The organism is Sphingobacterium ginsenosidimutans, assembly GCF_039536865.1.
Classification (GTDB): domain Bacteria; phylum Bacteroidota; class Bacteroidia; order Sphingobacteriales; family Sphingobacteriaceae; genus Sphingobacterium; species Sphingobacterium detergens.
The window spans coordinates 211864-269534 of the sequence record NZ_BAAAZK010000005.1 but is presented as its reverse complement, the minus strand read 5'-3'; the positions used below and the strand labels follow the sequence as shown (position 1 = coordinate 269534).

At 38.9% G+C, this 57671-nt stretch carries 49 protein-coding genes (2 of these 49 only partly in view); 31 read left to right on the top strand and 18 right to left on the bottom strand.

Going from position 1 to position 57671, the window contains the following annotated elements; genetic code table 11:
* The 18 genes from ABFX33_RS10090 to ABFX33_RS10010 form a co-directional block, all read left to right on the top strand.
* A protein-coding gene (locus ABFX33_RS10090; protein WP_346085881.1) for a c-type cytochrome crosses the window boundary here: on the top strand, positions 1–143 show its end. The gene continues 838 nt to the left of window position 1, outside the view; 143 of the gene's 981 nt are visible here — the last part of the coding sequence; its start codon lies off the left edge, out of view; its stop codon occupies positions 141–143.
* A 1-nt stretch (position 144) separates the two neighbouring features.
* Entirely contained in the window at positions 145–618 is a 474-nt protein-coding gene (locus ABFX33_RS10085; protein ID WP_346085879.1) for a DsrE family protein, read from the top strand.
* Positions 619–622: 4 nt separating this feature from the next.
* Entirely contained in the window at positions 623–1537 is a 915-nt protein-coding gene (locus ABFX33_RS10080) for a substrate-binding domain-containing protein (RefSeq protein WP_346085877.1), read from the top strand.
* Positions 1538–1603: 66 nt separating this feature from the next.
* Positions 1604–2395, top strand: a complete 792-nt coding sequence (locus ABFX33_RS10075; protein ID WP_346085876.1) for a lysophospholipid acyltransferase family protein — start codon at positions 1604–1606, stop codon at positions 2393–2395.
* The gene (locus tag ABFX33_RS10070; RefSeq protein WP_120261557.1) at positions 2377–3135 is read left to right on the top strand and encodes an ABC transporter ATP-binding protein; all 759 of its coding nucleotides are present in this window, start codon (positions 2377–2379) and stop codon (positions 3133–3135) included. Before ABFX33_RS10075 ends, ABFX33_RS10070 begins: the two co-directional genes overlap by 19 nt.
* A gap of 122 nt (positions 3136–3257) precedes the next feature.
* A complete protein-coding gene (locus ABFX33_RS10065) occupies positions 3258–3479 on the top strand; it encodes a DUF2795 domain-containing protein (protein ID WP_028072584.1) in 222 nt (73 codons plus the stop codon).
* Positions 3480–3558: 79 nt separating this feature from the next.
* Positions 3559–4026, top strand: a complete 468-nt coding sequence (locus ABFX33_RS10060; RefSeq protein WP_346085874.1) for a hypothetical protein — start codon at positions 3559–3561, stop codon at positions 4024–4026.
* A 390-nt stretch (positions 4027–4416) separates the two neighbouring features.
* Positions 4417–5406 carry an anthranilate phosphoribosyltransferase gene (gene trpD / locus ABFX33_RS10055; protein WP_346085872.1) on the top strand — a complete coding sequence of 330 codons (990 nt, stop codon included), beginning with the start codon at positions 4417–4419 and terminating at the stop codon, positions 5404–5406.
* A 1-nt stretch (position 5407) separates the two neighbouring features.
* Positions 5408–6034: a phosphoribosylanthranilate isomerase gene (locus tag ABFX33_RS10050; RefSeq protein WP_257093947.1), complete on the top strand. Its 627-nt coding sequence runs from the start codon at positions 5408–5410 to the stop codon at positions 6032–6034.
* Positions 6031–7215, top strand: a complete 1185-nt coding sequence (gene trpB, locus ABFX33_RS10045; RefSeq protein ID WP_120261553.1) for a tryptophan synthase subunit beta — start codon at positions 6031–6033, stop codon at positions 7213–7215. Before ABFX33_RS10050 ends, trpB begins: the two co-directional genes overlap by 4 nt.
* Before the next feature lie 3 nt (positions 7216–7218).
* Complete coding sequence (trpA, locus tag ABFX33_RS10040; RefSeq protein ID WP_346085871.1) at positions 7219–7980, top strand: tryptophan synthase subunit alpha; 762 nt, start codon at positions 7219–7221, stop codon at positions 7978–7980.
* Positions 7981–8269: 289 nt separating this feature from the next.
* A complete protein-coding gene (locus tag ABFX33_RS10035) occupies positions 8270–8863 on the top strand; it encodes an RNA polymerase sigma factor (protein WP_120261551.1) in 594 nt (197 codons plus the stop codon).
* An 84-nt stretch (positions 8864–8947) separates the two neighbouring features.
* Positions 8948–10135: a FecR family protein gene (locus ABFX33_RS10030; protein ID WP_346085868.1), complete on the top strand. Its 1188-nt coding sequence runs from the start codon at positions 8948–8950 to the stop codon at positions 10133–10135.
* Positions 10136–10330: 195 nt separating this feature from the next.
* Positions 10331–13675: a SusC/RagA family TonB-linked outer membrane protein gene (locus tag ABFX33_RS10025; protein WP_346085866.1), complete on the top strand. Its 3345-nt coding sequence runs from the start codon at positions 10331–10333 to the stop codon at positions 13673–13675.
* A 14-nt stretch (positions 13676–13689) separates the two neighbouring features.
* Complete coding sequence (locus ABFX33_RS10020; protein ID WP_257093961.1) at positions 13690–15129, top strand: SusD/RagB family nutrient-binding outer membrane lipoprotein; 1440 nt, start codon at positions 13690–13692, stop codon at positions 15127–15129.
* 5 nt (positions 15130–15134) lie between these two features.
* The gene (locus tag ABFX33_RS10015; protein WP_346085864.1) at positions 15135–17600 is read left to right on the top strand and encodes a phosphocholine-specific phospholipase C; all 2466 of its coding nucleotides are present in this window, start codon (positions 15135–15137) and stop codon (positions 17598–17600) included.
* Between the two features lie 350 nt (positions 17601–17950).
* Positions 17951–18370 (top strand): HYC_CC_PP family protein, encoded by a 420-nt coding sequence (locus ABFX33_RS26700; RefSeq protein WP_120261547.1) that lies wholly within the window; start codon positions 17951–17953, stop codon positions 18368–18370.
* A gap of 103 nt (positions 18371–18473) precedes the next feature.
* Positions 18474–21062: a TonB-dependent receptor domain-containing protein gene (locus tag ABFX33_RS10010; RefSeq protein ID WP_346085862.1), complete on the top strand. Its 2589-nt coding sequence runs from the start codon at positions 18474–18476 to the stop codon at positions 21060–21062.
* Between the two features lie 37 nt (positions 21063–21099).
* On the opposite strand, the gene ABFX33_RS10005 is transcribed toward ABFX33_RS10010, so the two are convergent.
* Together ABFX33_RS10005 and ABFX33_RS10000 are read right to left on the bottom strand one after the other, a co-directional pair.
* Positions 21100–21681 carry a Maf family protein gene (locus ABFX33_RS10005; protein ID WP_257093978.1) on the bottom strand — a complete coding sequence of 194 codons (582 nt, stop codon included), beginning with the start codon at positions 21679–21681 and terminating at the stop codon, positions 21100–21102.
* Positions 21681–22199 (bottom strand): KdsC family phosphatase, encoded by a 519-nt coding sequence (locus ABFX33_RS10000; RefSeq protein ID WP_346085860.1) that lies wholly within the window; start codon positions 22197–22199, stop codon positions 21681–21683. The genes ABFX33_RS10005 and ABFX33_RS10000 overlap by 1 nt, the downstream gene beginning before the upstream one ends.
* Positions 22200–22799: 600 nt before the next feature.
* Here ABFX33_RS10000 and ABFX33_RS09995 point away from each other — a divergent pair.
* From ABFX33_RS09995 to ABFX33_RS09965, 7 genes are all read left to right on the top strand, one after another.
* Positions 22800–26231 (top strand): GAF domain-containing hybrid sensor histidine kinase/response regulator, encoded by a 3432-nt coding sequence (locus tag ABFX33_RS09995; RefSeq protein ID WP_346085858.1) that lies wholly within the window; start codon positions 22800–22802, stop codon positions 26229–26231.
* Between the two features lie 17 nt (positions 26232–26248).
* Positions 26249–27058 carry a CheR family methyltransferase gene (locus ABFX33_RS09990; protein ID WP_346085856.1) on the top strand — a complete coding sequence of 270 codons (810 nt, stop codon included), beginning with the start codon at positions 26249–26251 and terminating at the stop codon, positions 27056–27058.
* 6 nt (positions 27059–27064) lie between these two features.
* A complete protein-coding gene (locus tag ABFX33_RS09985; RefSeq protein WP_346085854.1) occupies positions 27065–27625 on the top strand; it encodes a chemotaxis protein CheB in 561 nt (186 codons plus the stop codon).
* A gap of 22 nt (positions 27626–27647) precedes the next feature.
* Positions 27648–29249 (top strand): response regulator, encoded by a 1602-nt coding sequence (locus ABFX33_RS09980; RefSeq protein WP_346085852.1) that lies wholly within the window; start codon positions 27648–27650, stop codon positions 29247–29249.
* 70 nt (positions 29250–29319) lie between these two features.
* The gene (locus ABFX33_RS09975; RefSeq protein WP_346085850.1) at positions 29320–29838 is read left to right on the top strand and encodes a plastocyanin/azurin family copper-binding protein; all 519 of its coding nucleotides are present in this window, start codon (positions 29320–29322) and stop codon (positions 29836–29838) included.
* A 366-nt stretch (positions 29839–30204) separates the two neighbouring features.
* Positions 30205–31611, top strand: coding sequence for a dihydrolipoyl dehydrogenase (gene lpdA, locus ABFX33_RS09970; RefSeq protein WP_120261538.1), 1407 nt, complete (start codon positions 30205–30207; stop codon positions 31609–31611).
* A gap of 67 nt (positions 31612–31678) precedes the next feature.
* Entirely contained in the window at positions 31679–32083 is a 405-nt protein-coding gene (locus ABFX33_RS09965; protein WP_223583878.1) for an acyl-CoA thioesterase, read from the top strand.
* A 153-nt stretch (positions 32084–32236) separates the two neighbouring features.
* Here ABFX33_RS09965 and ABFX33_RS09960 read toward each other — a convergent pair whose 3' ends face one another.
* A complete protein-coding gene (locus ABFX33_RS09960) occupies positions 32237–32536 on the bottom strand; it encodes a DUF3817 domain-containing protein (RefSeq protein WP_257093996.1) in 300 nt (99 codons plus the stop codon).
* 244 nt (positions 32537–32780) lie between these two features.
* Here ABFX33_RS09960 and lpdA (ABFX33_RS09955) point away from each other — a divergent pair, with 244 nt between their 5' ends.
* Positions 32781–34169, top strand: coding sequence for a dihydrolipoyl dehydrogenase (gene lpdA / locus ABFX33_RS09955; RefSeq protein ID WP_120261535.1), 1389 nt, complete (start codon positions 32781–32783; stop codon positions 34167–34169).
* A gap of 76 nt (positions 34170–34245) precedes the next feature.
* Here lpdA (ABFX33_RS09955) and ABFX33_RS09950 read toward each other — a convergent pair whose 3' ends face one another.
* The 4 genes from ABFX33_RS09950 to ABFX33_RS09935 all read right to left on the bottom strand — a co-directional run bounded on the left by ABFX33_RS09950 (position 34246) and on the right by ABFX33_RS09935 (position 37235).
* The gene (locus ABFX33_RS09950) at positions 34246–35250 is read right to left on the bottom strand and encodes a LacI family DNA-binding transcriptional regulator (RefSeq protein ID WP_346085847.1); all 1005 of its coding nucleotides are present in this window, start codon (positions 35248–35250) and stop codon (positions 34246–34248) included.
* 131 nt (positions 35251–35381) lie between these two features.
* Complete coding sequence (locus ABFX33_RS09945) at positions 35382–35912, bottom strand: HAD family hydrolase (protein WP_346085846.1); 531 nt, start codon at positions 35910–35912, stop codon at positions 35382–35384.
* Positions 35913–35986: 74 nt separating this feature from the next.
* A complete protein-coding gene (locus tag ABFX33_RS09940; RefSeq protein ID WP_346085844.1) occupies positions 35987–36466 on the bottom strand; it encodes an ATP-grasp domain-containing protein in 480 nt (159 codons plus the stop codon).
* Positions 36467–36584: 118 nt separating this feature from the next.
* Positions 36585–37235: an ABC transporter ATP-binding protein gene (locus ABFX33_RS09935; RefSeq protein ID WP_208642616.1), complete on the bottom strand. Its 651-nt coding sequence runs from the start codon at positions 37233–37235 to the stop codon at positions 36585–36587.
* A gap of 172 nt (positions 37236–37407) precedes the next feature.
* Here ABFX33_RS09935 and sucC point away from each other — a divergent pair, with 172 nt between their 5' ends.
* From sucC to ABFX33_RS09920, 3 genes are all read left to right on the top strand, one after another.
* Positions 37408–38601: an ADP-forming succinate--CoA ligase subunit beta gene (gene sucC / locus ABFX33_RS09930; protein WP_120261531.1), complete on the top strand. Its 1194-nt coding sequence runs from the start codon at positions 37408–37410 to the stop codon at positions 38599–38601.
* A 249-nt stretch (positions 38602–38850) separates the two neighbouring features.
* Positions 38851–40296, top strand: a complete 1446-nt coding sequence (asnS, locus tag ABFX33_RS09925; RefSeq protein ID WP_346085842.1) for an asparagine--tRNA ligase — start codon at positions 38851–38853, stop codon at positions 40294–40296.
* Between the two features lie 167 nt (positions 40297–40463).
* Complete coding sequence (locus tag ABFX33_RS09920; protein WP_120261529.1) at positions 40464–41084, top strand: L-threonylcarbamoyladenylate synthase; 621 nt, start codon at positions 40464–40466, stop codon at positions 41082–41084.
* Positions 41085–41485: 401 nt separating this feature from the next.
* Here ABFX33_RS09920 and ABFX33_RS09915 read toward each other — a convergent pair whose 3' ends face one another.
* The 7 genes from ABFX33_RS09915 to tilS form a co-directional block, all read right to left on the bottom strand.
* On the bottom strand, positions 41486–41920 hold the full coding sequence (locus ABFX33_RS09915; protein ID WP_257094009.1) for an SRPBCC domain-containing protein: 435 nt from the start codon (positions 41918–41920) through the stop codon (positions 41486–41488).
* Positions 41921–42173: 253 nt separating this feature from the next.
* The gene (locus tag ABFX33_RS09910; protein ID WP_257094011.1) at positions 42174–42737 is read right to left on the bottom strand and encodes a Crp/Fnr family transcriptional regulator; all 564 of its coding nucleotides are present in this window, start codon (positions 42735–42737) and stop codon (positions 42174–42176) included.
* A gap of 15 nt (positions 42738–42752) precedes the next feature.
* Positions 42753–43082, bottom strand: coding sequence for a DciA family protein (locus tag ABFX33_RS09905; RefSeq protein ID WP_077437878.1), 330 nt, complete (start codon positions 43080–43082; stop codon positions 42753–42755).
* The gene (gene recF, locus ABFX33_RS09900; protein ID WP_346085839.1) at positions 43075–44178 is read right to left on the bottom strand and encodes a DNA replication/repair protein RecF; all 1104 of its coding nucleotides are present in this window, start codon (positions 44176–44178) and stop codon (positions 43075–43077) included. The genes ABFX33_RS09905 and recF overlap by 8 nt, the downstream gene beginning before the upstream one ends.
* Before the next feature lie 34 nt (positions 44179–44212).
* Positions 44213–44533: a DUF4834 family protein gene (locus tag ABFX33_RS09895; RefSeq protein ID WP_346085837.1), complete on the bottom strand. Its 321-nt coding sequence runs from the start codon at positions 44531–44533 to the stop codon at positions 44213–44215.
* An 88-nt stretch (positions 44534–44621) separates the two neighbouring features.
* The gene (locus tag ABFX33_RS09890) at positions 44622–45116 is read right to left on the bottom strand and encodes a hypothetical protein (RefSeq protein ID WP_120261524.1); all 495 of its coding nucleotides are present in this window, start codon (positions 45114–45116) and stop codon (positions 44622–44624) included.
* A 35-nt stretch (positions 45117–45151) separates the two neighbouring features.
* Positions 45152–46483 carry a tRNA lysidine(34) synthetase TilS gene (tilS, locus tag ABFX33_RS09885; RefSeq protein ID WP_346085836.1) on the bottom strand — a complete coding sequence of 444 codons (1332 nt, stop codon included), beginning with the start codon at positions 46481–46483 and terminating at the stop codon, positions 45152–45154.
* 99 nt (positions 46484–46582) lie between these two features.
* Here tilS and ABFX33_RS09880 point away from each other — a divergent pair, with 99 nt between their 5' ends.
* Positions 46583–49087 carry an OstA-like protein gene (locus ABFX33_RS09880; RefSeq protein ID WP_346085834.1) on the top strand — a complete coding sequence of 835 codons (2505 nt, stop codon included), beginning with the start codon at positions 46583–46585 and terminating at the stop codon, positions 49085–49087.
* Positions 49088–49187: 100 nt separating this feature from the next.
* On the opposite strand, the gene ABFX33_RS09875 is transcribed toward ABFX33_RS09880, so the two are convergent.
* The 4 genes from ABFX33_RS09875 to ABFX33_RS09860 all read right to left on the bottom strand — a co-directional run bounded on the left by ABFX33_RS09875 (position 49188) and on the right by ABFX33_RS09860 (position 52948).
* A complete protein-coding gene (locus ABFX33_RS09875) occupies positions 49188–49763 on the bottom strand; it encodes a non-canonical purine NTP diphosphatase (RefSeq protein ID WP_346085832.1) in 576 nt (191 codons plus the stop codon).
* An 84-nt stretch (positions 49764–49847) separates the two neighbouring features.
* Positions 49848–50483, bottom strand: coding sequence for a hypothetical protein (locus ABFX33_RS09870; protein ID WP_257094029.1), 636 nt, complete (start codon positions 50481–50483; stop codon positions 49848–49850).
* A gap of 128 nt (positions 50484–50611) precedes the next feature.
* Positions 50612–51592 carry a deoxyhypusine synthase family protein gene (locus tag ABFX33_RS09865; protein WP_120261519.1) on the bottom strand — a complete coding sequence of 327 codons (981 nt, stop codon included), beginning with the start codon at positions 51590–51592 and terminating at the stop codon, positions 50612–50614.
* A gap of 258 nt (positions 51593–51850) precedes the next feature.
* On the bottom strand, positions 51851–52948 hold the full coding sequence (locus ABFX33_RS09860; protein ID WP_346085830.1) for a mandelate racemase/muconate lactonizing enzyme family protein: 1098 nt from the start codon (positions 52946–52948) through the stop codon (positions 51851–51853).
* A gap of 305 nt (positions 52949–53253) precedes the next feature.
* Between ABFX33_RS09860 and gltB the strand changes: the two genes are divergently transcribed.
* Positions 53254–57671: the 5' portion of a glutamate synthase large subunit gene (gltB, locus tag ABFX33_RS09855; RefSeq protein ID WP_346085828.1), read on the top strand. Its footprint extends 97 nt past the window's final position; only the first 4418 of its 4515 coding nucleotides appear in the window; its start codon is at positions 53254–53256; its stop codon lies off the right edge, out of view.

The window sequence follows — 57671 nt, the reverse complement described above, 5'->3', positions numbered from 1 at the left end:
TCAATTCTTTTGACCGACCTAAAAAAGCAAACAAGGAGCTTGATTATCCAAATTTGGCAAAAAAACCAAAGGATAGTCCCTATCCCCCATACGCAGATAATATTAGTTTAGAACAACATAAACACGGACCTTATAATTTTTAATATGATGAAAAAACAACTGACAATCGCTTGCATCCTCTTAGCGATGACAACGATTCAAGCTAAAGCACAAAGCAATAAATTATTACTCAACAACCATCAATATACGGGTGCTGTTGCTAAGAAAAAAATGTATAAAGCAATCTATCAATTGGATAGTAATGATCCAAAAACAATTGAGAAGGCCATCCGAAATATCAACAACGTTTTGAAAGATCCTCGATTAAAGGGGCATCTTCAAATTGAACTGGTTGCTTTTTCAGGCGGAACAGAAGCTTATTTAAAAAAGAACAGTCAGTATGAAAAACCGCTGCAGGATCTCATAGAAAAAGGAGTTATTGTCGCCCAGTGTTTAAATACGTTGGAAGAAAAGCATATCGCCAAGGAAGAATTATTTGATTTCATTGGCTATGTCCCTAGTGGAAATGGTGAATTGATCTTGAGGGCAAATGAAGGTTGGGTCATTGTTAAACCATAATATGATGAAAAAGCTAGTCCCCTTCACCCTCGCTATGGCCTTGTTCGTATCGACAAAAACTAATGCGCAAGAACATCGCTTTGATCCTCCATGGAATAATCCCCCAGAATCAGCACTTAATTTTACGGTTCCCGGGATCGATAATATCCCCGATCTATATGGCGATATTGAGAATCCACAGCTAACAGTTTTCTTTGCCGGCAATCAGTTTATGGTCGTTGACGATCTATTAACATCTTTCAAAAAGGAATATCCTCAGTACGAACGTATTTTTGTAGAAACATTGCCTCCCGGAATTCTGGCAAAGCAGATAAAAGGGGGCTCCATCACCGTCGGTAACCTACGCATTACGCACAAACCTGATATTTACACGGCAAGCAAACGTGCGATTAATGACATGGCCGATTATTTCAGTCATACCCAGACCTATTGTTACAACAATATATGTTTGATGATCCCAAAGGGAAACCCTGCAAATATCAAAACATTAAACGATCTGGGGAACTCCAATGTGCGTATTAGCATGCCCAATCCACAATGGGAAGGCATAGGAGAACAAATCAAAGCATCATATAAAAAAGCAGGGGGTGAACAACTTGTCAAGAAGATTATGGAAGATAAAGTAAAGGATGGAAGCACGTATTTAACAAAAATACATCATCGCGAAAGCCCGATGCGTATCCTTTATAGTCAAGCAGATGTCGCTCCGGTCTGGACATCTGAGGTTGTTTATCAAAAACTTATTGGTCATCCGGTGGAAGGTATCAAAATTCCGGACAGTCAAAATACCACGGCAACCTATGTGGCGGCAAAACTAAAAAATGCACCCCATGCACAGGCAGCAGATGATTTCCTCAAATTTATGGACTCCCCCACGGCCAAACAGATTTACAAAAAATATGGCTTTACAATAGACTAAAAAAGAAAATGGATAATTAATTATCCATTTTCTTTTTTTACTTTAGGTCAAAATTAGTTAAATTGTATGGTTCTATTGCTCAAAAAACTCCATCGTTACTGGTATTTTATTAGCGTCTTACTTGTTTTCATCGTATTATTCCCCTATATCTATTTTTTGGCCCAAAATCCTGAAAAGAATTATGCCCGGATAGCACGTATGAGGCGTTGGGTATCAATTGGGGGATCCGCATTGGCGGGTGTATTTTTTAAAGTAACTTACGAATCAAAAATAGACTGGAACAGGCCGATGATATTATGCCCCAATCATACTTCAGTACTTGATATCACAGCACTCACCTATCTATGCCCGGTCCCGTTTTCATTTATTGGCAAGGCTTCTCTTCTTAAAAACCCCGTTACCCGTATATTTTTCAAAACCATAGATATTCCTGTCACGCGAAGGAGCAAAGTATCTTCATTTAAAGCATTTCAACGGGCTAACGAGCTTGTCCAAAATGGTCGAAGTGTCGTTATTTTTCCGGAAGGAAAGATCGATGACGGATTTCCGCCTCAAATACATGCATTTAAGTCTGGTGCTTTTCGTATTGCCGTTCAAAATGATGTGCCTGTAGTGCCTATTATTATTGAAAATGCATGGGACATTTTCTTTGATGACGGTGCAAAAAGAGGATCTCATCCGGGAATTGTTAAGGTACATGTTTTTTCACCTATCGAGACAAAAGATTTTGACGACAACAATGCGTCCGACTTGGAGAAAATTGTATATGACAAAATGCATTCCTATTGGATTATGAAGAATAAATCGTATTTTCATCAACCAGAGAACGTCCAAAAAATATGTCAGGAAAGATATTAATCGAAATCAAAGATATTGCGCGGGAATATCAAATAGGCTCAGAAACAATTCATGCGCTCAGTTCGGTTACCCTCAATATCCATAAAGGAGAATTTGTAGCACTTATGGGGCCTTCAGGATCAGGGAAATCCACATTGATGAATATCCTGGGTTGCTTGGACACCCCTAGTAGAGGTGAATACATCCTCAATGGCATTAATGTAAGTGACATGTCCGAAGATGAACTCGCTGAAGTAAGAAATAAGGAGATAGGGTTTGTTTTTCAAACGTTCAATCTACTTCCTAAAAGCACCGCACTGGAGAATGTTGCACTTCCTTTGATCTATGCTGGATACAATAAGGCCACACGTGAAGAGAAAGCTACTGGTGCATTGGAAAGCGTTGGACTTGGACATCGTATGGATCACAGACCCAATGAGCTATCCGGTGGACAACGTCAGCGGGTGGCTGTTGCGAGAGCGCTGATCAATGATCCTTCCATTATATTAGCAGATGAGCCTACGGGGAATCTTGACACAAAGACATCCATTGAAATCATGGGTCTGCTCGAAGAGATCCACTCCAGGGGAAACACCATTATCTTGGTCACACATGAAGAGGATATTGCACTACATGCCCATCGTATTGTACGCATGCGCGATGGACTAATTGAAAACGATTATCCCAATGCTGATATCAAATCTGTATCACCACGACTAAGTGCGCTGAATGAAAAGGGGAGCGACTTTGAGAATATTTAAAAATATTATTTCATTATAAATCAAACACTTATATTATTGACACAAAAATAACAGTTGATTTACTTGTTTAAGTTAAATTAAATGATAGTTTTGCGAAAATAGAGAACTTAAATTGTTTTTATATGTATTGGACATTAGAATTAGCTTCGCATCTAGAAGATGCACCATGGCCAGCAACAAAAGATGAATTAATCGATTACGCTATTCGTTCGGGTGCACCAGTTGAGGTGATTGAAAACTTACAATCTCTTGAGGATGACGGTGAGCCATATGAAAATATTGAAGAAATTTGGCCCGATTATCCAACAAAAGATGATTTCTTCTTCAATGAAGATGAATACTAGAAAATAAAAACGCCTTTAGTTAAAGGCGTTTTTTATTTCAGTAAATTAATCCATTGCTATGAAGTTCAGTCTTAAGCTTATGAAGATAAAAGTAAAGGTATTGTTGTTAACGTTTGTAAGCTGTATACTCTATATTTCGGTATTCGCACAGGAAAAGCCGGTTACTTCCGAAAATGTTACTGTATTAAAGCAATTTGTACATCGTCTCAATGATACCAATCTCGCTACGGACATCATTTTAAGCCAGGATATATTAACAGCGAAAAATCTAGATGAAGACCAACAGGAATATCTTCTAGCCAGCATAGATGAGATGCGAATCAATGTACAGAGCAAGGATATCAACAAATTGGAATATATCAACTTTATACAGGCCGGTCGGAAAGAAACTTTCGATATTGACCTTGAAGGAATAGATCCGAAACAGGTTTATTTCGTTAGGCATCTCAATCGTTTTGTTTTTGCTACTGTTATTCGGGACAAAAAAATAGCCTCCTTTACCTTGGTTTCTAAAGGGAACAATAAAGCACATTTCGTATTCTATTAGTCTTTTACTGGCTGTATTGTTTGTCGGTACTAGTAGAAATTCCTTCTATGGCATGCGAGCAAATCTAGTGGGACAATTTTCGTATTCTCGGAATAATAGGTAAGATGCTTTCACCTTGTTCCCGTTTTCTATGACATGCTGTTTGAAAGCAATTTTAAGCGTAACAAGCTTTCTTAAAAATTTTTCAATAAAAACACTTGCATTTTAAAATTCTATCAACCATATTTGTAATAACAAAAAACAGAAATGATAATAACTGTATTAAATAAAGCTTGGTGGTGGCACAACGAATAACGTTGTGGCAAACTCCTATTGCATTATTTGATATATACATCAAGATATGATGGGCTTGCCTGAATAAGGTAAGCCCTTTTTTATTTAAAAAATATTATGAAAGAAATTTTAGCCCATTTATTTGAATACAAGTCTTTTTCGCGACAAGAAGCTTATGAGATCTTGACTAACATTGCCAAAGGTAAATATGACAGTTATCAAATCGCTGCTTTTATGACAGCTTATGGCATGCGTAGTATTCGGGTGGAAGAACTTGGTGGGTTTAGAGATGCCATGTACGACCTATGTCTCCAATTGGATTTTGATGGCTACGATCTGATCGACCTATGTGGTACGGGTGGTGATGGCAAAAATACGTTCAATATTTCTACAATTGCTTCTTTCGTTACAGCCGGTGCGGGCTATCAAGTTGCCAAACATGGCAATATAGGTGTATCATCGAGCTGCGGATCTTCGAATGTAATGGAGTATTTGGGTTATCAATTTACGAATGACAAAGCTGAATTACAGCGTCAGCTTGACGAAGCCAATATATGCTTCCTACACGCACCATTGTTTCACCCAGCTATGAAAACAGTTGCGCCGATACGTCGTGCCCTAGGTGTAAAAACATTCTTTAACATGTTGGGGCCATTAACAAATCCGGCCAACCCGAAATTTCAATCTGTAGGGGTATTCAGCTTAGAGCTTGCACGCCTATATGGTTATCTATACCAAAATACAGACAAACAGTACTCCATTATCCATGCATTGGATGGCTATGATGAAATATCGATGACCGGAGATTTCAAGGTCATCAACAATCAGGGTGAAAATTATTATAGTATGGAGGAATTAGGTTTTAGCCCTATTCTTCCCGAGGAACTCGCTGGCGGAGACAGCATCGCTGAAGCAGCAAAGACTTTTTTATCCATCTTAAATAATGAGGGTACAGATGTACAGAATAATGTAGTTTTGACAAATGCAGCATTTGCCATAAAAACATTTCATCCTGAAAAATCCTTTGGTGACTGTTTCTATGAAGCCGAGGAATCACTTATGGGAGGAAAAGCGCTCAAAAGTTTCAAAAAAATAACAAACCAATAAAATGGCAGTCAAGATAAAAGTTTGTGGCATGAAATACCCCGACAATATCATTGCGGTTTCTGGTCTTGCTATTGATTACATCGGTTTTATATTTTATGAAAAATCCAAACGATTTGTTGGCGATGCCAACCGGGAATATATAAAGGGGCTCAAGGATATTATAAAAGTTGGTGTCTTTGTGAACGCAAGCCTAACGGAAATTTATCATAAAATAGACGAATTCAATTTAAATGCAGTTCAATTACATGGCGATGAAAGCCCTCAATTTTGTGAGGAACTTAAACAACATACTGCTGTAACCGTGATCAAAGCTTTCGGTATAGACCAACATTTTGACTGGACAGTATTGAATGCCTATGCCGGAGCAATTGACTATTTTTTATTTGACACCAAAAGTAACTCTTACGGAGGTACAGGTATGCGATTTGACTGGTCTTTATTGCATCAGTACAAACTAGAGTACCCTTATTTCCTTAGCGGCGGATTAGATGCGGATAATGTCAAAGACGCTTTGCAAGCGAATGATCCCAGGTTATATGCCTTAGATCTCAATTCAAAATTTGAAGTAGAACCGGGGTTAAAAGATATTGATCTTTTGGCCCATAGCATAAATAGTATTAAACAATGAGTATATACCAAGTCAATGAAAAAGGGTACTACGGTCCATTTGGTGGCGCCTATATCCCCGAAATGCTCTATCCCAATGTAAAAGAGCTACGTGAAGAATACCTCAAGATAATCGAAGAGAAAAGTTTTCAGGAGGAATTCAATCAACTACTCAGTGACTACGTAGGGCGTCCCTCCCCTTTGTATCATGCGAAACGACTGTCTGAGAAATATGGTACAACGATCTACCTCAAACGCGAGGATCTTAACCATACTGGCGCACATAAAATCAATAACACCATCGGACAGATTCTATTAGCTGAACGTTTAGGAAAAAAAAGGATCATCGCAGAAACAGGTGCTGGACAACATGGTGTAGCTACGGCTACCGTGTGTGCATTAAAAGGGATACAATGTGCCGTCTATATGGGTGAAATTGATATCCAAAGACAGGCACCCAATGTTGCGCGAATGAAAATGATGGGTGCGGAAGTTATTCCTGCAACATCTGGTTCAAAAACGCTCAAAGATGCGACCAATGAAGCTTTGCGTGATTGGATCAATAATCCGGTCGATACACATTACATTATTGGCTCTGTTGTAGGCCCACATCCATACCCTGACATGGTTGCCCGCTTCCAATCCATTATCTCCGAAGAGACCAAAAAGCAGTTATTAACAAAAACAGGTAAAGAGAATCCAGATATCGTATTAGCTTGTGTGGGTGGTGGATCCAATGCTGCAGGGATGTTCTATCATTTTCTGGATGATGAATCTGTACAGTTGTATGCTGTAGAAGCAGCGGGACATGGTGTTGATTCAGGTGAATCAGCAGCTACAACAGCTTTAGGAAAAGAAGGTGTACTGCATGGTAGTCGATCCATATTAATGCAAACCGAAGATGGTCAGGTAATAGAACCTTATTCTATCTCTGCCGGACTTGATTACCCTGGCATCGGACCGCAGCATGCTTGGCTGTTTAAATCCGGAAGAGGAAAATATGTTAGTATCACAGATGATGAGGCGATGCGCGCGGGACTGGAACTCACTCGACTGGAGGGTATTATCCCCGCAATCGAAAGCTCACATGCACTCGCTTATTTAGGAAAAATCCCTTTCAAGGGTGATGAAACCGTTGTCGTTTGTTTATCAGGACGCGGCGATAAGGATCTCGATAACTATATGAAATACTTTGATTTTTAACGCATGAATACGATTGAAAAAAAAGAAGGCAATCCCCTTCTATCGATATATTTTACAGCAGGATATCCCGAACTGGACAGTACCATTCGCATAGCCAAGAAATTGGAAGAAGCGGGTGCAGACTTTTTAGAAATAGGTTTTCCCTACTCCGATCCTGTTGCAGATGGACCTGTTATCCAACACAGTTCAGAAGTTGCTCTGGCCAACGGAATGACTGTCAAAAAATTATTTGAACAGTTACGTGAACTACGCCAACATGTGCAGATCCCAGTCTTCCTAATGGGTTACGTCAATCCTGTAATCCAGTTCGGTGTGGAGAAATTTTGTGAAGAATGCAAAAATGTCGGTGTGAATGGTGTCATTATTCCCGATCTACCGATGTATGAATACGAGGATCTCTATAGGGAAACTTTTGAGAAAAACGGCATTGCGAATATCTTTATCGTAACGCCACAGACTTCAACTGAAAGAATCCGAAAAATAGATAGTCTATCCAATAGTTTTATCTATTTATTGTCCTCCAATGCCACAACTGGAAAAACACTGGATGTAGGCGAGGATACCAATGCTTATTTCAAGCGGATACATGATCTTCAACTGAAAAACCCTTTAATCGTTGGGTTCGGAATTTCAAACAGAGAAACATTTCAAAAAGCAAGTCAATATACCGCTGGTGCGATTATCGGTAGCGCGTTTGTAAAAAGATTGACGGAGCAAGATTATATGAATCAGATCCCTGATTTTATAAAATCAATAAAAGGATAGTACAACAACAAAGTGCTAATGTGAATCCAACAGAAAACAACGGATTCACGTTAGTACCTTGTTCACCATTTCAAAAAGAAGCATTATTGCCCTATTGTAGAATACCTAAAGTTCCACTCCTTTAAAAGATATTTGCAAACTTCATTCATAATTTACTAATATTGTAGCGTAAATACGCTTTAGCTGATGATATATCTTTTAAGACCGCTTGTTTAGTCTTAGAATAATATACACAATCTGATTACATTCAGTTAACAACCAATTCATGTATAACCAATAGTTTCGCAAAATGAAGAGCAAGGCTGAAGATCTGAACTATACTGCCTGGATCATTCGCTTAAATGCAGGTGAAATGATAGCTTTTGAATGGTTGTACAATACGTACAAGCATCAACTGGCAAGCAACCTGCTTAAACTCGTAAAAGCGTCCGATATTGCAGAAGATATTCTTCACGATGTTTTCGTTAAAGTTTGGGAAAATAGGACAAAGATTGACCCTGAACGTTCCTTTGAAGGTTACCTTTATCGCATAGCAGCCAATATGGTAGCTGACTTTTATCGAAAAATCAGTAAAGATCGAAATTATCAGCAATATCTTGTCAATATCCAAGAAACTGTCTACCAACATATAGATGAGCTTTTGGAAAATAAATACCGAAGAGAATTGATAGATAAAGCATTGACAGAACTTCCCCCTAAATGTAGAACGGTATTTCAATTGTGCAAAATAGAGGGCCGCAGCTATGAGGAAGTTTCAGATCTTTTACAAATATCTCCCAATACGATTAGTAACCATTTAAATCGTGCCAATAAAAAAATATTACTGTTTCTACAGAACCCAGTAAATCTCCCTTATTTCCTTCTTCTTCTGTGGACTAAATAGCTCTTTCAAAAAAAATAAAAAATAATTTCAATTTCGTGTAGTGACTTTTCATTAGCAAGGCGTAATAGATATAAAAGAAGTGCCTTGGAAAAGAAAAATTTGAATAAGCTGTTTCAGGATTTTATTGTCAACCGTTGCTCAGCTGAAGACATTGAACAACTGATGCAACATTTTGGTTCTACTGCATCCATAGAGAATCTTCGTGAGCTAATAGAAGAACAGATTTCTACGCAGCAATGCGAACCTCCTCCTCAAGTCGTTGAATCGATCATTGGTGCTGTTGACAAAAAAATGGCACAAACACTAGCAACGCTTCAGGAGAGAGAAAAAAAACAAAGAAAAGTACAAAAACTATGGACATTTGCTTCGGCAGCAGCAGTACTAATCCTAGGCATGTTAACCATACTTTGGCACTACAAACCGAATAGATCTGAAAATCTACCGCAAGAGTTTGTCGAAAAACATCCAGCAGAAATACTTCCGGGGAAAAACCAAGCACGTCTGACACTTTACAATGGCGAAAAGCTTGAGTTTAACAAGCAACACACAATTAATGAGAAGAACAGCATAGCAAATCTGAACTACGAAAAAGGTCGATTAGTTTATGGCGGAAGTTCTGCTGAAGAAACTATTCAATGGAACGTGCTCGAAGTTCCAAAAGCTGGAACTTTTGAAATACAGTTACCAGATGGATCAACTGTTTGGATAAATGCTAATTCCAAGCTCTATTTTCCAAATCGATTTCCTACAGATGAGCGCTTTGTCAAAGTCGAAGGAGAAGCATTCTTTAAAATACAAAAAGATAAAAAACGTCCTTTTAAAGTCCAAACTGGAGATGTCAATATTTCTGTATTAGGTACGGCTTTCAATGTAAGAGCCTATCATCCCAAACATATATCAACTACATTGGTCGAAGGATCGGTCCAATTGACCTATCATGATCAGCACATCGTCATGACACCTGGGGAAAGAGCTTTTATAGATGAAAAAAACAAGTTAAAAACACAAGCTATAGATATTGAGGGTGCTACTGCATGGAAAGAAGGATATTTCTATTTTAAAGATGAAACATTAGGTAAGATATTACAAGATATTAGTAATTGGTATGATTTGAAAGTCAGCATAGTTGGAAATTTACCCAAGGGTCTATATAGTGGTAGTATGGATCGTAACAGTAAATTAAATGGCGTGCTGAAAATGCTTGCAAATGTAGGTAACCTGGATTTTATCCTTAATGGCAATCATCTTACTGTTAAACAAAAAAACAAATAAAAACGCTGCCTATGATACGAAGTTAACACAAAAAAAAGCGGAGATGGTGGTAACATCTCCGCAGTCTATTCAAAAAAGCTGTTCAAAAAAATCGTTAAACAACCTTAATTCAAAATTATGGAATATTTCTGTGATCGTAAAGAAACGATACAACTATGTCGTTTTTTTACGGAACATTATTTAATCATTAGAAGAATGAAATTGACAATCATCTTCATCTTGTTCTCAATTGGGCTCAATGCCAAAACAAACGGACAACAAATCAACCTATCAGTCAAGCACATGCGCTTGGATAATGTGCTAAAAAAAATAACACAACAGACTGATTATAAGTTTTTTTATTCAAGCGACCTGGTAAATAAAGCAGAACCAGTTAATCTTACAGTAGAACAGGCGTCTTTAGATGAAACATTGGAAAAAATCCTCGCTCCGAGAGGGCTGAGCTACCAAAAGATGTCGCGAACAATCACAATTACGGCAGCTCTTAGGTTACAACAAATCGAGATTTCAGGGACTGTAAGGGATGAAAAGGGACCACTTGCTGGCGTTAACATCTATACAAAAACTGACAATAAAATTGGAACCCGCACGGATTCAGAAGGAAAATTTGCATTAAAGGTATCCGTTAACTCAACACTAGTCTTTAGTTTTTTGGGATACGAGAGAAAGGAAATTACAGTGAAAGACAAAGATCTTCAGGTAGTGATGAACCCAATCAGCAATGCGATGGCAGAAGTGGTCGTCACTGCCTTAGGTATTAATAAAGAGAAGCGGAAGGTGGCTTATGCTGCACAGGAAGTTAAGGGAGAAAGTCTGTCCGTAGCCCGTGAGCCTAATGTTGCGTCCAGCTTGGTTGGTAAAGTTGCTGGTCTCCAAATCAAAACTAAATCTACCCTATTTGAAAATCCCGAAATTACACTGAGAGGGGGCAATGCTACAATCGTCATTGATGGGGTTCCTGCCCCAGATGGCTTTAATATGTGGAGCATAAATGCAGATGATATAGAAAATATTACTGTATTGAAAGGAACTGCTTCATCAGCTTTATATGGTTCAGTAGCACAAAACGGTGCTATTATGATCACCACCAAAAAGGGCAAAGGCGGAACTGCAGGAATTGAACTCACCTATAACTCTAGTACGGAATTTCAAGCCGGATTCTTACGTATTCCCAAAACACAGCAGGACTATGGTATGGGATTTAATGGAAAATACGCTTTTGTCGACGGAAAAGGCGGTGGTATCAATGATGCCTATGGTTACGTCTGGGGACCAAAATTGAATCAACCTGATCCGAGCACCAGTAGCGGTTTTGTCGAAATACCACAATACAATAGTCCATTGGATCCAGCGACAAATAAATTGAAACCCCTTCCATGGATCAGTAGAGGGAAAGAAAATTTAAATAATTTTCTCACTAATGGCTTAATTACGACCCATAATTTGAGTGTGGCCGGATCAACGGACAAGTCAGATTATCGCATCTCATTATCTCACTTGTATCAGAAAGGCCAAGTGCCCAACACCACGTTAAATTCTACCACATTAAGCCTAGCAGGGAAGCTCAAACTAAACAGTAAACTCGATGCCGAGGCAACACTATCCTATAATAGACAATACTCGCCTAATTATCCAAATAGTGATTATTCTCCTGATAATTATCTTTACAACATCATATTATGGATGGGACCTGATGTCGACATTCGGGATATGCGGAATTATTGGAAACCAGGGCGGGAAGGCTCGGAACAATTAACCTATAATTATAGCTGGTATAATAACCCTTGGTTCTTAGCATACGAGAAGGAAAGAGCCTATACCAATGATGTCATTGTATCACAAGGAAATATCAAATATAAGTTTAACAACGACCTAAAATTACTCGTTCGCGGTGGCATTACCACAAACTTTGCTAACAGTGAAAGCCGCGTTCCATATAGTTATATCAATTATGGTACTTCCGCAGCACCATATGGTAATTATAGCGTCAATCGTGATAATCGCATGCGTTTTGTCAGTGATGCACTATTGACCTATGATAAAAAACTATCCCAAGATTTTACGATTAGTGCCAGTGTCGGGGCGAGTACCAGATTAGACCAGTACAATAAACTGGAATCTAGGACAACAGGTGGGCTCTCTGTTCCAGCATGGTACAACCTGGATAATTCCAGAGACCCTGTCCGCTCTACCAATGAACGCGTAGAAAAACAAGTATATGGAATGTATGGCTATGTTGATCTGGACTATCGTAATATGGCAACTTTAAGTTTAACAGGAAGAAACGATTGGACCTCTGCTCTACAATCCCCTTACAATTCATATTTCTATCCTTCAGCTTCCTTGAGCCTGATCGTATCCGAAATGTTCCATTTACCTACAGTAATCTCTTACTTTAAACTACGCGGTGCTGTAACAGATGCCACGACCGATATCAATGCCTATAGTGCGCTATTAACCTACGAAATCGGTAGCAGATGGAACGGAAACCCTTCTTTGTATCTTCCTGATGCTTTACGTCCTCCAGGATTAAAACCCAACAAAACAATCTCTCAGGAATACGGTGCTGAGTTACGGCTATTTCGCAATCGGATCGGCGTTGATTTCACCTATTTCAACTACGACCGGACTAACAATGTTGTAGAAGTCCCCCTATCGGAAGCTTCAGGGTTTGCAAAACTTCAAGTAAATGGTGACCGTTACCGACGGAGAGGTATCGAAGTTGTCGTATCAGGAACACCTGTACAGACGGAGAATTTTAAATGGAGTACAACATTAAATTACTCCCGATTACGTAATACAGTGCTTGAATATCAAGGTGGTGAAGAAATTCGCGGTGGTGTAAAAGTGGGGCAACGAATGGATATCTATCGCGGCTGGGCATGGCAAAAGTCTCCAGATGGACAGATTGTCCATGAAAATGGAATTCCGCAATACATTAATCAGCAGGTCAATCTTGGCTATATGCTACCGAACTGGGAATTTGGATTTCTGAATAACTTTCAATATAAAAATTTCGGAATTTCCTTTGCTTTCGACGGTCGTATTGGAGGGAAAACAAATAATGCTATAGAAGCAAAAATGTATGAAGGTGGTATGCATCCCAATACCGCAAATAGTTACCGTGACGATGCTTACCGTGGAGAAAAGACCTATCTTGCCGGTGGCGTAACACAAACCGGAGGAGATGTTACCTATGATGCCCAAGGCAATATAACCGGTGATTCCCGCACTTTCGTTCCTAATACCACCAAGGTAAACTATGTGGATTGGGTTTTTGCAACTTACACAAACGGAATTGATGAGTCAACTCTCTACGATCGAACTTTTGTTAAACTACGAGAGTTGACACTAAGCTATCAAATCCCCAGCAACCTTTTAACCAAAACACCATTTAAGACAGCGAGTTTTTCATTGGTAGGACGCAATTTATTACTCTGGTCGAAGGTCCCTTATATGGATCCTGACGGATATAGTGACTTACAGCTCGCTGAACCGACCGTTCGTAACATCGGTTTCAATGTCAATCTTAAATTTTAATTGGAGAACTTATTATGAAAAAAACATATATTCCTTGGCTCGTTTGCTTATTCACCATGGTGACTAGCTGCAAAAAATTTGATTATTATCAAGACAATCCCAATAAACCGACCAAAGCTACGCCGGCATTATTAATGACCTATATCTGTCAGAATATCTTTAACAACAATCCCATCAGTGCCGCTTATGCCTCAAGACACCTCACTTATTATGAACGACCTAACGAATCCATCAACTACAATTGGAATCGCGGCAATTATGATAATTATGGAGGTTTACGTCAAGTGCTCAAATTAGAACCTCTTGTTACGGACAACAAAAATTTCCAAGGACTTGCTCATTTGTTTCGTGTAATCTACTTTGCGCAAATGACAGAAACGTTCGGTGATATTCCCTATACAGATGCCCTTCGCGCCGAACAAGACGGTCGCACGCCAATCTATGACAAACAAGAAGATATCTATGATGGACTACTGCAAGAACTGGAGCAAGCAAACTCTCTCATGGATACAGGAAATGGAAAAATAGACGGAGATATTATATACGGCGGCGATGCCAATAAATGGAAAAAACTAATAAACGCTTATCGATTACGTCTGCTCATTCATCTTTCAAAGAAAGAAGGCCAAACCAAAATAGCCATTAAGCAACAATTTCAATCTATAATCAGTAATCCAGTCAAATATCCACTCATGGGGAATATTAGTGACAATGCACAACTCGTATTCAATACCTCTGATCCCTCAAACTACTACCCTACCGCAGGACATCTAAGCGTTTCAACCTTAGTATCACTCGAACAATCTTTTGTAGAAATGCTTCAGAAAAGGGAGGACCCTCGTTTATTCTCATTTGGGGACGCTATCGCTGGTAAAACTGCGGGAGTTTTCTCAAACTATAAAGGCGTAGATGCAGGACTCTCTCCTGCCGATCAACAAGCTAGTGCCGCTCAATCTTCGCTAATTGCGAGAAGATTTGTCGATCTTCGTAGTCCAGTGAATGAACCTATGATCTTTTTAAGTTATGCCGAACAGGAATTTCTAATAGCAGAAGCAATTCAACGGGGCTGGATCTCCGGAGATATGAATGATCATTATCAAAAAGGAATAACTGCATCAATGGCTTTCTATAAAATAACCGGAACGATCGTTTCTGATTACCTGAATAAGGATCTTGTCAAATTAGAAACAGGCGATCCGCTAACAAAGATCTTGACACAAAAATATATTGCTTTCTATATGAATTCTAGCTGGGAACCTTTCTTTGAACAGCGACGCACTGGTGTCCCTATGTTGAGAGTTGGCCCCGGAACATTAAATGGAGGTAAAGTACCAAAACGTTGGCAATATCCGCTTTCTGAGTCGCAATATAATGAATCCAACCTGGATGCAGCTGTAAAGCGACAGTTTACCGAAGGAGATAACGTAAATGCCACAATGTGGTTAATAAAATAAAAAACATGGACACAAGAAGAGATTTTCTAAAAAAAGCAGCAATGCTTGCCGGAGGAGCCTCACTTTCACAGGTTATTCCTTCTGCTATTGCAAAAGCAATGGCCATCAACCCCGCTTTGGGGAGCACCTTTTATGATGCTGAACATGTGGTTCTACTGATGCAGGAAAATAGATCTTTTGATCATGCTTTTGGTACACTACGGGGAGTGCGAGGTTTCAATGATCCAAGGGCGATCCGCCAGCCAAACAGAAACAAAGTGTGGTTACAGACGCAAAAAACAGGTGAAACATACGCTCCTTTCCGATTGGATATTAAAGATTCAAAAATTACATGGATGGGATGTTTGCCTCATAATTGGACCGATCAAACCGATGCCCGAAATAAAGGAAAGATGGACAAATGGTTAGATGTCAAACATTCTGGATTTAAAGAATTTGCAGACCTTCCCCTGACGATGGGACATTATACACGCGAAGATATCCCATTCTACTATTCGTTGGCAGATTCTTTTACGATCTGTGATCAGCATTTCTGTTCAAGTATTACAGGTACAAATCCCAATAGACTCTATTTTTGGACAGCTAATATTCGGGAAAACTTAAATGGAAAGGCATTGGTATGGAATGGGGATTCAGAGTTTAGTGGTAAAGCAAACTGGAAGACCTTTCCAGAACGTCTTTCAGCACTTGGTGTAGACTGGAAAATATATCAAAATGAGATTTCTTCAAGTAGTGCCGGATACAGTGGAGAAGCCAATGGCTGGTTAGCAAATTTTGGATGTAACCCAATGGAATATTTCCCACAGTATCAAGTCAAATATAGTCCGCGCTATAGAGAGCTGCTCGCTCGGAAAAAAGAAGAACTGGAACAGAAAATAGCCACAACAACGACGAAAGATACGCTTGAAAAGTTGAGTAAGGAACATCAACATGTGCTGGAAGAGCTACAACAATACACAGCGGAAAACTTTGAAAAACTTGACGAACGAACGAAAGATATTCATCGTCGTGCGTTTGTGAATAACAGTGCACAGCCCGATTACATGGAGCTCGAAACAATGCATTATCAGGAAGGCGAGCATCAACGGGAACTGCAAATCCCAAAAGGTGATGTGTTATACCAATTTAGAAAAGATGTCGAAGCAGGTAAACTACCAACAGTTTCCTGGCTTGCTCCACCCCAACTTTTCTCAGATCATCCAGACTCTCCTTGGTTTGGTGCCTGGTATGTGAGTGAGATCATGGATATCCTAACACAAAATCCGGAAGTCTGGAAAAAGACAATCTTTATCCTTACTTATGATGAGAATGACGGTTATTTTGATCACTTCGCTCCTTTTACAGCTCCTAATCCTTATGAAGCAGATAGTGGCAAAGTGTCCCCAGATATTGACCCAAAATTGGAATTTGTACGTCGCGACGAACAATACTACCCCGAAAGCGGAAGAGAAAGTAACATCGGCTTGGGCTATCGTGTCCCTTTGATCATTGCTTCCCCCTGGACACGGGGTGGTTGGGTAAACTCACAGGTATTTGACCATACCTCAAGCTTGCAGTTTTTAGAAAAATTCATTAGCCACAAAGTAAAAAAAGAAGCAAAGGAAACCAATGTGAGTAACTGGCGACGTACGGTCTGCGGAGACCTCACTTCTGCTTTTAGGCCTTATCATGGAGAGGTAATCAAAAAGCCATTGGTATTAGAACGTCAGCCATTTATCAAAGAGATCCACCAGGCAAAATTTAAAGGTCTTCCAATGGGATTCAAAGCATTAACTGCAGATGAGATCAAGCAGATGGATCAGGATCCCGCCCGTTCACCTTATTTTCCAAAACAGGAAGAAGGGCTTCGTGACTCCTGCACTCTCCCCTATGAACTTTATGCACATGGAGAATATCTATCTGATGGAAGGTATCAACTGACATTTGAAGCTTCAAACAAGGTATTTGGAGACCGCGCTGCGGGTTCCCCGTTTACAGTATATCATAGTACTCCTTATAAGGGTGAGATTGGAACTTCCCGTAACTACGCCGTATCCCCCGGAGGCAGTTTGTCAGACAATTGGGCTATCAATGCCTTTGACAACGAGCTATTTCAACTTGATGTACATGGACCAAATGGATTTTATCGTATGTTTAAAGGCGACACTAACCATCCAAATATCAAAATCCGTTGCACTTATGAAAAAAGCAGAGATGAAAAATCATTTACGGGAGGTCTGTTGTTCACTTGTATAAATCAGGATAGTAAAGGCCATCGTCTCCTACTTGAAGACATAAGCTATGGACAGGGCAAAAAAGAAGTCCACCTCAAAAGTGGTGAGTCAACAACAATTCAGTTTGATCTTTCCAAACAAAGTTTTTGGTATGATTTCCGTATCAGCTGCAAAGATTGCAATACATTCCAAGAGCAGTATGCAGGCCGTATAGAAGCTGGGAAAAGCGGAAAAAGTGATCCACTATTAAGCCGATAACAAAAAATTGAAACGGGGTTATTTTCGAAAGGAGATAGCCCCGTCTATCTGTGATTCTTGCAACAAATAGTCAATACGTCTGAAATCTCTTATTTTCAGAAATCATCATACGACAAACCATACCTTTCGATATTATTCCTGTATGCGACGAATAACATGGTAGAATCCTTTATACAGTAAAACTGCACCAACGATCAAAAAAACAGCTAATAAATATAAACTGATGGAGTTAATAAATAATAGACACATCATAACGGTAATTTTTGGTTTTTCATTTCTTATGTACAAGTTATAACATTTATCCAAAATATTACAAAAAAAAAATACAAATTTTCTCTACTTTTGTCGGGATGAGGAAAATTGCATTGTTTATCGGCTTATTTTTTTATTTGCTCGCAGCAAGTGGTGCAACCCTACATTTCCATTTCTGTCAAGGAGAAGCACAAAGTGTGTCATTAAGCCAAAACCAAACGGCTCATTGTCCGATGTGTGCCAAGTCGCAAAAAAAACATCAAAACCACTGCCATCAGGAAGGTAGTTGCAAGGACGTAACTATCGCTGCCCAAAAAGTAGATGATTTCAACAGATTATCTCAGACACTCAATTTCAATAGTTTTTCTCCGGCAATTATTACCCTTCACTGGATACACAATTACTATCAATTTTCGTCAGATGAGGATAGTTCATCCAAATTAAGTACAAATCAGAACACCTTCCTAAAGAGATACAGTCCTTCTGTATTTATTCTAAATCAGAGTTTCAGAATTTGATTTCCTAATTTTTTGATTTTTAATCAAAATAAACGTCGAAGATATTACCTTCGACCTTACATGCTATGCACGTTTTTTTTAGGCCGTACATTATCAAAAAACTATGAATCAAATTTTAAAACAACTATATACAACAACCTTTTTATTGTTATTTTCCTTCGCAATTGTACAAGCACAAAGCGACAGCACAAGAACGCTTACTGTAGCGGGTAACTGTGCAATGTGTAAAAAAAGGATCGAGACTGCTGCAAAATTACAAGGTGTCGAAAGTGCTGTGTGGAACGCGAGTGATAATTTGTTACATCTTAAATACAATGCACAAAAAGTTGAACTGGAAACAATAAAAAAGAATATTGCCCAAGTCGGACACGATGTAGACAATCTGATTGCAAGTGACGAATCCTATGCACAGCTTCATGAATGTTGTATGTATCCCAGATTAGAAAACGGACAAGTTCCCGAAAAAAAGGCAGTACCTACCGAAGCTGGACATCATGATCATCCACATACCGTGACAGGTGTTGTTGTCGAAGAGAATGAAAAAGGTGATCTAAAACCTATTGTTGGAGCTAATTTACATTGGGCGAATTTGCCAAGTAGAAACACCCGCAGTAATGAGAATGGTGTATTTAAGTTAGAACACAAAGAAGGTTTTAACAAGCTTGTTGTTAGTTACGTTGGGATGAAATCCGATACGATTACAATTAAAGACTTACACGAGGTCGTCATGATTACAGCCAAAGGTAATGTACTGATGGAGGTCGAAGTTAAAGGAACACGTAAATCCACTTATATTGATCGTATGACACCTGCAAGACTGGAGGTACTGACAGGGAAAGAATTATTTAAAGCGGCCTGCTGTGATTTAAGTGAAAGCTTTGAGACCAACGCTTCAGTGGATGTGATCAGTGCTGATGCTGTAACGGGTAGTAAACAGATTCAGATGCTTGGCTTAAGTGGTATCTATACCCAATTGACTGTAGAAAACTTACCGGGACCGCGTGGTTTGGCGTCACCGCTAGGACTAAATTCCATTGCTGGTACTTGGATCGAATCTATTCAAATTGCCAAAGGAGTTGGTTCTGTAGCTAATGGATATGAAAGTATGGCCGGTCAGATCAACGTTGAACTGAAAAAACCTCAAAACTCCGAAAGGCTGTTTTTTAATGCTTACGCCAATAACATGGGACGAACCGATGTGAATTTGAATCTTTCACAAAAATTAGGTCAACATTGGTCGACATCAGTATTATTGCACGACAACTTTATGTACAATAAATCCATGAATTTTAGCCACAATGGATTTAGGGACGTCCCAGTTGGTAATCTTTTCTCTGGAGTAAACCGTTGGTTGTATGAGAATGGTAAAGGTCTAATGGTACAATTTGGCGTGAAGTATTTAAATGATGACCGTACTGGTGGGCAAATAGATTTTAACAAAAAAACAGATAAGGGCACTACGAATCGTTATGGTCTTGGTTTTGACATCGAACGTGTTGAAGGTTTTGCTAAAATCGGCTATGTATTTCCGGAAAACAAACACCGCAGTATTGGCTTGCAATTAGCCGGCTCCAACTACAATCAAAAAAGTTATTTTGGACTAAAAAACTATAATTCTGAACAACAGAATGGTTACGCAAACCTATTGTTCCAGGATATCATAGGTACTGTAGCCCATAAATATCGTGTTGGTGCCTCTATCAATTACGATAACTACGATGAATGGTATTTAACAGATCAAAATTTCAAACGTAAAGAAGTCGTTTCAGGTGCATTTGCAGAATATACCTTCAGTCCATCCGAAAAATTTGATGCCGTAGTGGGTCTACGTCAAGATTACAACTCTTTGTATGGATGGTTTACAACACCACGGTTAAATTTACGCTATGCTCCTATTGCTGGAACAACATTCCGTGCAAGCTCAGGAAGAGGTCAGCGTACAGCAAATATCTTTGCGGAAAATACAGCCGTTTTGGCCAGTAGTAGAAGACTGATCATTCAGTCCCAGGACATTTATAATAAAGCCTATGGCTTACAACCAGAAGTTTCCTGGAATACTGGAATTGCGGTGGATCAAAACATGCGCATATTTGGAAGAGAAGCTTCTGCCTCGGTTGAATTTTTCCATAATAGCTTTTCCAACCAGGTCGTGGTCGACTACGAGAATCCAAGAGAAATCAGTTTTTACAACTTAACAGGAAAATCATTTTCAAACAGTTTACAGACAGAATTTAGATTTATGCCTGCCCCACATTTTGAAACAAGATTAGCTTACCGTCTATTGGATGTACAAACCGACTTTCAGAGTGGAAGAAAAACCAAACCCTTGTTAGCTAAACACCGTGGTTTTGTCAATTTAGCCTATAATCATCATTCCGGATGGAGCCTAGATTATACGTTAAACGTTGTTGGACCAAAACGTATACCTTCAACCATGGACAACCCGGTTGAATACCAGATGCCAACCGAATCAAAAACGTATGCTACGATGAACGCACAGATCAGTAAAACATTTGGAAAGGACAAAAATTTCACCGTTTATTTAGGAGGAGAAAATCTTACAAACTATTTCCAGAAAACACCGATCCTTGCAGCGGATCAACCCTTCGGAAATTACTTTGATACCTCCATGTTATGGGGCCCTTTAACAGGACGGATGTTTTATACAGGGGTACGTTATTTCATAAAATAATACTGATTTAATATAAAAAAGCGGCTAGGCCGCTTTTTTATATTAACTTTTTCAGTTCCTGGTATAACCGTGCTGTTGGTAGCCCCACCACATTATTATACTCACCTTCGATCTTCTCAATGCCAATTAAACCGATCCATTCCTGAATACCATAGGAGCCAGCTTTATCAAGTGGTGAAAAATTAGTAACATAATAATCTATCTCATCCCGATCCAAGACATGGAAATAGACTGTTGTTGTTTCCACAAAGGAATGTACTACACCTTTCCACTGTGTAGCGACAGCAGTGATGACCAAATGCTTCTTTCCGGATAAATTTTCCAAAGTCTGCATGGCTTCAGCCGCAGTCTTTGGTTTTCCCAAAATCTCTCCAGTTGTCGAAACAACAACGGTATCGGCACAGATAACCAAACAGTCCGATTTATCCGCAAAAGCTTTCACTTTTTGCAATGCGATCTGACGGACTGCCTCAATGGCAGAAAGATTCGGATCAACATATTCATCAGTCTCCCGAACTTCTACCTCAAACTCGATTCCTAATCCTGATAATAACTGTTTCCGTCTAGGCGATTGAGAACCCAAGATAACTGTTTTATTCTTTAAATTTTCTAACATCATTAAATGCTTTTTATCGTTTCATCCTCGTACCAATTCCCCTGTACTTTAAGTACTTTTTCGATCAGTTCCCGTACGACCCCCTTTCCACCATTAAAACCAGAAATGTAATGCGAGATCTTCTTGATTTCCTCCACAGCATCTGCCGGCGATACAGCCAAACCGACAGATCGCATGCAACTAAAATCAGGAATATCATCCCCGATATACATCAATTGATCAAGTCCAAGATTATAAGCTTTAGCCAATATTTTCAATAGTGAAAGTTTATCTGAGACACGGGAGTGAATTTCTTTAAGCCCCAACCCTTGTAGACGCAGTTCCACCCCTTTTGAAGCTCCACCAGTAATAACAAAGATTGGATAGCCTTTTTTTATAGCCAATTGCATCGCATATCCATCTTTGATATTAAAAGTTCGCAGCTGTTCTCCCCTTTCATTGACTTGCACAGTTCCATCTGTCAATACCCCATCCACATCCAATACAAATCCTTTTATTGTTTTAAATTTAGTCAGTACCATCAAAATATATTTTTGTAAAAATAAGGCATTTCAGTTAAATATACGATTACTCGACATCGTCTTATTTACTGAATTTCTGCCAGTAAATTATTCAAATATGCCAAAATATCATTTATTTGTCACAACATAGTTGTATTAGCAACTTATTATAAAAAACATTTGGTCGGAACCTGATATTTACCGTATCTTTGTAGAAGATAATTAAAGGTTATCTCGCTATGAAAACACTAACAGCGCTATTGAAACAGGTAATTCTGTCAAAAGCTGCATAAGATTAAAAAAACAATCAACTTAGTTTTTCAGAGCAAAAAACACGGCAACTAATTTAGTTTGGTCGCCCTTAAAAAGTCTTTTCATAATTTAGGTTTATAATTGGTTAGTAACAAACCCTGGTGCCCATCATCAGGGTTTTGTTTTATTAGGACTTTTCTTCCCTTATTTACAATATTGTATCTATTCGTATTTGCGACTATTTTAGGAATAGCAAGTTTTTTTGTTATTTTACATATATCTTTTTTTCCCCAGGTAATATCAGGAAAACTACCTACAGAAAAATGAACGATAATTGGGCGACCAAAAATTCATTAAACTCATTCTCACATGGATCAAAAAAATTATAGAAAGCAAATTACCATAGGAGTGATAATTTCTTTTTCGCTTATTTTTATTTCCGCCCTATACTTTTTCATCTCCTTGCATCATATTCTGGATAACGAGCGTAATATCGTTCGAATAGCCGAAAATAGATTTAATATAATTAATGAAATTAGATCAAACATAGATGATGTCAATGACATTAAACACCATTATTTCGCAAAAAGAGATCCTGCCCTGTTCATCCCTTATCAACTCGAACGAAAACAAACAGATGAGTTATTGAGAACTATTAGTAAAGAGGACGAACTCTATGCAGTTTCACCACATGTGATCGAAACTTTGCGCAATGAAATTGTACTTTTCTATGATTTTGATAAAGATATCGCCTATGCACAAACTAACAATGACACTTCAGCACCATACATTCATGAGCAGAAAACAGCCATTTTAAATCAGATCGATATATTATCCCGAGATCTGCTCGATCAAAGGGCAAATCGACTGGAAAAGTCTAGAAACGATCTACAGCTCGCACAAAACATTACTTACCTCTTCATTGCGATCGGTTTAAGTGGATTTTTCTATATTCTGGCTAAAATTTTCTCGATTTCAAAAGTGTTAAGGTCAACGGTTAGAAGTCAACAAGAATCAAACAATCGACTTCAACTCTTGCAAGATCAGACCAATAATGATAACTGGATTTTAAATGCGATCAACCATATTGATGAACAGCTACGTGGTGATTATAGCGATAAAAAAATAGCAGAGATCAGCCTAAATGCCATTACTGCTATGACGAAAGCATTGGGAGGCACAGTTTATGTTTTTGATGATACTTATCAGGAGTATCAATTATGTCATAAAATTGGAATTGCTTCCACACAGCAGTTAAAAAAGAGCTTTAGGGAAAATGATGGTATTTTAGGCGAAGTGGCCAACAAACATGTCGTTGTGAAAATCAAGGATATTGATCACGCTCATCTCGTTTTAGAAACTTCTTTATCCAATAGGATCGAGACTGAAATTTACATTATTCCTTTTGCCTATGAAAATCATTGCGTAGGGTTGATGGAAATCTGCTGCCCGCTGGTAAATGAAAAAGAAGAGCAGTTAAGATTCAATTTCTTGGATAAAGTAAAGGGTAACATCGCTATCATTCTTAAAGTTGCGCAGACGCACGGCAAACTCGCCGATCTTTATGAAGAACTTCAGCAGCAAACCGAGGAACTGGAGGCACAACAAGAAGAATTAAGGACGACCAACGAAGAATTAATCCACAAAACCCATTTGCTGGAAGCCTCAGAAGAAGAGCTACGGGTACAACAGGAAGAGCTCATCCAGACTAACAATGAATTGGATGAGAAGGCAAAATTACTCTTCGCTCAAAATGAAGATCTAGAGAAAGCAAGACAGGCAATAGCCCAGAAAATAGAAGAAGTTGAATTATCAAGCAAGTATAAATCTGAGTTCATGGCAAATATGAGTCACGAACTAAGGACTCCACTTAACAGTATTCTTATACTTGCCAAATTATTACAGGACAACAAAAAGGAAAATCTGAATGACGATCAGATAAAATATGCTTCCGTCATCCATAGTGCAGGTTCGGACCTACTTCATTTGATTAACGAGTTGTTGGATTTAGCAAAAATAGAATCTGGGAAAGTCGAAGTTCAAAAAGAGCATATTAACACGAATTATCTAGTCAATTACATTAAAGACTTTTTTCATGATACCGCTGAATCAAAGATCATCAAATTTAATATCGAAATCGATGGAGATACACCGCAGGAATTTATTGGTGACGAACATCGCATACAACAGGTTCTAAAGAATTTATTGTCGAATGCATTTAAATTTACTGGTGAAAATGGTATTGTAACGCTCAAGATAAATGTTGAGGATGGAGCCATATATTTTACAGTCCAAGATAATGGGATAGGGATCGCTCCCGAAAAACAAGAACTCATCTTCGACGCCTTCAAGCAGGAAGATGGTTCCACAAGCCGCAAATATGGCGGTACAGGACTTGGTCTGTCTATATGTCGTGAGATAGCGAGTCTATTAAAGGGAAGAATCACATTAAACAGCAAAGTTGGCGAGGGTAGCGTGTTTATTTTTAGTTTACCCTTAGAAGCGGAAGCTCAAGGCGAGAAAATATCAGAATTACCCGTCATTGAAACAAATACACCAATTGCATATCCTCCATTAGAAGATATAACGATCGGAGAAGAGCACCCAATTGACAATAGTAGTAAAAATAATAAACTGTTAATCATCGAAGACGATTTCATCTTTGCAGATATCCTAAAAGATTATGCAGTTCAAAATGGTTACGATGTCTATATCAGCTACGATGGACAGGATGGGCTCAACAAAGCGCGAAACTTAATTCCTGCAGCAATCATATTAGACATTATGTTACCGAAAATGGATGGTTGGGAAGTGTTACGTAATCTCAAAAAAGCGAATTCGACGAAGGATATCCCAGTACATATGATGTCCGCAGGAACATTTCTCCATGATGAACCAATATCCGCTGGTGCTATTGGGTTTATGTCCAAACCTGTCTCTGAAGAATCTCTCGCCGAAACTTTCCTGAAGATCAAAGCTTCAACAAGTCGTCCTATTAAGAAAATTCTATTGGTAGAGGACCAAGAGATTCAAAGTGACTTTATCAAGCAATCCCTTGAAGAACAAAATATTCAAATATTTCAGGCATTCGATGCGCGTCAGGCGCTCGATCTATTGGTTCAGGAAAAAATATTCGACTGTATCATTATGGATCTAAATCTCCCTGATAAATCTGGCATCGAACTGCTCAATGAGATCAAATCGAACAGTGAATTTAAGGATCTGCCGATTATTATTAACACCGCAATGGAGTTGAGTCCTGAACAAACATCAGAAATTTTGCACCATAGTCAGGCCATGGTGTTAAAATCAGCCAAATCCAACAATAGATTAATTGACGAAGTCAATTTATTTTTAAATAAAATCCGAAGCAGCAAAACGGAATATCATTCGCTTAGCAACAGTTCTTCGGTACTTGTGGAGAACAATTTGACTTCCAAGACCGTATTGCTGGCTGACGATGATATGCGGAATATATTCGCTTTAAGTACCGCGTTCGAAAGCTATGACATGAAAATAGAGATCGCCAATAATGGTCAGGAAGCATTGGATATCTTAGCACGCAATGAGCATATCGATATTGTTTTGATGGACATTATGATGCCAGTTATGGACGGCTATGAAGCTATCGAAAAAATAAGGGAGAACAAGAAGTTTTCGAACCTTCCCATTATCGCTGTTACAGCGAAGGCGATGAAAGGTGACCGGGAAAAGACAATCGCTGTAGGAGCAAACGATTATATTAGCAAACCAGTTGATGTAGATAAATTGATATCCTTAATGCGTGTATGGTTGAGTTAAGCAATAAAATAGCAGCAATGATTACTTTTGAAGAGTTGGAGGAAATTATTGAGGTTGTCAAAAACCTCCACGGCTATGATGTGTCTGGATACACAAGGTCATCCTTAAAGCGGCGTGTCACCAGAATTATGGAACTCAACAAGCTAGATCTGGTCGAATTAAAATCTAAATTAATTAACCAACCAGGCTTCAGTACTTATCTTTTACAGGAAATTACAGTCAACGTGACTGAAATGTTTAGAGATCCGGAATTTTACAAAGCGTTAAAAAATGATGTATTTCCTTATCTGGAAACCTATCCTCATATTAAACTGTGGAGTGCAGGTTGTTCCACAGGGGAAGAAGTGTATTCGTTGGCAATTCTACTAAAAGAGGCAGGGCTCTATCAGCGTTCGTTTATTTATGGAACGGATATTAACACAAAAGTATTGGAAAAAGCCAAAAGAGGCATTTATTCTTTAGCAAAAGTGAAAGACTACTCTGAGAATTTTATTAAAACAGATCCCAAAAGTTCTTTATCCGAATATTATACGGCGATGTACAATGCTGCCACGATAAATAATAGCCTTAAGAAGAATGTCCTTTTTTCCCAGCACAGTTTGGTTTCCGATCGGGTATTTAATGAATTTCAGTTGGTCACATGCCGAAATGTATTGATTTATTTCGACACAAACCTCCAGGAAAAGGTATTGGATTTATTTTATAATTCGCTCTGTCACCTAGGTTTTTTATGTTTGGGTTCAAAAGAGTCTCTGATCAACTACAAAAATGCAGCAAAATTTAAGGTTATAAACAAAAAGCACAATATTTATCAAAAAATAGCTTAGATCAAGATGGAACGGAAAATTCTTTTATTAGCGGGATCTGCAGGCGGCTTTAGTGTTATTCTAAATATCCTAAAAGCATTGGAACGCCCTATTCGAATACCGGTCATCGTTATTGTGCACAGAAACCCTAAATATGCATCGAGTATCGAAGATACATTATCAAAAGCACTATTGCAGCGGATAAAAACAGCAGATGATAAAGAAACCATCGCGGATGGAACAATCTATTTTGCTCCAGCTGGTTATCATTTGCTCATCGAGCCTGATTATAGCTTTTCATTGGACATCTCTGAACCAGTCCAATATTCAAGGCCATCAATTGATGTGACCTTCGAATCTGCAGCCGAAGTCTATAAAGAAAACTGTACTGCTATTTTATTTTCCGGAGCTAATCAGGACGGCGCGCAGGGGTTATTGATGATTAAAAAATATGGTGGCAGTACCTTTGTGCAAGACCCACTGGATGCGGAGGTTCCAATTATGCCCCAGGCGGCCATAGAATTAAATGCGCAAGATAAGATCTTAACCATAGCCGAAATAAAAGATTACATTATGCAATTAACCTAAAGTTGTATTTAGATTTGATATAATGAAGAAGATTAATATATTGATCGTCGATGATAAAGTTGAAAATATTATCAGTCTCACAGCCTTGCTGGAGGATATCGAATATGTAAATATAATTAGCAGTACGGATCCCAACGAAGCCCTGAAAATCTGTTGGAAAGAAGAAATAGATCTTGCCTTAGTTGATGTGCAGATGCCCGAAATCAATGGATTCGAATTTGTTACTTTTTTGAAGAAAAACCCTAAAACGAATCACATTATTCCGATCATGGTAACCGCAATTTCGAAAGAGGATAAGTACCTTATTCAAGGACTTAACAGTGGAGCTGTAGACTACCTGTACAAACCTCTTAATCCGGAAGCCACAATAGCAAAAGTCAAATCTTTTGTTCAGCAGCTGTTAATACAACAGGAAATTAAAGAGAAAAATATCGCTTTGGAAGAATCGAAGCAAGCGATTCTTAAAGCAAAAGAGGAAGCTGAATTAGCAAGAAAATCAAAAGAAACTTTCTTAGCTAATATGAGCCATGAAATCCGTACCCCTATCAATGGTATTATGGGGATTACCCAAATGTTAAAAAACTCACAGCTTAGTATCGAACAAGAAAACTGGATCAATAAACTCGATTCAGCATCTCAGAACCTACTAACAATTATCAATGACATATTAGACCTGTCCAAGGTTGATTCTGGCATGATGAAACTTAACATGGAATCCACTTCAGTACATGATATTACGGATGATTTGAATAACTTATTTATAGATAAGGCAAATTATAAGGGATTAAATTTTTATATAGATGTGGACGATCGGATAAACAGTTATTTTTTAACTGATCCTCTTCGTTTAAAACAGATTCTAACCAACTTTATCTCCAATAGCTTCAAATTTACCGCCGCAGGTTCGGTCATTTTAAAAATTCAACTTCTAACGGAAAGTGATCAGCAAATTGGTTTACAGTTTCAAGTCATAGACACAGGTATCGGCATAGTCGAAGAAGCTTTGGAAAAAATATTCATTGCTTTTGAGCAAGGGGAAGACAGTATTACCAAAAAATTTGGCGGCACTGGCTTGGGCTTAGCAATTGTCAAACGCATCGCTGCCCTTCTCAATGGAAAAGTCTTCGCATCGAGCGAATATGGTAAAGGAAGCATATTTTCTTTTGAATGTGCCTTCGACAAAATAGAAGATAAACCCCTAGAAAAAGAAACACAAGTGCTTTATACAGAGTTACCGAAGTTTAATTCACCGATGATCCTTATCGCCGAAGACAACGAATTAAACAGCTTTATGTTAGCAAATATCCTAAAAAGTTGGAACTGCGAAATTACACTGGCAACAAATGGACAGCTTGCGTTGGAGGAAATAAACAGAAAAAAAATAGATCTGGTATTTATGGACGCGCATATGCCCCTAATGAGCGGCTTTGAAGCTATTAAAGAAATACGTCGCCATACCAACCCAATAATTGCGAATATGCCCATCATCTCTATCTCTGCTTCAGTTTTAAAGGCTGAACAACAAGAAGCCATGGATGCAGGGGCAAATGAAGTTGTTGGGAAACCATTTGATCCTATCAAATTATATAAAACAATTGATGCTTTATTGTCAAAATTGAAATGATTGTTTCTATTTACCAATGAAATCATTAATTTTAAGGAATTAACAAAACGTAATAATGAAAAAACTTTTTATGATACCAGCAGTTGCAGTTGCATTGTCAATTGCATCTTGTGGCGGAAACAGTGAGAAGTCTGGCAAATCAGCTAGTACAGAATCGACAACTTCAACAGAAAACCAAGCGACAGAAACAGTACCTGGAATTGAAAACGTGGCTATTTCTAACAGCTTATCTTTAGAAGGTAACGATCAGATGAAATTTGACAAGGACTTATTCCGTGTTAAAGCTGGTGAGCCAGTAGAATTATCTTTCAAAAATGCGGGTACCATGCCAAAAGAATCTATGGGACATAATGTTGTCATCCTTAAACCGGGTGTAGATCTTCCAACTTTCGGCGCTGAGGCAGCAGCAGCGGTGGCTGATGAGTATGTTCCAAAATCAGCTTTATCCTCTATCGTATCCCATACGAAATTATTGGGCCCTGGTGAAACTGATAAAATTACATTTACACTTGAAAAAGGAGTATATCCTTTCATCTGTAGTTTCCCTGGACACTATGGTGTAATGCAAGGCAAAATCGTTGCAGAATAACAACATAAAAGCAAAAAGGATATCCAGAATTGAATATCCTTTTTGTTAACCAATTTTTTGCGCTGGGATAGAAAGGAATTCGCTCAAGTACACTTTCAATATCCATTATTGCCTATATTCCGTTGCTCTTCATAATCCTCTTTCAATAGGTCTACATCGATATACTTTTCTTCTAGAAGCTTGACCTCTCTATATATTTTTCTTCCAGACAAATTATCGACCTTAGATTATCTTAAAGGGGGTAGGCCGCATTTCTTTTATCAAAAAAATGTAAAGTAAGTCTATTCGGTTACAAATCGCAAGTTTTGATTTCCTATCCCATTAATAATCATTAAATTTGTACTACTAAAAATTAAAACGTAATCAATGCAATACGACGTAATTGTAATCGGAAGTGGTCCAGGCGGATATGTAGGAGCTATCCGTTGTGCCCAATTAGGATTAAAAACAGCTGTTATTGAAAAATATAGCACATTTGGCGGTACTTGTCTTAACGTTGGATGTATTCCTTCGAAAGCGCTTTTAGATTCATCGGAGCATTACCACAATGCTGCCCATAATTTTGACGCATTCGGCATCAGTTTAAAAGATCTTAAGGTAGATATGGCAAAGATGATTGCTCGTAAAGACGATGTCATTGCGCAAAATACTGCCGGTATCACTTTCTTATTTAAGAAAAACAAAATTGACAGTTTCCAAGGTGTAGGTTCATTTGTGGATAAAAACACCATTAAAATAACAAAAGCAGATGGTTCTACAGAACAGATCACTGCCAAAAATGTCATCATTGCAACAGGATCAAAACCGACTTCGTTACCATTCTTGCCAGTTGACAAAAAAAGAATTATTACTTCTACTGAAGCCCTTAATTTAAAAGAGATCCCAAAACACCTTATCGTCATCGGCGGTGGTGTAATTGGTCTGGAATTAGGTTCGGTATATGCTCGTTTAGGTTCAAAAGTCTCTGTAGTTGAATTTGCGAAATCTATCATTGGTACAATGGATGGTGGCTTAGGAAAAGAATTGCAACGTGTTTTGAAAAAATCATTGGGCATGGAGTTCTACCTAGGACATAAAGTAACAGGTGCTACCGCAAAAGGTAAAACGGTAAAAGTAACTGCTGAGGATCCAAAGGGACAAGAAATCACATTGGATGGTGATTACTGTATCGTTGCTGTTGGACGTACAGCTTATTCTGAAGGTTTAGGCTTGGAGAACATTGGCATTACATTAGAAGAAAGAGGTAAGAAAATCCCTGTAAACGCACACTTAGAAACTTCTGTTCAAGGTGTATTCGCAATTGGAGATGTCATTACTGGAGCGATGTTGGCGCACAAAGCGGAAGATGAAGGGGTATATGTCGCGGAATATATTGCTGGACAAAAACCTCACATCGACTACAACTTGATTCCAGGCGTTGTGTACACATGGCCTGAAGTAGCTTCAGTTGGAAAAACTGAAGAGCAACTTAAAGAGGCTGGTGTGAAATATAAAGCAGGATCTTTCTCTTTCAAAGCTTCTGGCCGTGCAAAAGCATCTGGTGATACAGATGGTTTTGTAAAAGTACTAGCTGACGCAACAACCGACGAGGTATTAGGCGTACATATGATTGGTCCGCGTGCAGCTGACATGATCGGCGAGGCTACAGTAGCGATGGAATATCGTGCTTCTGCAGAAGATATCGCACGTATCTGTCATGCTCACCCAACCTATACTGAAGCTATTAAAGAAGCGGCATTAGCCGCAACTGCAAATAGAGCAATACACGCGTAAGCGTTAAACAGAATAAACCTAAGGGGAAAAGGAAACTTTTCCCCTTTGTCATAAATACCTATATCAGATGAATTTTTATACAAGAAAATGGGTCAAACCCGAAGACCTTAACCCCAATGGAACATTGTTCGGCGGAACACTTTTGCGTTGGATAGATGAAGAAGCGGTTATTTACGCTATTGTACAATTGGGAAATCCTAAAGTGGTTACAAAGTTTATATCCGAAATAAACTTTGTAAATTCAGCCAAACAGGGGGATATTTTAGAATTAGGTATTGAAGCGATCAATTTCGGAACAACGTCATTGACGATGCGTTGTGAGGTCAGAAATAAAATTTCAAAGAAAACAATCCTATCCATCGACAAATTAGTGTTTGTCAATTTGGACGAGGACGGAAATCCCACCCCACATGGAAAAGATAGTATAACGTATGCTTATATGGGCATCGAGAAAACAGGGCGAGATGACTAAACATCTCCCCTGTTCCTTTGATATTAAATAGGTGTTTTTTATAAAGCTCTGTTTGGAAATTTGCGATCACAAATTATCAAGCACCATGCGGAAAGCTTAACTTTCTAAGCCATGGGCTCACACTTTTGGAATCTCTATGCAAATATCTCACTATTACGATTTTTGTCTTTTGCCCTCGATTTCCTTCTTTAGATCCAGCTCCACCCAAAATCCCAGGATTGGAACCAAAGAAGCCAAAAAGTACTTTATAGCTTTTAAAATAGGCCATTTATATTCGACAGTAGACATGATGAGCATCACAACGAATATAACGACAAAAAAGCCATGAATGGATCCCGCAATCTTCACAGCCTCTGGTATTCCAGCGAAATATTTCAAGGGCATTGCAATAAAAAACAAGCAAATCGTGGAAATAGCCTCCCACAACGCAATCTGTCTAAATATTCTTAACATAATGATAAACTGAGTATTGTGAACTTCAAAAATAAGACTCTAAATACGGTTGCCCCATTATTTTTTACCCTTTTACCGAGTCGTGACATTATCCCGAATACATTGACATTGTTTTATCAAAAACCGCCAATTTTACAATAAATAGTTCATATTCATCAGAAAAAATACGTACTTTTGAATGAATATAAGGTTCGGTACCTTGGTATTTGAAGCTATAACACTCAACTACAGAATATTTATTTATATGAATTACGACATCATTGTAATCGGTAGTGGTCCAGGCGGGTATGTTGCTGCCATTAGAGCCGCTCAGTTAGGGTTCAAAACAGCGATTATTGAACGCGAATCATTAGGCGGAATTTGTCTAAACTGGGGCTGTATCCCTACAAAAGCATTATTGAAAAGTGCTCAAGTATTTGAATATTTAAACCATGCCGCAGATTACGGCATCAATGTTCAAGGTGGTGAGGCTGATTTCGAAGCTATCGTCAAAAGAAGCCGCGGCGTAGCTGAAGGAATGAGTAAAGGTATTCAGTTCTTGATGAAAAAGAATAAAATTGATGTCATCAATGGAACTGCAAAAATTAAAAAAGGTGGTAAGATCGATGTAAAAGGCGCAGACGGTTCTACCAAAGAATATGCAGCAAAACATACCATCTTGGCGACAGGTGCACGTTCACGTGAGTTGCCTAACTTACCACAAGATGGCAAAAAGATTGTTGGTTACCGCCAAGCAATGACATTACCTAAACAACCAAAATCTTTAGTTGTTGTTGGTTCTGGTGCCATCGGTGTTGAATTTGCTTATTTCTATAATGCAATTGGAACAAAAGTGACTATCGTTGAGTTTATGGATAGAATCGTTCCAGTTGAAGATGAAGAAATCTCAAAACAACTAGAAAAAAGCTTAAAGAAACAAGGTATTAATATCCTTACTAAATCAGAAGTTCAATCTGTTGACACATCTGGAGAATTGAGCAAGGTTTCTATTAAAACTGAAAAAGGTGTTGAAGTAATCGAAGCAGAAGTTGTATTATCTGCAGTAGGTATTGCTCCTAATATCGAAAACATAGGCTTGGAAGAGGTTGGTGTAAAAACTGATCGTGGCCGTGTTGTCGTAGACGATTTCTACAAAACAAATATTGAAGGTGTATACGCTATCGGTGATATCGTTAAGGGTCAAGCTTTAGCGCACGTTGCTTCGGCAGAAGGTATTACTTGTGTTGAAAAAATCAAAGGTCTTCATGTAGAACCTATTGATTACAACAACATCCCTGGATGTACTTATTGTTCTCCAGAGATAGCGTCTGTTGGTTATACTGAAAAAGCAGCTAAAGAAGCTGGATATGAAGTTAAAGTAGGTAAATTCCCATTCTCTGCTTCAGGGAAAGCTTCGGCAGCTGGAGCAAAAGACGGTTTCGTAAAAGTTATCTTTGATGCAAAATATGGTGAATTCCTAGGTGCACATCTTATCGGAGCTAATGTTACTGAAATGATCGCTGAGGTTGTTGTAGCCCGTAAATTGGAAACAACAGGACATGAAATGATCAAAACAATCCATCCGCACCCAACAATGAGTGAAGCTATCATGGAAGCATGCGCCGATGCGTACGGTGAAGTGATCCATTTATAGTCACATATAAACATAAAAAAGAGGGGAAGAACATTCGATCTTCCCCTCTTTTTTATGTTACTTTTTTGGTTGAAAATTACATTACCAACCTCGACTTAAATACAATTTGTTGGTCTGCTACATCTGAATTCTCGATTCGTTCAAATAGAATTTCGGCTGCCTTACGGGCTTGCATACCTGGAAACTGCTCGATACGACCCATTGGTGGGTTTTCCATGTATTGCCAAAGAGGATAATTAGCATAGCTAATAAAGAAGATATCTTGATTTAAAACCAACCCTTTGTTGCGCGCTGCCTTCATCAAATCCAGTGTAACAAAGTCATTGAAAGAAATAATCGCTGAAGGTCTTTCGGACATCGCAAATATACTGTCCATTGCTTTCTCATTTCCTTCGGTGCTCAGGTCTGTTTCAATAATATTTTTTTCCAAGATATCCATCCCATTTCGCTTCATTGCAGATAAATAGGCTACTTTTCTATCCTCACTCGCAGGCAAAGTCTTTGGCCCATTGACCAAAGCAATGACTTTATGCCCACGGGCAACAAAAGCATCAACAGCCTCATTCATTCCTGTGGATAGATCGCTTTGAACTTTATTGATATTCGGTAAACTAGGAACACAATCAAAAAAGACAACCGGGATTCCAGATGACTCTAATTTCTCGATAAACTCCAAATTAATCGTTTTCTTACCAATAGACATCAAAATACCATCTACCCTATGATTTTTAAATGTTTTTAAAATCTGTTCTTCCCGATCAGGATCATCCAACGACTGCCCCATTAAAACAGTGTACCGTTGTGCCGAAGCAACATTTTCTATTTCGCTGATTGCAAAAGAAAAAAATGGCTCTGAAAGACTGGGTAAAATCACAGCTATGGTAAACGTTTTACGCTGTTTAAAAAAAATGGCTGTTTGATTGGGTTCGTAGTTCAATTCTTCGGCCATTTTTTTTACACGCATTGTCGTTACCAATCCAATACTTGGATGGTCATTCAATGCTCTTGACACCGTTGAAGGACTGATTTTCAGCTTCTTGGCAATTTCCTTAATCGTGGCAGGCTTGTTCACTTTATTCATAAATCCAAGGGCTTTATATAAAAATAGGGCTTTTATATCCCTAATCATAATTTTTTTTCAACAATGTTTATTCAGTATATTTTAAAGTCAAAACATTGTTGGTAGATAATACAAAGATAATCAATGAAAACTTAGTCCACAAATTGAATCGCAGTGATATCCACTGCAAATTCCTGTACTAAAAATTGAGTAGGGTCTATTTGCCGGAAATCAAGTTCATCTTGAAAATAAATTTTCACTCGATTGCTAAACTCACCCCAGTCTACAAATTTCACCTTATTCAATTGCTCCAGTGGATTCCCTTTCGTCAAAACGCATATTTCCTTACCTTCCGCATTCAATTGCGAAAATAGTGCAGTAATATGGTCAAAAAGATGCAACTTAAGTGGTAATACAGCATTTACATGTAGTCGTTCAAAATGCTCCTTGTACTTCATATCAAATCCAAAAGTCGCTTGCGCATGTTCAAATAGGAATTCCTCGCCCTGATTTTCCAAATGGTTTTTCATAAAGTTGACCAAATCACCCTGTGGGGGGAAGGTCTCCGTGAATTCTATAAAGTTAGCAAAGAGATAATAAACTTGGAGTAAGTAGTCTTTTTTCGGAAAAAGAACATCATCCAATTCAAAGACGTACACTTTTTTTTCTTCTGGAAACATCATCACTAATAGACCTTAAAATTAAAAAAGTTGAACAGATTATGCCCAACAGATACCAAATTGAGAATAGGATTATTTTACTTCGACACACAGACTAATGCGAACTCTTCAGCCGAATCCGAAGTGACCATAAGTCCATCCAATGTACTTTCATAGATCTCCTCACCCAACAAATTATTGCCTTTTGAAAGCAAAACATAAGGAAGATCAGCCGGAGGGTTTTCAATGATAGAAAATGTTTCAAGGATGTCCTTATCTGGCACGAGAACTGAAATCTGATATTCATCAAATAAAACTTTGGCTTCGGCCAATGGTTCCAGTTCGAAACCGCCTAAAGGTAACACATAATCAACCTTTTGATCTAAACTCAATTTTAGCACCTCATGCGCAAAAGTTGGTAGCAAGCCCTTTGGAATGGCTACATAATTCCCAGACTTTAAAAGTAATTCCGGAATCTCTTCCGAACTCGCATACAAAACCTCAAAACTACCTGAAAGTTTTCTAGCGATACGCATTGCCAGCGGTCTGGTTCCGAAAGTTATCAATATTTTCTTCATCAAAATAAAATGTTATTCATCGGCAACTAAGCCCTCAAAGATTCTTCCAATAAATCAGGCTGGCTCTTTTCGTCCTACACCTCGATCTATAAGCACAATGGCTTTCCTATGAAATAGGTTACACCACCAATCCGTCACGCATATGAATTGTTCGATCCGATATACGGGCCAATTCTTCATTATGGGTAACGATGATAAATGTTTGTTGGAATTTGTTTCTAAGATCAAAAAACAGCTGATGTAAGGCCGCTGCATTTTCGGAATCCAGGTTCCCTGAAGGCTCGTCAGCTAAAATGATTGAAGGATCATTCATCAACGCCCTAGCGACAGACACACGTTGTTGTTCACCTCCAGACATTTCAGCAGGCTTATGATCAATACGATGAGAAACACCGAGTAGCTCCAATAGTTCTTTCGCTTTCGTTTCGGCTTCAGCTCGCCCCTGGCCGCGGATAAATGCAGGAATACACACATTTTCCAATGCGGTAAATTCAGGCAATAAATGATGAAACTGAAAAACGAAACCAATATGCTCATTGCGAAATGCACTCAGCTTTTTGGCACTCAGTTTATGGATATCGACGCCATCAATAAATATCGAACCTTGGTCAGGTTTGTCCAACGTTCCGATAATATGCAAAAGTGTACTTTTACCTGCCCCTGACGCTCCGACAATACTCACGATTTCACCCTTTTCCACGGTTATGTCGACGCCTTTTAAGATGGGCAATGCCCCATAAGCTTTGTGAATTCCTTTGGCTTGTAACATCATAGGGCAAAGATAAATAAATTTACGATATCACACCTTTGAATAAATAAGCAGTTATTTCTCTATTTCAGCCATTTTATTTTTCACAAATGTCAAAAAATAGATAAAAGAGCAATTTATCGCTTGTCTTATCCCTCAAAAAAACATATTTTTACGCCAAATATTTTTGCAAATGAACATTCACGAATATCAAGGAAAACAAATACTAAAGAGCTTTGGTGTGCGCGTACAGGAAGGTATCGTAGCAGATACTCCAGAGCAAGCTGTGGAAGCGGCTAAAAAGATGAAAGAAGACTACAATTCCGACTGGGTTGTTGTCAAAGCTCAAATTCACGCTGGTGGCCGTGGTAAAGGTGGTGGTGTCAAGTTAGCTAAGAACTTAGATGAAGTCAAACAAAAAGCAACTGACATCATTGGTATGCAATTAGTAACGCCTCAAACTGGACCTGAAGGTAAAAAAGTAAACAAAGTTTTGGTTGCTCAAGACGTTTACTATCCAGGTGAAAGCGAAACAAAAGAATTCTACATGTCTGTATTATTAGACCGTGCTACAGGACGTAACATTGTTATGTACTCTACAGAAGGTGGTATGGACATTGAAGAAGTTGCAGAAAAAACACCGCACTTGATTTTCAAAGAAGAAATCGATCCAAAAGTAGGCTTACAAGGATTCCAAGCACGTAAAATTGCTTTTAATCTAGGTCTTTCTGGTGCTGCACACAAGGAAATGGTAAAATTCGTTGCTGCACTTTACAAAGCATACGATTCTACTGACTCTTCTATGTTCGAGATCAATCCGGTATTAAAAACTTCTGATGACAAAATCTTAGCAGTTGATGCCAAAGTAAATCTTGACGAGAACGCATTGTACCGTCACCCTGATTACGCAGCTATGCGCGATGTAACAGAAGAAGATCCAACGGAAGTTGAAGCTGGTGAATCAAACCTTAACTATGTTAAACTTGACGGTAACGTTGGTTGTATGGTAAACGGTGCAGGTCTTGCAATGGCAACAATGGATATCATCAAATTAGCTGGTGGTGAACCTGCAAACTTCTTAGATGTTGGTGGTACTGCAAATGCTGAAACTGTAAAAGCTGGTTTCAATATCATTTTGAAAGACCCTAATGTAAAAGCAATTTTGATCAATATCTTCGGTGGTATCGTTCGTTGTGACCGTGTAGCGCAAGGTGTTATTGATGCTTACAGTGAAATTGGTAATATTCCTGTTCCTATCATCGTACGTCTTCAAGGTACTAATGCTGAAGAAGCGAAAAAATTAATCGATGAATCAGGCTTACAAGTTTATTCTGCAATCTTATTGAAAGAAGCTGCTGAATTAGTAACTAAAGTGTTGAAAGGTTAATTCCTTCAATCATCATAAAGCTTAAAAGCGGAACAACTCAGTTGTTCCGCTTTTTTTTGCCCCCAAGGCAGCTATTTTTTACTCAGTTTGACGCAAATAGTGGCCGGGAAAAATTAAGTTTAGAAGCTTATTGAGCCTTCATTCAGCGAATTAAATCAACATTTATACCCAATAAACCAATAGAATAGCTTATTTTTGTATTGCTTTTTTAACAAAGCATCTTTTACAAGTCATTCTCCAAAAATTAAGATGGAACACACAAGAATAAAGGAACTATTGAATGCCACAGAATTCGGCAAAGAGGTCGTTGTTAAAGGTTGGGTAAGAACTTTCCGTAACAATCAATTTATAGCAATTAATGACGGTTCGTCAATCAATAATATTCAAGCAGTAGTCGATTTTGAAAATACACCTGAAGATATCCTAAAGCGTATCACTACCGGAGCTGCAGTTCGTGTAAAAGGTCAATTGATAGAATCGCTAGGTAAAGGACAAAAAGTAGAAGTTAAAGCTACTGAAGTAAGCATTATAGGTGATTCAGATCCTGAAAAATACCCTTTACAACCGAAAAAACACAGCTTAGAATTTCTACGTGAAATTGCTCACTTACGTTTTCGTACAGGCACATTCAATGCAGTATTCAAAGTACGTAACGCCTTAGCTTTCGCTGTACATAAATTTTTCCAAGAAAATGATTTTGTGTACATGCACACACCGATTATCACAGGTTCTGATGCAGAAGGTGCTGGTGAAATGTTTCAGGTGACTACCTTAAATTTGAACAACCCGCCACGTAAAGAAAATGGCGAAATTGATTTCAAGGAAGATTTCTTCGGGAAATCTACAAATCTTACCGTATCTGGTCAATTGGAAGGTGAACTCGGAGCAATGGCTTTTGGGAACATCTATACTTTTGGACCAACCTTTAGAGCTGAAAACTCAAATACAACACGTCACTTGGCTGAATTCTGGATGATAGAACCTGAAATGGCTTTCTATGAATTGGAAGACAATATGGATTTAGCAGAAGCTTTGCTGAAATACGTGATTAAATACGCTTTGGAAACTTGTCCTGAGGAAATTGAGTTTTTGAAAAGCCGTTTGTTAGAAGAAGAGAAATCAAAACCAGCAGCAGAACGTTCTGAATTAAATTTGGTTGAAAAACTAAACTTTGTCTTAGAGAACAATTTCGAACGTGTAACTTATACTGACGCTGTTGAAATACTAAAACGTAGTAAGCCAAACCAGAAGAAACAATTCAAGTATCTAATTGATGACTGGGGAGCTGACCTGCAATCTGAACATGAACGCTATTTAGTGGAAAAACACTTCAAAAAACCTGTTATCCTAACTGATTATCCAAGAGAAATCAAATCTTTCTACATGAAACAGAATGAGCCTGATGCTCAGGGTCGTAATACTGTTCGTGCCATGGATATTCTTTTCCCAGGTATCGGTGAAATGGTCGGTGGTTCGCAACGTGAGGAAAATCTTGACCGTCTATTAGCACGTATGGCCGAAGTAGGTATACCAGCAGCAGAAATGGAATGGTTCTTGGATACACGCCGCTTTGGTTCAGTGCCACATTCAGGATTTGGTGTAGGCTTTGAGCGCCTGGTATTATTCACAACCGGAATGACAAATATCCGCGACGTAATACCATTCCCCCGCACACCGAAAAACGCAGAATTTTAATATAAAGAACAACAGCCAAAACAAAATATTTTGGCTGTTGTTCTTTTAAATATATACGTAGTGGAAGAATAGTTTTGAAGCTTTGACATCATCCGCTTCCTGCTCGAAAGTGACCAGATTAAAAACTAAAATCACCCTACGCCATTATAAATTTTACCAGACTAGATATGCTTATCAAAATATATAACGACAATCCCAATCCAAAAGCCATCGCGCAAGCCGTTGATATCCTTAGGCGTGGTGGTGTAATCATTTACCCTACAGATACCGTTTACGGTATAGGCTGTGATATTACACAACAAAAGGCAATTGAACGTGTCTGTGAGATTAGAGGCTTAAAGCCTGATAAGGCCAACCTATCTTTTATCTGTTACGACCTGACCGATATTTCACAATACACCAAATCTTTCGACACCGCTGTCTTTCGTGTCCTTAAGAAGGCATTACCCGGCCCTTTTACATTTATCTTTAACGCGACCACTAAAGTTCCCAAACTATTAAGTTCGAAGAAGAAAACCGTAGGTATTCGTGTACCAGACAATAACATCGTTCGGGAAATTGTGAAACAATTAGGCAATCCGATTGTGACGACTTCCATCCACGATGAAGACGAAATTATCGAATACTCTACGGATCCCGAATTGATCTATGAGAAATATCAAGATCTCGTGGATGCCGTTATTGACGGAGGCTTTGGGGACAATGTCGCTTCAACAGTAGTAGACCTGACAGAGGGAACCTTTGATGTTGTTCGTGAAGGAAAAGGTGATCTGGAACAATACTTATAGAATTTAGTATTCTCCAAATAGTGCAAGACTATTTAACATTTCAACAAATATCTTAACACACCAACAAGGATCACCTCAGATTAGATTGTTGGTATTTTGTGCATAAGATCTACTTTCCGACACTTAAATACTCACTTTTCCACAAAAATAACCACTTATTAACAGTTGAAATGTTAATAAGTGGAACATACACATATAACCATTGATCTAAAATGTGTATAACCCAGCACTTATTAACAAGCAAATGTGAATAAGGTAAATAAGCAAGTCTAGAAAATAACGATAAATGTGCAAAACTAAAGGGTTATCAACATAAAAATGTTTATAACAAGCTTAAAAACTCTTCGGCATCGAAATATGATGTGTATAACAGATCCAAATTCACATAACAATGTTGAAAGTTAACAACCCAACTCCACACGTTGCTTCAACGCTGTGTTAAAAAGTTCAAATCCCTGCCTCGTTGTCAACAATAACTTTCCGCAGAAGGGGATTAATATACCAGAAAACAGCTCACCCTGAATGAGTCGAACCTGTCCCTCCTCCATTGGCTCCAATATAAAATAATGTTCGCCATCAAAAATTCCAGGGATAAATAGTTTACCTTTCCAACGTAGCTCGCGGTTTGAATCAATACGTAAAAAGCGTGGGTTCATCTTTATTTTAAAACCATCGGGTTGTTCTAGCATGACTGAACAGCGCTGTCCCAATACAGGCTCCTGTCCAAAGCTTTTAATCGTTGGGCTCCACACTGGATAAGTCTTGAAATCTGTCAACACTTGCCATACTTGCTCAATTGTCGCTTTAATTATGATACTTGTCTCAATCTTTTTCATTTTTTCAATAATATTTATATCCCTGCATATTGAAGCCCACATGCTTACCCCAATACCCCTTATCGGTTGCTATACATCATGATGGATTCATTGAATTGACGATACTCCAGAAAACAAGTGTGTACAAAGTGTTTCAAATTGAATACCTTATTACACAGAAGCCTTAGGCCAATTCAAAGCCCATCGGCTCCTCATTTACTATTGGAGATAAAACAAAACTAGGATAAGAAATGGAGACAGCTCTTGACTTTTATCAAGAACTCATTTTTGCGCGGATACGACTGAGTGTTTCGGGGCTCATACCCAAGACTGAGGCTATATATTGAAGTGGTACTTGATGGAATAGGGATTTATGTTGTTCAAAATATTGTTGATAACGTTCTTCTGCTGTCAAACAAATAAAATCCGAAATTCGTTGCTCCATCGCTCCGAAACATTTTGCTAAAAATGCCTTTTCAAATTTATTCCATTCAATAACCTCAGATTCCATCTTCTGGTAATCTGATTTTGGTAAACGGTACAAATGACAGTCACTGATGCATTGAAAATTCCATTTGGAAGGGGTATCAAAAATAAAAGAAGAGAGATCTGTAACGAAATGATTAGCTGTACCGATCCACTGTGTAAATTCTCCTTTTTTACTCCATGCGAATTGGCGAATCAGTCCGGATTCGATAACAAATAAATTGGAAGAATAGTCCCCTTCTTTGATCAGATAATCTCCTCTTTTGAGTTCAATTTGTTCGAAACTTGCGAACAATTTCTCCTGAGTGGCTTCTGGAAGAGGAAATAGGTTTTCAAACAATTGATTAAACATACCTACGAAAGCAAACTACAAGATCACGACTTCTTCGATGATGACGTGTCCTACATACTCGTTTACCCTTCCAAGGATTTGCCGACGCATTAAAGCCAATTCGTTTTTAATAACGGCAGACTCCACACGCACAAACAACTTTTTGTCTCGTACATAAAGCTGTTGCGTACGATTGGCAATTGCTTTACCAATCAATTGAGGCCATACTGAAGCGATTGAGGTCTCATCAAATTTTCGACGTAGCTTGTAAGCTTCAAGGAGACGTTCTACCCCCTGCTTAATGGTCATATCATCGCTTGACCGAATAAATTCTAGGCTCTTTTTCGTTGGTTGCTTCTTATACATTCACTTGTCCTCCTTCGATACCAAATATACGAACAGGGCGGTTGATTTCGTCAAAGATTCGTTGAATTCTTTTCGAATCTGTATCCGTTAGAAAAATTTGCCCAAAATCATCCTCAGAGACCATCTGCATTAATTTATGGGTACGGCGATCGTCGAGCTTATCAAAAATATCATCCAAGAGCAACAAAGGTTTGAATCCCTTTTTCTGTTGTAGATAAGAATATTGAGCAAGTTTCAACGCAATGAGAAATGATTTTTGTTGGCCCTGCGAACCAAACTTTTTTAACGGCATTCCACCATGAATGGTAAATATCAGATCATCCTTATGAATTCCCTGACTGGTGCGTTCCAGAATACGATCACGCTCCAGGTTTTTCTCTAGGATATTCAAGAATGAATCTAACATTAGCGGAGATTCATACTGCAATTGGACAGATTCAGCATCTTCGGTCAGAAATTGATAATGTCGATCAAATTCAGGTTGGAACTCCGCCATAAATGATCTTCTCTTTTCAAAGATAATTTTACCTACTTCCTCCAGTTGAAAGTTAAGAATTTCGATTAAACCTAGATCCAAGACATTGGTTTGGCGAGCTTGCTTCAGCACGCTATTTCGTTGGATCAGAAACTTGTTGTAGATGATTAAGGTATCTAGGTATTTATTGTCAGTTTGTGAAATCACGTTATCCACAAACTTTCGGCGTTCCTCGCTACCGTCTGTGACGATTACGCTATCATTGGGAGATATCATGACCAAAGGGAAAAGCCCAATATGATCAGCCAATCGAGGATAATCTTTTTTATTTTTTTTAAACTGCTTTTTTTGATTCTTTTTTAGGCTACAGGAAATAACGTCACTATTCGATTCCTTATCAAATTCTCCTTGCACCATAAACCAATCATTACCGGATTTGATATGTTGCGAATCAATAGGATTAAAATAGCTTTTACAAAGTGACAAGTAGTGGATCGCATCCAATAGATTGGTTTTACCAACACCATTATTCCCTGTAAAAGCATTTACTTCAGGGAGAAATTCCAATGAAGATTCCGAGTAATTCTTGAAATTTAGAACAGAAAGTTGCTTGAGCCACATAGCTACAAAGATACGCTATTTGGACCGCTAAAAATTATTTTATTTCCTCAAAATCGACAAACTCACCAGCTGTTTCTGTCCCCTTACGCTCTGGAGTTTCCTTCGGTGGGATATAGTCAACCTGAATTTTACCCTCTGGTTGGGATCTTTTATTTTCTTGTTGTCCTTGACCAGTGAATTCGTAATAGAAAGCACCACCTTGCCCCTGTCCGCTATATGCTCCCCCCTGTTCCTGCGCTTTTTTCATCAACTTTTCAGCTGCTTTGCGCATCGCAAACGGTAAAAATAATTTGAATAAGAATCTTACTACAAAGTAAACAGCGACTGTAATAAGTATAAATTTTAAAAATGCCATAGTTAATTCGTTGCTATTTTCTCAAATTTAACCAATAACTCGATAAACTGTTGTCTTTAAATTGTCAGATAAGAAATATTAACAAATTTTAAGACTTTCCCAATTTCCCTTTTGTCTCCATGATCGTGCGGTATAGCTCTTCATGCCGTTGTGTTCCCAACACATAAGTTAATCCATCTTTATCTGTTAGATATACAGCATTTTTTCCACCCGCAAAAAACTTAATCTTCCCTTTGGTATGTAGATTATAAACAGGATTATTAAAAAAGAATGTACTATAAGGAGCCTTTTCAACCTTCGAGATCGAGGCCAGATCAATTTTCACAACGCGCGTTGACCAAAGGCCACTGATCAAGATATGGTCCTGAAATACCTCAATTCGAAACAAGACCATATACATCATCACAATAGATGTAATAATAATCCCAACTCCGACAATGAAAAACAATTGACTGGAGATCAAATGATCCAAGTTTAGATAAAATGCCGTAAAGCAGAATAGCACAAGTACCAAACGCACGCTTATCCAAACACGGTCACGTCCTAAATATTGATTTTCCGAATAGAGTACACCTTCTTTCATTTCTTTTATTAGTATTGAGCTAGTAGACTTAAGCCTTAATCACATTTACAGACTAAAGTAAGGACTTTTTTTGTATTGCTAGTAATCTTATAACGATTATCCATACGATAATTGGCTAGCCAAAGGATATCGCCATTACCATTCACTACAATGGGAATATTTTCCTTTTCGAATAAGCTGATTTTTTTATTGATGAAAAAATCGCTCAGTTTTTTCCGACCTTCCATGCCTAAAGGATAAAAACTATCCCCGATCTTCCACGAACGAATCGTCAAGGGAAAGACAAGCAGATCGTAATCGAGTTTTGCGATCTCTTTATTGTTGGTGATAGTAAGCTCAGTAGATACTCCCGCATGGAAACAATACTGCTTCCACTCCACGGTTGATGTTTCTGAGGTAATTATTGCTTCGTCCAAAGATATAAATTCCTTTTCTCTGATAAAAAGTTCATTTCTATCCAAAAGCATATTGTAACAATCCGATTGAAAAATACGACCTGATTCCTTGGCCCAAGCCTGTTGCAAATCACTTAACACTGCTTTTGAAAAATTAAAATCAGAAAACAGTTCGTATAATAAAGGTAAATTATTCAAATATTCTTCCAGGTCTTCCTTACGCACCACCCAACCATCGCCGGTCGTCTGAAAAAGTTTGTTACGTATGGGTTCGACAAATTGTTGTAACAAAACATATGATTCCTTAAAGTGTGTAATATTCTGTTCGAAAATCTGTTCAAAATCAGGTTGTAGTTTTTTGAAATGAGGAATAATATCTATTCGTATCTTATTACGGGCATACTTGGTCGAAAAGTTAGATTGATCATCCCGATAAGCAATGGCATATTCCTGAACGTAATATTCAATTTCACTTGCTTTGAGAAATAAAAGCGGTCGAATGATACGATCTCTTAAGGGTAAAATTCCCTGAAGACCTTGTAGCCCAGTTCCACGTGAAAGATTTAACAGGACTGTTTCAATGTGATCATTGAGGTGTTGGGCCACAGCAATCCGGTCAAACTGAAGTTCTTCCCGAAGCTGCTCAAACCAGGTATAACGTAGTTCACGTGCAGCCATCTGGATAGAAATTTGATTTTCCTTGGCGTAGGTCTTGGTATCAAATTGATTGACAAATATTGGAATTCCATTATCAGAAGCAAACTTTCTAACTAAGGCTTCATCCAGTTCAGAATCCTCTCCACGCAACTGAAAGTTACAGTGTGCAATAGCGATTCTAAAGCCCGCTTTTGCGAATAAATGTGCCATCAACATCGAATCTTTACCACCACTTACTGTAAGCAATATTTTGTCATGAGGCATCATTAAATGCTCCTTTTCAATATATCCCTTTAATCTTTCCAGCACATTCATATAACAAAGTTACAGTATATTTTGTCCGAATGATAAATTCACATCTTAAAATTTGTGAAATCCAATAAAGTAGCAATTAAAATCCATATTTTTGCCCTTGTGAGACAATACATTTTTACCCTTATTGTATTAATTTTAACTGCCTTGACGGTCCAAGCGCAGAAACAGGACGAATTAAAATTACTTTCTTCGTCGCATATTATTACTGGAAAAAACGGTAACGTTGTTTTCTACCGTCCGGTTTATGAGCATGTTGGTTCGACGCTATCGTCTGACAGTGGGTATTTACATAATGATAAACTGGGTCGTCAATTCTTTGAAGCCTATGGAAATGTAATCATCACCCAACCTGATGGCACACAGATATTTTCCAATAAACTGCATTATGAAGCGGCCATGCAGTTAGCCACATTGACCGGAGCTGTCCGTATGGTTAGTACCAGCGGATCAATATTGACCACCGACCATCTGGTGTATAACATGCGTAGTAAAATTGGAAACTATTATAGTGGTGGACGGATTCTCTCCGGAAGTGACACCATCACCAGTCAACGCGCAACTTATTTCGAAAATACTGGCGAATCCTATTTTAATCAAAAAGTTGTTGTCCGATCAACCAATGTTAAAGTCTATACAGACTCAATGAAATACAATGGCAACACCCGCATAACGGATTTCTATGGCCCTACGAATATGAAAGGAAACAAGGGCGAAAATCTATATACTGAAAAAGGCCGTTATCATATGGCTACTGGTCAGGCTTATTTTTCAAAAAACAACCTATATACAGAAGGCACTAAATTCCTTAAGGGGGACAGCCTTTTCTATGACAGACAAGTCGGCATCGGCAAAGCCGTGAAAAACGTTGTCTTTGTAGACACCCTGGATAAATTCTATGCTTATGGCGGATATGGACTCTATAATGGGAAAAACGAATCCATCACCATGACCGATAAACCTCTGGTTGTTTCGGTGGTGAAAAAAGATTCCACCAAAAAAGATTCGGTCTCATCCTTCTCTCCTGTGCAGCAAAAGTCCGAAAAAGAGCTGAAAAAAGAAGCTAAGGAATTAAAAAAAGCGGAGAAAGAAGAGCAGAAGGGCAAGGAAAAAAACAATAAAGCTGAAATTGTTGCCAATAAGGATTCCAAAAAGAGCTTAACGGAAAACAAAAATGTCATCGGCAAGGATGAAAATTTAAAGGAAAACGCCGAAATGGACTCTGTCTTTATGACCGCTGACACCCTATTCTCTCAAATGATCTTCCGTCGAGATTATATTGCCCGAGATTTTAAATTAAACCGTGAAGGGGGAGCCATCGAAGAAGACAACGAGGTCGATTATGGCGATAAAGATTCCATTTCTGCGGATCTTGACTCAACCAATACACTACAACAAGCAGCAGACAGTCTTAAGAAAGGCATAGATAGTTTGCACAAAAACGAAATCAAGAAACCAGTCCTTGACAAGGTGGGCAAGAAATTACCAGATACGGTTACAACCAATAGGCAGAATATTCCAAAAAAACAACCGGTAATAGTGGGGGATCAAAATCGCATCGAAATTGAGAAAAACCTGAAAGCCGATAGTGTCTTGCGTAAAAAAGCAATCATTCCTAAAGGCGGGGAATCAGATAAGATTATGGGCGCAGCACTAAAAAATGCACAAGAAGGAAAAAGAGATTCCCTATCCCAGGATACGATTAAAACAAGGATTCTAAAAGCCTACTATAATGCGCGACTATTTAAATCCGACTTACAAGCCGTTGCCGACTCGATGTATTATGGCATGCAAGATTCGATGTTTAGGTTAATGGGAAAACCGATGATGTGGGCTGAGAATTCGCAGATATCGGGCGATACGATATTCCTACAGGTGAAAAATCAGAAGCTGGATAACTCCCTATTGGTTGGAAATGCATTTATGGTCAATGCCACTAGCGACTCATTAAAGTTCAATCAGATTAAAGGACGGAAGATCACCAGTTTCTTTACCAATAACCGTATGGAGCGCCTCTTTGTTGATGGGAATGCTGAAAATATCTTCTATAACATTGATGAGAAAACCAATGTAACGACAGAACTCGTTCATGACCGAAGCAGCCGTTTCAAAATTCTGATGGAGAACAATAAACTTCAAGAATACGTTTCTATCCGAAAAGTCGATGGAAAAGTCTATCCGATTGCTGAAGTTACGGCGGACAAGGAATTTTTACCAAACTTTACATGGCGTCCTGAGGACCGTCCTAAATCCAAAGATGATCTATTAAATAGGAAACGTGATCTTTCTAAGTCCTCTTTTACCGCTCCAACAGAAAAGGAAACCGAGGACAATGGAAAAATGAAATCCAAGCCTAAAGAGGATAAGGGAAACCTTCAAAAAAAGGCCAGCGATACTAAATCTGGGGCAGATGTTATTACAGACAAGACAAATGGAAATACTAAAACAGCCAAACCTGAAGCAACAACAGCTAAATCTCCAGTAAAAAAGGACATTGCTCCCGCGGTCGATAAAAAAACTGTTAAACAGGATTCAACGAATCTAAAACCATCAGCACGACCAGTACAAGATAGTACTCAAATGTCCAAAAAGAAAGAAGTAAAATAGTCCGTATACAAGATAAAAGCAAGCGGGGCAAAATATCAATTTTGCCCCGCTTGCTTTTATCGTCAACAATAAAGTTAATCGACCAAACCTTATCTCAGTATTATTTAGTTTTTAAATAAGTGGCAAGCTTGCCTACAGCAATCGCACGATGGCTGATCGCATTTTTTTCATCTGCGCTCATTTCAGCAAAAGTTGTATCGTACCCATTTGGAATAAAAATCGGATCATAACCAAATCCATCCACTCCTCTACGCTCTTTAGTGATCTGTCCTTCGATACTTCCCTCGAAAAAATGTTGCTGTTCGTTCAGATAGAGGGAAATGACAGTTTTAAATCGAGCAGTTCGGTTGGGGTTGTCCCCAAGTCTTTCCAAGACGAGATCAATATTCTTTTCCATATCCCTTGAGCCCGAGTAACGTGCCGAATAAACTCCAGGTTCGCCATTTAATGCATCTATTTCGAGACCTGAGTCATCACCAAAACAATAAAGTCCATATTTGTTTACCAAATAATCCGTTTTTTGCTGTGCATTTTCCTCAAATGTAACTCCAGTTTCTGGGATATCATCCTGACAATCGATATCGTTCAAACTTTTAATAACAAAAGTGTCTCCCACTATTGCTTGGACCTCTTCCAATTTATGGGCATTATTTGTTGCAAACACAAGTTCTAGCATCTTCTTCAAATTTATATTGCCAAAAGTAGAAATTCTTATTTAAAAGATAGTAATCATTATGAGGGGACAAATCGTTTTTAAAAGTTAAGAAACAATAAATGTTTTAAACTCGTTCCAGAACAGTTTCTTTTTATTGACATCGGCAAACATTTCTTCAAAGCTGAAGGTATTGAAAACCGTTGCTATGCGCCCCTTCATATAGGAATTATGTTCGATCGGAGGAAGTTTCAACGATGCAGGCTCCACACCTAATAGAATAATCTTCGTCGGTTGAAAGAATTGCATAATCTGTTTAAAATCGTTCGGATTATGCGTATTGGCCAAGTTAACCACCGCTACAGTTTCCTTAGTTAATTTTAGAGCGCCAATCGTTTTTTCAAATGCTTCGAGTGCTGCTGGAGAGAAATAAGGATATTGTGCATAGCGCAGGATAAAAAGTATTCCCTGATCTTTGCTACCCTGATAAATAAATTCACCACCTAATACCTCAAGCGCATTATTACCTTCTTCATTACCGAGATAACCTGATCCCATGGTTTCGTCTGTGACAGACAGCTTAACAAGGTGATCAGTAGCAGGAATTCCAACAGCGACATATTCTGTATCCTTTGCTTTAGACACAGCTTCCTGCTCTGATTGAAGATCAAAGCCATTGGCAAAAATCGTCTCATCCATCAAGGCTTGTAGGGCGACAGGATTATCTGTTGTTAAATTGCTCATTGTTCGAAAAGGAAATAGTAGCATGTAAAGATAAAGAAGAAAAGAGTAAAAGAAAAAGGGAGTAAAGAATAAAGAAATTGCCAGAGACAAATTCTTCGTTCCTCACTCCCTTTCGTATATCGAAAAGATTAATGTCCTAAGATATAAGAGAAAATCAAAGGTGCTACGATTGTAGCATCAGATTCTACAACAAATTTAGGCGTATCGATATCCAATTTACCCCAAGTGATTTTTTCATTTGGAACTGCTCCAGAGTAAGAACCATAAGAAGTAGTTGAATCAGAAATTTGACAGAAATAAGCCCAGAAAGGTACTTCTTCCCACTCCAAATCTTGATACATCATTGGCACTACACAGATTGGGAAATCACCGGAAATACCACCTGCAATCTGGAAGAAACCTACGCCTTTTCCAGCGGAATTGTTACGGTACCATTCTGTCAAATAAATCATGTACTCAATACCTGATTTAACGGTGCTCGCTTTCAATTTACCTTTGATCACATTTGATGCGAATATATTACCTGTAGTTGAGTCTTCCCATCCCGGACATACAATCGGCAAGTTTTTCTCAGCAGCAGCAACAATCCATGAGTCTTTTGGATCAATTTCATAATATTGTTCCAATACACCAGAATTAACTACTTGATATAAGAATTCATGTGGCAAGTAACGCTCACCTTTCGCTTCTGCGGCATGCCATACATCTTCAAGATGCTTCTGCAAGCGACGGAAAGCCTCTTCTTCTGGAATACAAGTATCTGTTACACGATTATAGTGATTATCCAATAATTCTCTTTCTTGTTCCGCTGTCAAATCTCTATAATTTGGGATTCTTTTGTAATGTGAGTGAGCAACTAAGTTCATCACATCCTCTTCCAAATTAGCCCCAGTACAAGAAATAAAGTGTACTTTATCTTGACGGATCATTTCTGCCAAAGAAACACCCAATTCAGCAGTAGACATTGCACCTCCAAGAGAGATCAACATTTTTCCACCATCCAAAAGATGTTCCTCGTAACCTTTTGCAGCATCTACTAATGCCGCTGCGTTAAAGTGACGGTAATTATGCTCAATAAATTGAGAAATAGGTCCTTTTTGAGTACTCATAATATTTTCTAACTTTTATAAAATAATAAGTACGGCAAAGGTACTGAATATTATCTATTTCAGGTTCCCTCTCCCACCAAAACAGCTATTAACTGCTTATTTTTTAACAAATGTAAAAAAACAGACAATTTCTACTTCTTCAGTAGTCTTGAAAAGAAGAAATATGCAGCCACTAAAAAAATGACAATAACAATAAGGACGGCAATCTCCTGGCCACCTATCCCCCAGTTCATACTATTCATACCTTCTGCATAAAAGTTAAATCATCCATCTCTCACAACGGTCCAAAAATGCCTGGTCTATATCCCCACCGATACCCGGTTCATCCGAAATATGGATTTTGTATCCATCATATTGTATCCCTCCAACGACAGGGTCTTCCAGATGACCAACCATACAGGTATCTAAATCAAAAAACTTGACATTGGGAGCCGCATAGGCGAAATGGACTTTTGCGGCCAATGCTAAGCGAGACTCCAGCATCCCACCAATCATACAGTTAATACCGTACTCTGCTGCGACTTTATTGATTCTCAAGGCTTCTTGAATCCCCCCTGATTTAGAAAACTTGATATTGATATAATCACAAGCATCTGCTTTACAAAGTCGTTCCGCATCATGATGCGAATAAACCGACTCATCAGCCATAATTGGGACGATCGTCTCTGTACGCAATTGCGGCAACAATTCATCATTCCAGGTCCGCATTGGCTGCTCACAAAATTGAATTTTAAACGGTTCTAGCCCCTGTAAGGCTTCTACCGCGTCTTCATAAGACCAACCTTGGTTTGCATCTATCCGAATAGGCATCTCAAATCCTATCGCTTTACGTATTTCACGGATACGAGCCACATCTGTTTTCGGATCCTTACCCAATTTTACTTTCAACATGACAGCTCCCCCTTCCTGTAGACGCTTAGCTTTTATTGCCATCTCCTCCGGAGAGGCTATACCCAATGTCATATCCGTTGTTATCTCCCGTTTAGCTCCACGCAAAAACTGATAAAGTGGAATACCAGCATGTTTGGCTGCTAAATCATGCAATGCAATATCAAAAGCAGATTTGATGGTTCGATTTCCTGCGATATACAAATCTAGCTCAGCCAATCGATCATCGATGGCCAGCGGGTCCTTTCCTTTCCAGATCTTGGCAAAATCACGTGCCAAAACCAGACAGGTATCCTGTGTTTCTCCCACAATCATCGGAAAGGCAGAGCATTCCCCGACGCCGTAAATAGTCGTATCGGTATGTATGCGTATAAAGGTATTTTGCGCATAATCCATGGTTCCAGTTGCGATAACAAATGGTTCCATCGGAATACTTAGTCTGTAGATCTCAATTTCAGTTATTTTCATCTTAGTGTCTATAAATTAAGGCATGTTGACGCAGCGCAAACAGCCTGCAATACTTTGCCTAATTTATACATATTATTGCAATCATACGATGCTTTTTCAATACCTACCTAAAATTTATCGCCAAGTGATGCATTATTAAGAAATGAAAGATGAGGTTTACATCCTAAAACAATAAATATGATATCAGTAATAAAATAGATAAAAAGAAACGATAAAATCAAAACAAATGCATTTTTATTAGAATATTTATAATTTTATTCATTTTTATTCCTATATTAGCAATGTATAATATTTGAAAAGGAAAGATGATTCAACAAAGACCGAAAACGGAGGGCCTTTACGACCCTAATTTTGAGCATGACGCCTGTGGAGTAGGCTTTGTCGCCCATATCAAAGGGAATAAATCACACGCACAAGTAAAAGACGCATTGACCATGTTGGAGAACATGGAGCATCGTGGTGCTTGTGGTTGTGATCCCGAAAGTGGAGACGGAGCTGGTATCATGATTCAACTGCCACACGAATTTTTATGGGAAGAATGTATCAGCTTAGGAATACAGTTAGAGGAACCAGGGTATTATGGAACAGGAATGGTATTTCTTCCGAAAGAAGAAGGCATGAACAAAATATGTCGGGACTTGATTGAGGAAGCGGCAGTCGAAAGGGGTATGAAATTCCTTGGCTATCGTCCAGTACCAGTCAATCGTGAAGGTATTGGACCAACAGCGCTCAGTGCAGAACCTGAAATCGTCCAGTTTTTTGTTAGTAGACCGGACGGAGTTTCAAACACTGAAGAATTTGAACGCAAACTTTTTGTGCTACGTCGCCTGATCATTCAAAAAGTTAAACAACAACAAGAATACCCTCTCCCACTTTACTTTGCATCGCTTTCTTGCAAAACTATTATTTACAAAGGTCAATTAACAACATACCAAGTCGGCACCTATTATCTTGATTTACGCGATCCGCGTGTGGTATCCGCATTTGGATTGGTACACTCACGCTTCTCGACCAATACTTTTCCGTCCTGGTCACTAGCACAACCATTCCGTATGTTGGCTCATAATGGTGAAATCAATACCCTAACAGGTAACCTCAATTGGTTTTACGCTGGAATGCGTGCCCTTTCGTCACCTTATTTCACTGAAGACGAAATGGAAATTCTGCTTCCTATCGTTGATCGAGGTCAGTCGGATTCAGCCTGTCTCGACAATGTTGCCGAACTTCTTTTACACAGTGGCCGTAGCCTGACACACGTCATGTTGATGTTAGTACCCGAAGCATGGGATGGCAATACCCAAATGGATCCGTTAAAACGTGCATTCTACGAGTACCATGCAACCTTAATGGAACCCTGGGATGGACCTGCAGCACTATGTTTTACAGATGGTAAACATATCGGGGCAACACTAGACCGCAACGGTTTACGCCCATTACGTTATGCAGTAACCTCGGATGACCGTGTTGTCGTTGCTTCCGAAGCCGGCGCACTTCCAATCGAAGAATCAACCATTATTAAAAAAGGCCGTCAACAGGCTGGCAAGATATTTCTCGTCGACATGGAGCAAGGTCGCATCTTGACAGACGATGAAGTAAAAGATCAATTGATCAACCAACAACCTTATAGTGATTGGTTGGATAACTATAAAATCAAGTTAGAAGAACTGGAAGAACCTCGTGTCACCTATACCTATCTTTCCAAAGAATCCGTTTTCAAATATCAAAAGACATTTGGTTTCTCAAGAGAAGACCTCGAAACAATCCTGACGCCAATGGCATTAACAGGATACGAACCAACAGGGTCAATGGGTTCGGATGTTCCTCTGGCTATTCTTTCTGATCAACCACAACATATCTCCAGTTACTTTAAGCAATTTTTTGCGCAGGTAACTAACCCTCCAATCGATCCGATCCGAGAACGTTTGGTGATGAGCTTGGCAACTTTTATTGGTAACGCTGGAAATATCCTCATCGAAGACAAAAAATTCTGTCACTGCGTGACCTTGCCTCATCCTATCCTCACATCCAAAGAACTTGAAAAATTGCGTTCTATTGATACCGGATTATTTCAGGCAAAAACCATTCAGTCCTATTTCCGTTCAGACGGAAAGCCGGGTTCGCTGGAAGCAGGTCTAGAGCGTCTATGCAGATATGCCGATGATGCTGTACGTGATGGTTTTCAGGTATTGATACTTTCGGATCGTGCCATAGATTCCAAACACGCTGCAATCCCTTCTTTGCTTGCTGTATCAGCAGTTCACCACCACCTGATCAAAACCGGTAACCGTGGTGCTGTCGGTCTAGTCGTCGAAGCTGGCGATGCTTGGGAAGTACACCACTTTGCCTGCCTATTGGCATTCGGTGCTACTGCAATCAACCCATATATGGCACTAGCAAGTATTCGTACCATGAAGGAACAAAATACCTTAGATACCGAACTTACTTGGCCTGAGCTATCCAAAAACTACGTAAAAGCAGTTAACAATGGCTTGCTGAAAATTTTCTCCAAAATGGGGATTTCAACATTACAATCTTATCATGGAGCACAGATCTTTGAAGTACTTGGTATCGACAAATCTGTTGTTGATAAATTCTTCTGCGGCGCTGTATCTCGTATCGGTGGTATGACACTGGATGATCTTGCCAAGGAAGCCTTATCTAAACACTGGCGTGGATTTGAAAAAAGCCGTACGCCACAAAATCTTCTGCCAGAAGGTGGTATCTATCAATGGAAACGTCGTGGCGAAGGTCACTTATGGAATCCTGATACTATTCACTTATTGCAGCAAGCATGCCGGACCGGAGACTATGCTAGCTATAAAAAGTATGCAACCAAGATCAACGAACAGAAAGAACATATGTTTACCCTTCGTGGGCTATTGGATTTTGCTAAACACCGCAATTCCATTCCATTGGAGCAAGTTGAGCCAGCAAGTGAAATCTTAAAACGTTTTGCGACCGGTGCGATGTCCTTTGGATCTATCTCCCATGAAGCGCATAGTACCCTTGCCATTGCGATGAACCGCATCGGTGCAAAATCAAACACCGGTGAAGGTGGAGAAGATGAATTGCGTTATCAACCACTTCCGAATGGTGACTCCATGCGTTCGGCAATTAAGCAAGTCGCTTCTGCCCGTTTTGGGGTAACATCCAATTACTTGACACAAGCCGACGAACTACAGATCAAAATGGCACAGGGTGCTAAACCGGGAGAAGGTGGTCAACTACCAGGACCTAAGGTAGATGCCTGGATTGCGAAAACCAGACACTCCACACCTGGCGTTGGTCTGATTTCTCCACCACCACATCATGACATCTACTCCATCGAAGATTTGGCACAATTGATCTTCGATTTGAAGAATGCCAACCGCCAAGCGCGGATCAACGTAAAATTGGTATCTAAAGCCGGTGTAGGAACGATTGCCGCTGGTGTTGCTAAAGCGCATGCTGACGTTATCCTCATCGCAGGTTTTGACGGCGGGACAGGTGCATCTCCGATCAGTTCGATCAAACATGCCGGATTACCATGGGAACTTGGTCTTGCCGAAGCACATCAAACTCTTGTGAAAAACAAATTGCGTAGCCGTGTCGTTTTACAGGCCGATGGACAGGTAAAAACTGGTCGAGATATTGTTATTGCAACCCTATTAGGTGCCGAAGAATGGGGTGTATCCACAGCTGCACTGGTCGCTGGCGGCTGTATTATGATGCGCAAATGTCACTTAAATACATGTCCCGTCGGTGTCGCTACACAAGATCCTGAATTACGTAAACTTTTCTCTGGGAAACCCGAAGATATCGTCAACTTATTTACCTTCCTTGCTGAAGAAGTACGTGAGACCATGGCATACCTTGGTTTCCGTACCATCAACGAGATGGTAGGTCGTGCGCAGTTCCTGAAAAAACGTGAAAATATCGACCATTGGAAAGCAAAGAAAATCGACTTTACCGATATCCTTCATGTTGAACGCAATGAACCAGGACAATCATTATACAATACCGAAGAACAAGATCACGGCATGGCCATGATTTTAGATTGGGGATTATTGAAACAATCCAAGCTAGCGTTAGAAAGTAAAACACCAGTCTTTGGAACTTTCAAAGTAAAAAATACCGACCGCACTATCGGAACAATGCTATCCAATGAGATTTCCAAATTATACGGATCTGAAGGATTACCTGATAACACCATCAATTTCAAATTTGAGGGATCCGCAGGTCAGAGCTTTGGTGCATTTTCAACAAAAGGACTCTCCTTTGAATTGCAGGGAGAAGCAAATGACTATGTTGGTAAAGGCTTATCAGGTGCGCAATTGGCTATTTATCCGGTAACAGAAAGTGCTCTTGTACCTGAAGATAACATCATCATCGGAAATGTGGCATTATTCGGAGCTACCTCAGGACACCTATTCGTCAATGGACAAGCGGGTGAACGTTTTGCTGTTCGTAACTCGGGAGCTACCGCTGTCGTCGAGGGGGTAGGTGATCACGGTTGTGAATATATGACTGGTGGTCGTGCACTGATCCTTGGTCCAACAGGACGCAATTTTGCGGCTGGAATGAGCGGTGGTATCGCTTGGATTTACGATATCAACGATGATTTCCGCGAAAACTGCAACCTGGAGATGGTTGATTTGGATCCATTGGAAAGTGAAGATGAAACTGCGATCATAGCGTTATTGAAACGCCATGTATTGTTGACCAATAGCCGTAGAGCAGATTT

Bases quoted from the DNA above. Each gene is read 5' to 3' on its own strand.
- ABFX33_RS10015 (WP_346085864.1), top strand. From the start codon at position 15,135: ATGGACACAAGAAGAGATTTTCTAAAAAAAGCAGCAATGCTTGCCGGA.
- ABFX33_RS10085 (WP_346085879.1), top strand. From the start codon at position 145: ATGATGAAAAAACAACTGACAATCGCTTGCATCCTCTTAGCGATGACA.
- ABFX33_RS09980 (WP_346085852.1), top strand. From the start codon at position 27,648: ATGAAGAAGATTAATATATTGATCGTCGATGATAAAGTTGAAAATATT.
- trpA (WP_346085871.1), top strand. From the start codon at position 7,219: ATGAATACGATTGAAAAAAAAGAAGGCAATCCCCTTCTATCGATATAT.
- ABFX33_RS09985 (WP_346085854.1), top strand. From the start codon at position 27,065: ATGGAACGGAAAATTCTTTTATTAGCGGGATCTGCAGGCGGCTTTAGT.
- ABFX33_RS09950 (WP_346085847.1), bottom strand. From the start codon at position 35,250: ATGAATAAAGTGAACAAGCCTGCCACGATTAAGGAAATTGCCAAGAAG.
- lpdA (WP_120261538.1), top strand. From the start codon at position 30,205: ATGCAATACGACGTAATTGTAATCGGAAGTGGTCCAGGCGGATATGTA.
- ABFX33_RS09905 (WP_077437878.1), bottom strand. From the start codon at position 43,082: ATGTATAAGAAGCAACCAACGAAAAAGAGCCTAGAATTTATTCGGTCA.
- ABFX33_RS10050 (WP_257093947.1), top strand. From the start codon at position 5,408: ATGGCAGTCAAGATAAAAGTTTGTGGCATGAAATACCCCGACAATATC.
- ABFX33_RS10075 (WP_346085876.1), top strand. From the start codon at position 1,604: ATGGTTCTATTGCTCAAAAAACTCCATCGTTACTGGTATTTTATTAGC.
- sucC (WP_120261531.1), top strand. From the start codon at position 37,408: ATGAACATTCACGAATATCAAGGAAAACAAATACTAAAGAGCTTTGGT.
- ABFX33_RS09875 (WP_346085832.1), bottom strand. From the start codon at position 49,763: ATGCTAGAACTTGTGTTTGCAACAAATAATGCCCATAAATTGGAAGAG.
- ABFX33_RS09960 (WP_257093996.1), bottom strand. From the start codon at position 32,536: ATGTTAAGAATATTTAGACAGATTGCGTTGTGGGAGGCTATTTCCACG.
- ABFX33_RS10005 (WP_257093978.1), bottom strand. From the start codon at position 21,681: ATGATGTTAGAAAATTTAAAGAATAAAACAGTTATCTTGGGTTCTCAA.
- ABFX33_RS09910 (WP_257094011.1), bottom strand. From the start codon at position 42,737: ATGTTTAATCAATTGTTTGAAAACCTATTTCCTCTTCCAGAAGCCACT.
- ABFX33_RS09870 (WP_257094029.1), bottom strand. From the start codon at position 50,483: ATGAGCAATTTAACAACAGATAATCCTGTCGCCCTACAAGCCTTGATG.
- ABFX33_RS10060 (WP_346085874.1), top strand. From the start codon at position 3,559: ATGAAGATAAAAGTAAAGGTATTGTTGTTAACGTTTGTAAGCTGTATA.
- ABFX33_RS09995 (WP_346085858.1), top strand. From the start codon at position 22,800: ATGGATCAAAAAAATTATAGAAAGCAAATTACCATAGGAGTGATAATT.
- ABFX33_RS09865 (WP_120261519.1), bottom strand. From the start codon at position 51,592: ATGAGTACTCAAAAAGGACCTATTTCTCAATTTATTGAGCATAATTAC.
- trpD (WP_346085872.1), top strand. From the start codon at position 4,417: ATGAAAGAAATTTTAGCCCATTTATTTGAATACAAGTCTTTTTCGCGA.
- ABFX33_RS10070 (WP_120261557.1), top strand. From the start codon at position 2,377: ATGTCAGGAAAGATATTAATCGAAATCAAAGATATTGCGCGGGAATAT.
- asnS (WP_346085842.1), top strand. From the start codon at position 38,851: ATGGAACACACAAGAATAAAGGAACTATTGAATGCCACAGAATTCGGC.
- ABFX33_RS09965 (WP_223583878.1), top strand. From the start codon at position 31,679: ATGAATTTTTATACAAGAAAATGGGTCAAACCCGAAGACCTTAACCCC.
- recF (WP_346085839.1), bottom strand. From the start codon at position 44,178: ATGTGGCTCAAGCAACTTTCTGTTCTAAATTTCAAGAATTACTCGGAA.
- ABFX33_RS10065 (WP_028072584.1), top strand. From the start codon at position 3,258: ATGTATTGGACATTAGAATTAGCTTCGCATCTAGAAGATGCACCATGG.
- ABFX33_RS09890 (WP_120261524.1), bottom strand. From the start codon at position 45,116: ATGAAAGAAGGTGTACTCTATTCGGAAAATCAATATTTAGGACGTGAC.
- ABFX33_RS09935 (WP_208642616.1), bottom strand. From the start codon at position 37,235: ATGTTACAAGCCAAAGGAATTCACAAAGCTTATGGGGCATTGCCCATC.
- ABFX33_RS09945 (WP_346085846.1), bottom strand. From the start codon at position 35,912: ATGATGTTTCCAGAAGAAAAAAAAGTGTACGTCTTTGAATTGGATGAT.
- tilS (WP_346085836.1), bottom strand. From the start codon at position 46,483: ATGAATGTGCTGGAAAGATTAAAGGGATATATTGAAAAGGAGCATTTA.
- ABFX33_RS10010 (WP_346085862.1), top strand. From the start codon at position 18,474: ATGAATCAAATTTTAAAACAACTATATACAACAACCTTTTTATTGTTA.
- ABFX33_RS26700 (WP_120261547.1), top strand. From the start codon at position 17,951: ATGAGGAAAATTGCATTGTTTATCGGCTTATTTTTTTATTTGCTCGCA.
- ABFX33_RS10080 (WP_346085877.1), top strand. From the start codon at position 623: ATGAAAAAGCTAGTCCCCTTCACCCTCGCTATGGCCTTGTTCGTATCG.
- trpB (WP_120261553.1), top strand. From the start codon at position 6,031: ATGAGTATATACCAAGTCAATGAAAAAGGGTACTACGGTCCATTTGGT.
- lpdA (WP_120261535.1), top strand. From the start codon at position 32,781: ATGAATTACGACATCATTGTAATCGGTAGTGGTCCAGGCGGGTATGTT.
- ABFX33_RS09990 (WP_346085856.1), top strand. From the start codon at position 26,249: ATGATTACTTTTGAAGAGTTGGAGGAAATTATTGAGGTTGTCAAAAAC.
- ABFX33_RS09920 (WP_120261529.1), top strand. From the start codon at position 40,464: ATGCTTATCAAAATATATAACGACAATCCCAATCCAAAAGCCATCGCG.
- ABFX33_RS09860 (WP_346085830.1), bottom strand. From the start codon at position 52,948: ATGAAAATAACTGAAATTGAGATCTACAGACTAAGTATTCCGATGGAA.
- ABFX33_RS10000 (WP_346085860.1), bottom strand. From the start codon at position 22,199: ATGGTACTGACTAAATTTAAAACAATAAAAGGATTTGTATTGGATGTG.
- ABFX33_RS09895 (WP_346085837.1), bottom strand. From the start codon at position 44,533: ATGGCATTTTTAAAATTTATACTTATTACAGTCGCTGTTTACTTTGTA.
- ABFX33_RS10035 (WP_120261551.1), top strand. From the start codon at position 8,270: ATGAAGAGCAAGGCTGAAGATCTGAACTATACTGCCTGGATCATTCGC.
- ABFX33_RS10025 (WP_346085866.1), top strand. From the start codon at position 10,331: ATGAAATTGACAATCATCTTCATCTTGTTCTCAATTGGGCTCAATGCC.
- ABFX33_RS10020 (WP_257093961.1), top strand. From the start codon at position 13,690: ATGAAAAAAACATATATTCCTTGGCTCGTTTGCTTATTCACCATGGTG.
- ABFX33_RS09940 (WP_346085844.1), bottom strand. From the start codon at position 36,466: ATGAAGAAAATATTGATAACTTTCGGAACCAGACCGCTGGCAATGCGT.
- ABFX33_RS09975 (WP_346085850.1), top strand. From the start codon at position 29,320: ATGATACCAGCAGTTGCAGTTGCATTGTCAATTGCATCTTGTGGCGGA.
- ABFX33_RS09915 (WP_257094009.1), bottom strand. From the start codon at position 41,920: ATGAAAAAGATTGAGACAAGTATCATAATTAAAGCGACAATTGAGCAA.